The 56,293-nt window shown below is 70.7% G+C and carries 44 protein-coding genes and 1 pseudogene (1 of these 45 only partly in view); 24 read left to right on the plus strand and 21 right to left on the minus strand.

Annotated elements, in window-relative coordinates:
* Positions 1-2,149, plus strand: partial view of a tetratricopeptide repeat protein gene (locus tag AUL33_RS14985; RefSeq protein WP_062209764.1) — the 3' portion only. It extends 1,253 nt beyond the left edge of the window; only the last 2,149 of its 3,402 coding nucleotides appear in the window; its start codon lies beyond the left edge, outside the window; its stop codon occupies positions 2,147-2,149.
* Here AUL33_RS14985 and AUL33_RS22235 read toward each other — a convergent pair.
* Positions 2,116-3,558, minus strand: coding sequence for a Hint domain-containing protein (locus AUL33_RS22235; RefSeq protein ID WP_062209768.1), 1,443 nt, complete (start codon positions 3,556-3,558; stop codon positions 2,116-2,118). The genes AUL33_RS14985 and AUL33_RS22235 overlap by 34 nt on opposite strands.
* A gap of 577 nt (positions 3,559-4,135) precedes the next feature.
* On the opposite strand from AUL33_RS22235, the gene AUL33_RS22240 reads away from it, so the two are divergent.
* Both AUL33_RS22240 and AUL33_RS15000 read left to right on the plus strand, forming a co-directional pair.
* A complete protein-coding gene (locus tag AUL33_RS22240; RefSeq protein WP_062209771.1) occupies positions 4,136-6,655 on the plus strand; it encodes a glycosyltransferase in 2,520 nt (839 codons plus the stop codon).
* Positions 6,597-9,008 carry a hypothetical protein gene (locus AUL33_RS15000; RefSeq protein ID WP_156419434.1) on the plus strand — a complete coding sequence of 804 codons (2,412 nt, stop codon included), beginning with the start codon at positions 6,597-6,599 and terminating at the stop codon, positions 9,006-9,008. Before AUL33_RS22240 ends, AUL33_RS15000 begins: the two co-directional genes overlap by 59 nt.
* Before the next feature lie 108 nt (positions 9,009-9,116).
* Here AUL33_RS15000 and AUL33_RS15005 read toward each other — a convergent pair whose 3' ends face one another.
* The 6 genes and pseudogenes from AUL33_RS15005 to AUL33_RS15030 all read right to left on the minus strand — a co-directional run bounded on the left by AUL33_RS15005 (position 9,117) and on the right by AUL33_RS15030 (position 15,407).
* Positions 9,117-10,721 (minus strand): GMC family oxidoreductase, encoded by a 1,605-nt coding sequence (locus tag AUL33_RS15005; protein ID WP_062209776.1) that lies wholly within the window; start codon positions 10,719-10,721, stop codon positions 9,117-9,119.
* Positions 10,722-10,825: 104 nt separating this feature from the next.
* Positions 10,826-11,782, minus strand: a pseudogene (locus tag AUL33_RS15010) (branched-chain amino acid ABC transporter permease); the annotation flags it as partial.
* A gap of 5 nt (positions 11,783-11,787) precedes the next feature.
* A complete protein-coding gene (locus AUL33_RS15015; RefSeq protein ID WP_062209779.1) occupies positions 11,788-12,675 on the minus strand; it encodes a branched-chain amino acid ABC transporter permease in 888 nt (295 codons plus the stop codon).
* Positions 12,676-12,680: 5 nt separating this feature from the next.
* Positions 12,681-13,385, minus strand: coding sequence for an ABC transporter ATP-binding protein (locus AUL33_RS15020; RefSeq protein ID WP_062209782.1), 705 nt, complete (start codon positions 13,383-13,385; stop codon positions 12,681-12,683).
* Entirely contained in the window at positions 13,378-14,187 is an 810-nt protein-coding gene (locus tag AUL33_RS15025; protein ID WP_082652624.1) for an ABC transporter ATP-binding protein, read from the minus strand. Before AUL33_RS15025 ends, AUL33_RS15020 begins: the two co-directional genes overlap by 8 nt.
* Positions 14,188-14,192: 5 nt before the next feature.
* The gene (locus tag AUL33_RS15030) at positions 14,193-15,407 is read right to left on the minus strand and encodes an ABC transporter substrate-binding protein (protein WP_062209785.1); all 1,215 of its coding nucleotides are present in this window, start codon (positions 15,405-15,407) and stop codon (positions 14,193-14,195) included.
* 322 nt (positions 15,408-15,729) lie between these two features.
* Here AUL33_RS15030 and AUL33_RS15035 point away from each other — a divergent pair, with 322 nt between their 5' ends.
* Positions 15,730-16,677, plus strand: coding sequence for a LysR family transcriptional regulator (locus tag AUL33_RS15035; RefSeq protein ID WP_062209788.1), 948 nt, complete (start codon positions 15,730-15,732; stop codon positions 16,675-16,677).
* A gap of 108 nt (positions 16,678-16,785) precedes the next feature.
* Positions 16,786-17,913, plus strand: a complete 1,128-nt coding sequence (locus AUL33_RS15040) for a glycosyltransferase (RefSeq protein ID WP_062209791.1) — start codon at positions 16,786-16,788, stop codon at positions 17,911-17,913.
* Between the two features lie 54 nt (positions 17,914-17,967).
* On the opposite strand, the gene AUL33_RS15045 is transcribed toward AUL33_RS15040, so the two are convergent.
* Together AUL33_RS15045 and AUL33_RS15050 are read right to left on the minus strand one after the other, a co-directional pair.
* Positions 17,968-18,834: a galactosyltransferase-related protein gene (locus tag AUL33_RS15045; protein WP_062209794.1), complete on the minus strand. Its 867-nt coding sequence runs from the start codon at positions 18,832-18,834 to the stop codon at positions 17,968-17,970.
* Positions 18,816-20,879, minus strand: a complete 2,064-nt coding sequence (locus AUL33_RS15050) for an HAD-IIB family hydrolase (RefSeq protein ID WP_062209797.1) — start codon at positions 20,877-20,879, stop codon at positions 18,816-18,818. The genes AUL33_RS15045 and AUL33_RS15050 overlap by 19 nt, the downstream gene beginning before the upstream one ends.
* Before the next feature lie 71 nt (positions 20,880-20,950).
* Between AUL33_RS15050 and AUL33_RS15055 the strand changes: the two genes are divergently transcribed.
* Both AUL33_RS15055 and AUL33_RS15060 read left to right on the plus strand, forming a co-directional pair.
* Positions 20,951-21,991 (plus strand): glycosyltransferase family 4 protein, encoded by a 1,041-nt coding sequence (locus tag AUL33_RS15055; protein WP_062209799.1) that lies wholly within the window; start codon positions 20,951-20,953, stop codon positions 21,989-21,991.
* The gene (locus tag AUL33_RS15060) at positions 21,991-23,190 is read left to right on the plus strand and encodes a glycosyltransferase family 4 protein (RefSeq protein WP_062209911.1); all 1,200 of its coding nucleotides are present in this window, start codon (positions 21,991-21,993) and stop codon (positions 23,188-23,190) included. The genes AUL33_RS15055 and AUL33_RS15060 overlap by 1 nt, the downstream gene beginning before the upstream one ends.
* Here AUL33_RS15060 and AUL33_RS15065 read toward each other — a convergent pair.
* A complete protein-coding gene (locus AUL33_RS15065; RefSeq protein ID WP_062209801.1) occupies positions 23,187-24,206 on the minus strand; it encodes a hypothetical protein in 1,020 nt (339 codons plus the stop codon). The two genes, AUL33_RS15060 and AUL33_RS15065, sit on opposite strands and share 4 nt — an antisense overlap.
* A 156-nt stretch (positions 24,207-24,362) precedes the next feature.
* Between AUL33_RS15065 and AUL33_RS15070 the strand changes: the two genes are divergently transcribed.
* Both AUL33_RS15070 and AUL33_RS15075 read left to right on the plus strand, forming a co-directional pair.
* Positions 24,363-25,472 (plus strand): acyl-CoA dehydrogenase family protein, encoded by a 1,110-nt coding sequence (locus tag AUL33_RS15070; protein ID WP_062209803.1) that lies wholly within the window; start codon positions 24,363-24,365, stop codon positions 25,470-25,472.
* Positions 25,469-26,797, plus strand: coding sequence for a bifunctional PIG-L family deacetylase/class I SAM-dependent methyltransferase (locus AUL33_RS15075; RefSeq protein WP_062209814.1), 1,329 nt, complete (start codon positions 25,469-25,471; stop codon positions 26,795-26,797). The genes AUL33_RS15070 and AUL33_RS15075 overlap by 4 nt, the downstream gene beginning before the upstream one ends.
* Here the strand turns inward: AUL33_RS15075 and AUL33_RS22945 are convergent.
* Complete coding sequence (locus AUL33_RS22945) at positions 26,784-27,923, minus strand: glycosyltransferase (protein ID WP_062209816.1); 1,140 nt, start codon at positions 27,921-27,923, stop codon at positions 26,784-26,786. The two genes, AUL33_RS15075 and AUL33_RS22945, sit on opposite strands and share 14 nt — an antisense overlap.
* A 5-nt stretch (positions 27,924-27,928) precedes the next feature.
* Complete coding sequence (locus AUL33_RS15085) at positions 27,929-29,512, minus strand: aldehyde dehydrogenase (NADP(+)) (protein ID WP_062209819.1); 1,584 nt, start codon at positions 29,510-29,512, stop codon at positions 27,929-27,931.
* Between the two features lie 267 nt (positions 29,513-29,779).
* Here AUL33_RS15085 and AUL33_RS15090 point away from each other — a divergent pair, with 267 nt between their 5' ends.
* The 5 genes from AUL33_RS15090 to AUL33_RS15110 all read left to right on the plus strand — a co-directional run bounded on the left by AUL33_RS15090 (position 29,780) and on the right by AUL33_RS15110 (position 34,182).
* Complete coding sequence (locus tag AUL33_RS15090) at positions 29,780-30,550, plus strand: hypothetical protein (protein ID WP_156419435.1); 771 nt, start codon at positions 29,780-29,782, stop codon at positions 30,548-30,550.
* On the plus strand, positions 30,547-32,040 hold the full coding sequence (locus AUL33_RS15095) for an ATP-binding protein (RefSeq protein WP_062209825.1): 1,494 nt from the start codon (positions 30,547-30,549) through the stop codon (positions 32,038-32,040). The genes AUL33_RS15090 and AUL33_RS15095 overlap by 4 nt, the downstream gene beginning before the upstream one ends.
* Positions 32,041-32,066: 26 nt before the next feature.
* Positions 32,067-32,489, plus strand: coding sequence for a response regulator (locus AUL33_RS15100; RefSeq protein ID WP_192843198.1), 423 nt, complete (start codon positions 32,067-32,069; stop codon positions 32,487-32,489).
* A 6-nt stretch (positions 32,490-32,495) separates the two neighbouring features.
* Positions 32,496-33,518, plus strand: a complete 1,023-nt coding sequence (locus AUL33_RS15105) for a sensor histidine kinase (protein ID WP_062209830.1) — start codon at positions 32,496-32,498, stop codon at positions 33,516-33,518.
* A 217-nt stretch (positions 33,519-33,735) separates the two neighbouring features.
* On the plus strand, positions 33,736-34,182 hold the full coding sequence (locus tag AUL33_RS15110; RefSeq protein ID WP_062209833.1) for a MarR family winged helix-turn-helix transcriptional regulator: 447 nt from the start codon (positions 33,736-33,738) through the stop codon (positions 34,180-34,182).
* A gap of 2 nt (positions 34,183-34,184) precedes the next feature.
* Here AUL33_RS15110 and AUL33_RS15115 read toward each other — a convergent pair whose 3' ends face one another.
* On the minus strand, positions 34,185-34,532 hold the full coding sequence (locus AUL33_RS15115) for a hypothetical protein (protein ID WP_062209836.1): 348 nt from the start codon (positions 34,530-34,532) through the stop codon (positions 34,185-34,187).
* A gap of 169 nt (positions 34,533-34,701) precedes the next feature.
* Between AUL33_RS15115 and AUL33_RS15120 the strand changes: the two genes are divergently transcribed.
* On the plus strand, positions 34,702-36,174 hold the full coding sequence (locus tag AUL33_RS15120; RefSeq protein WP_062209838.1) for a mannitol dehydrogenase family protein: 1,473 nt from the start codon (positions 34,702-34,704) through the stop codon (positions 36,172-36,174).
* A 33-nt stretch (positions 36,175-36,207) separates the two neighbouring features.
* Here the strand turns inward: AUL33_RS15120 and AUL33_RS15125 are convergent, their stop codons facing one another.
* Positions 36,208-38,142 (minus strand): bifunctional diguanylate cyclase/phosphodiesterase, encoded by a 1,935-nt coding sequence (locus AUL33_RS15125; protein ID WP_062209840.1) that lies wholly within the window; start codon positions 38,140-38,142, stop codon positions 36,208-36,210.
* A 284-nt stretch (positions 38,143-38,426) separates the two neighbouring features.
* Between AUL33_RS15125 and AUL33_RS15130 the strand changes: the two genes are divergently transcribed.
* On the plus strand, positions 38,427-38,753 hold the full coding sequence (locus tag AUL33_RS15130) for a BLUF domain-containing protein (RefSeq protein ID WP_192843195.1): 327 nt from the start codon (positions 38,427-38,429) through the stop codon (positions 38,751-38,753).
* A 72-nt stretch (positions 38,754-38,825) separates the two neighbouring features.
* Here the strand turns inward: AUL33_RS15130 and AUL33_RS15135 are convergent, their stop codons facing one another.
* Positions 38,826-39,545 (minus strand): copper homeostasis protein CutC, encoded by a 720-nt coding sequence (locus AUL33_RS15135; protein ID WP_062209852.1) that lies wholly within the window; start codon positions 39,543-39,545, stop codon positions 38,826-38,828.
* A 162-nt stretch (positions 39,546-39,707) separates the two neighbouring features.
* Here AUL33_RS15135 and AUL33_RS15140 point away from each other — a divergent pair, with 162 nt between their 5' ends.
* On the plus strand, positions 39,708-40,676 hold the full coding sequence (locus tag AUL33_RS15140) for an ROK family protein (RefSeq protein ID WP_062209855.1): 969 nt from the start codon (positions 39,708-39,710) through the stop codon (positions 40,674-40,676).
* On the opposite strand, the gene AUL33_RS15145 is transcribed toward AUL33_RS15140, so the two are convergent.
* Genes AUL33_RS15145 through AUL33_RS15160 form a run of 4 tightly spaced genes read right to left on the minus strand, consistent with a single transcriptional unit; the run spans position 40,673 to position 43,316 of the window.
* Positions 40,673-41,458: a VOC family protein gene (locus AUL33_RS15145; protein WP_062209858.1), complete on the minus strand. Its 786-nt coding sequence runs from the start codon at positions 41,456-41,458 to the stop codon at positions 40,673-40,675. The genes AUL33_RS15140 and AUL33_RS15145 overlap by 4 nt on opposite strands.
* A complete protein-coding gene (locus AUL33_RS15150) occupies positions 41,455-42,378 on the minus strand; it encodes an SMP-30/gluconolactonase/LRE family protein (protein ID WP_062209861.1) in 924 nt (307 codons plus the stop codon). Before AUL33_RS15150 ends, AUL33_RS15145 begins: the two co-directional genes overlap by 4 nt.
* An 11-nt stretch (positions 42,379-42,389) precedes the next feature.
* A complete protein-coding gene (locus AUL33_RS15155; RefSeq protein WP_062209864.1) occupies positions 42,390-42,836 on the minus strand; it encodes a hypothetical protein in 447 nt (148 codons plus the stop codon).
* Between the two features lie 9 nt (positions 42,837-42,845).
* Positions 42,846-43,316 (minus strand): DoxX family membrane protein, encoded by a 471-nt coding sequence (locus AUL33_RS15160; RefSeq protein ID WP_062209867.1) that lies wholly within the window; start codon positions 43,314-43,316, stop codon positions 42,846-42,848.
* 160 nt (positions 43,317-43,476) lie between these two features.
* Between AUL33_RS15160 and AUL33_RS15165 the strand changes: the two genes are divergently transcribed.
* Genes AUL33_RS15165 through AUL33_RS15180 form a run of 4 tightly spaced genes read left to right on the plus strand, consistent with a single transcriptional unit; the run spans position 43,477 to position 49,893 of the window.
* Positions 43,477-45,099: an FAD-dependent oxidoreductase gene (locus AUL33_RS15165; protein WP_062209870.1), complete on the plus strand. Its 1,623-nt coding sequence runs from the start codon at positions 43,477-43,479 to the stop codon at positions 45,097-45,099.
* Positions 45,096-46,646 (plus strand): glucose-6-phosphate dehydrogenase, encoded by a 1,551-nt coding sequence (gene zwf, locus AUL33_RS15170; RefSeq protein WP_062209873.1) that lies wholly within the window; start codon positions 45,096-45,098, stop codon positions 46,644-46,646. Before AUL33_RS15165 ends, zwf begins: the two co-directional genes overlap by 4 nt.
* Positions 46,643-49,333 (plus strand): hypothetical protein, encoded by a 2,691-nt coding sequence (locus AUL33_RS15175; protein ID WP_062209876.1) that lies wholly within the window; start codon positions 46,643-46,645, stop codon positions 49,331-49,333. Before zwf ends, AUL33_RS15175 begins: the two co-directional genes overlap by 4 nt.
* A complete protein-coding gene (locus tag AUL33_RS15180) occupies positions 49,330-49,893 on the plus strand; it encodes a DedA family protein (RefSeq protein WP_062209880.1) in 564 nt (187 codons plus the stop codon). Before AUL33_RS15175 ends, AUL33_RS15180 begins: the two co-directional genes overlap by 4 nt.
* A gap of 8 nt (positions 49,894-49,901) precedes the next feature.
* Here the strand turns inward: AUL33_RS15180 and AUL33_RS15185 are convergent, their stop codons facing one another.
* Together AUL33_RS15185 and iolB are read right to left on the minus strand one after the other, a co-directional pair.
* On the minus strand, positions 49,902-50,435 hold the full coding sequence (locus AUL33_RS15185; RefSeq protein ID WP_082652627.1) for a ribonuclease H: 534 nt from the start codon (positions 50,433-50,435) through the stop codon (positions 49,902-49,904).
* Positions 50,398-51,216, minus strand: coding sequence for a 5-deoxy-glucuronate isomerase (gene iolB / locus AUL33_RS15190; RefSeq protein WP_062209883.1), 819 nt, complete (start codon positions 51,214-51,216; stop codon positions 50,398-50,400). Before iolB ends, AUL33_RS15185 begins: the two co-directional genes overlap by 38 nt.
* A gap of 273 nt (positions 51,217-51,489) precedes the next feature.
* Here iolB and AUL33_RS15195 point away from each other — a divergent pair, with 273 nt between their 5' ends.
* The 3 genes from AUL33_RS15195 to iolD form a co-directional block, all read left to right on the plus strand.
* Positions 51,490-52,341 carry a MurR/RpiR family transcriptional regulator gene (locus tag AUL33_RS15195; RefSeq protein WP_062209885.1) on the plus strand — a complete coding sequence of 284 codons (852 nt, stop codon included), beginning with the start codon at positions 51,490-51,492 and terminating at the stop codon, positions 52,339-52,341.
* A 133-nt stretch (positions 52,342-52,474) separates the two neighbouring features.
* Entirely contained in the window at positions 52,475-54,388 is a 1,914-nt protein-coding gene (gene iolC / locus AUL33_RS15200; RefSeq protein ID WP_062209888.1) for a 5-dehydro-2-deoxygluconokinase, read from the plus strand.
* An 81-nt stretch (positions 54,389-54,469) separates the two neighbouring features.
* On the plus strand, positions 54,470-56,293 hold a 1,824-nt coding region (gene iolD, locus AUL33_RS15205; RefSeq protein ID WP_062209916.1), incomplete at its 3' end, for a 3D-(3,5/4)-trihydroxycyclohexane-1,2-dione acylhydrolase (decyclizing).

The raw sequence follows: 56,293 nt of genomic DNA on the forward strand, positions 1-56,293 counted from the left end.
GCGCGGCATCCTCGCGCGCCGCCGCGATGGGGTGGAGACCGCCGAGGCCCTGTTCGCCGAGGCGCTGGCGCTCGATCCCGCCCATTCCCGCGCGCATCTCCTTCTCGGCGATATCGCGCGAGAGCGGGGAGCGCGGCAGGTTGCGACGGATCATTACGACGCCGCCCTTCGCGCCCGCCCCGGCTTTACCTGGGCCCTGATCGGGCAGGCGCTGCTGGCGCGCGACGCCGGCGACAGGGCGGGCGCCGAGGCGAACTGGCGGGCGGCGATCGCCGCCGACCCGGCGGAAGGCCATGCGCAGATCGAGCTGGCGGGCGAGCGGATGCAGCGCGGGGCGTTCGACGAGGCGCGCGCGATCCTCGCCGGCATCCCCGCGCACTCGCCGCGCGCCGCGCAGGCTGCGCTGGCCGAGGCGCGTCTCCAGCGGGCGCGAGGGGACTTCGCGGGCGCCGCCGATGCCTTCGCTGCGGTGGCGCGGCGGTGGCCCGCCGCGATGGTCGAGGCGCTCATTGAGGGCGCCGAGGACGAGGCGCGCGCCGGCCGGGTGGGTGCCTCCGAGGCGGCACTGGACCGGGCGCGGCAGGCAGCGCCCGAGCACCCCGCGCTCCTCGAAGCGCTCGCCCGCCAGGCGCTGGCGCGCGACGATCTCGGCGCGGCGGCCGAGCTTCTCGCCCGCGCCGAGGCTGCCGACCCCGCCCGGCTCTCAGTCGTGCTGCTCCGGGCCCGCGTCGCTGCGATGGCCGGCCACGCGTCGGACGCCCGCGCGCGCTTTGCCGCCGCCGAGGCGCGCTTCGGGCAGCGCCCCGAAATCGCGATGGCCTCGACGGATCTCGAGCGCCAGCTCGGCGAACCGGGCGCGGCAAGCCGCAAGCTGGCGGCCGCACGCGCGCTTTGGCCGGGTCACGCCCTGCTCGGCGCGCAGGCCGCACTCGGTGCGATCGAGAGCGGCGAGTTCGAGGCGGCGGACGACTGGCTCGCAAACCCGACGGCCGAGGCGCTGCCCGGCCGCGCCCGGTTCGTGCGGGCGCAGCTCGCCGCCGCGCGCTGGGATTTCGGCACGGCGATCGCGGAAGGGGACGCCGCCGTGGCGCTGCTGCCGGGCGAGGGATGGGTGCGCAACCGCCTGATCCATGCCGCGCTTCTGGCCTTCGACCTGCCCCGCGCCGGGCGCGAACTCGCCGGGCTGGCCAAGCTTGAAGCCGCGGCCAACCGGCGGCTCGGCAAGTCCGCCAACCCCTCGCAGAGCCATTACGGCCAGCTCTACGACGAGTTCCGCCTCGATACCGAGGCCGCAGACGCCCTGCGCTCGGCGCTGGCCGCGGCGTCCGAAGATCGGTTGGAGCGACTGGCGGCCACCGTGCGCGCCTTCCCCGCCAGCACCGCCGCCGCGATCCTGCACGGCATCGAGGCCCGGCGGCGCGGGGTCTTCGACCACGCCCGGCCGACGCCCGGCCCCTCCCCCATTCCGCGCGTGATCCATCAATACTGGAACGACGAGGAGGTGCCCGCAGACGTCGCCGCCTACATGGCGAGCTGGCGCGAGGCGCATCCGGGCTTCCGGCACCGGGTCTGGAGCGACGCCGACGCGCTGGCCTTCCTTGCCGGGTCCGGCCCGGCCGAGGCAACGCAAGCCTATCGCCGCGCCCGCGAGCCCGCGATGAAGGCCGACCTCTTCCGGCTGGCGCTGTTGGCGCGCGAGGGCGGTGTCTGGGTGGATGCCGACGACCGCTGCCTCAAGTCCATCGAGCCGCTCGTGAGCGACGGCGTCGGCCTTCTCGGCTATCAGGAGGATCTCGGCTCGATCGGCAACAACATCCTCGCCGTCGCGCCCGGCCATCCCGTGATCGCGCGCGCGCTCCATGAGGCGTGCGACGCGGTCAATCGCGGCGACGGCGACATTCTCTGGCTCTCGACCGGGCCGGGCCTCCTGACGCGGATCCTGAACGGCGCGCTCTGCGGGGGGAGCCTCGCGGTGGAGCACGTCCGCATCCTCGACCGATCGCAGATGCTCGCCCATGCCGCGATCCATTGCCTCGCCGCCTACAAGGCGAGCGAGCGGCACTGGAGCCGCACCGCCTTCGGCCGGGCGCGACCGAAGGCGCCCGGTGGGGACGCTCAGGCGACGCGGGCGACCTCGCCTTCGTCCTGAGCGAAGAGCGCACGGCCTCGGGCTTCCAGGCGAAGGCGCGTCGCCTGCGGAAGCTGGCGGCGGGATTTGGCGCGCGGCAGGCTCATCTCGGCGGCCGGCGGCGCGTCACCGAGTGCGGCCGCGCGCTCCGTCCCGTTGTCGAAGGCGAGATTTTCGGGATTGTCGACGAAGGTCTCGGCCGGCAGCCCTTCGGCCAGCACGAGGCGGTGCTCGGCCAGTTCGATGTGGAGATAGGCGAGGCTTTCGCCCGCCACGGGCTCGCGGACGACACCGAGCCCGTCGACCAGCGCCGAGGCGTGGGCGAGAATGCCGTCGATGCCGATCGCATGGTCGGGCGAGACGAAGAGATCGCGCATCGGCACGCCCGCGCCGACCGCCCCGGCGCGGATGCGGATCGGCTGCACCCGGATCGGATCGGCGAAGCGCGTGGCGATCGTCTGCCGGCCGATCCAGCGCACCGGCTCCGCCGCGCCCCCCAGCGTCAGCACGAGATCGCCCGGCAGGAGATCCTCGACCGCCACGGGGCCGCCGGGCGTCGCGATCCGCGTGCCCGGCCGGAAGCAGACCGGGGATACGATGACGGCGTCGTCATGCACGAAGGCCGTGGTGGTCGGGTTCGCGGCGGTGCCCGCCGTGCCGTGGGAGGCCGACCCGCCGCCGGATGCGCCCGAGGCCGCCGCGCCGGACACGGCGCCCGACCCCGTGTCCCCTGCGCCGCTGCCGCTCGAACCCGAGCCGCCGGCCTCGCCCGTCGCGGCCGCCGCCGCGCTCTCGGCCGCCGAGGGCGTGGAGGCGGATGTGGATCCGCCGCTCTCGCCCGAGCCTTCGCCGGATCCTTCACCGCTGGCCTCGCCCGAGCCCGCCGCCGCATCGGACCCGCCGGCCGCCTCGCCGCCGCCGGCCGATGCCGGATCGCTCGCGGCCGCACCGCCGCTGCCGCCGGCGGACGCCTCGCCGCGTGTCTCGCTCCGGGCCTCGCCGCGCGCCGCGCTCGCCCCGCCGCCGACCGACCCGCCACCGATGCCGCCGCCGGTCACCCCGCCGACCGCAGCGGTGGCACCGGGCGCATGCGATCCGGCCGAGCGCTGGGCGGAGGCCGCCGCCGCGCCGCCGCCCGAAACGCCCGCAGCGGCCGAGCCCTCCGACGATCCGCCGCCGCCGCTTTCGTCCATCAAGGTGACGTCGGCGCTCTCGCGGCCTCCGCCACCGCCCTCGCCGCCGGTCTCGGTTCCCTTGGCGGTGCCCGTCGCCGCGGTGGCCGCCGTCGTGGTGAAGGCCGAGGAGGCGATGCCGCCGGACATCATCAAGGCGGCCGAGCCCTGCTGGCCGCCCCCCTTCTCGCGCGATTCGAGAGAGCCGCCGCCGGCATCGTCGGCTCCGAGGCCGCCATCGTCTTCGGTCTGGCTCATGCGGCGTCCCTCATCGAATGGCTGGGCACGCCGGCACAGCAGCGCGGGCGCACCGGGCGCACGGTCGCACCGGGCGACGGCAGGCCCGAGTCTGAAGGGTGCCGCCGCAAACGCCTCGCTGGCAAGCACGACCTGCGGACACGGCAAGCAAAGCGTGAAGATCGCGCGGTTCGGCTCGCAGCACGACCATGGCGTAGAGGCTGCCGCGACCTTCGCAAGCGATCGCCGGCCGGGACGAGACGCAATCGCTCATTGTCCAACGAAGCCGTATCGCCCTGACGATATCGGTGCCCTCGCCAACGGCCCGAGGCAGGGACGAGGCTTGGTTGCGGTCGGCGCCGAAGCTCTGCTTCGTGCCTTTCCTCGTCCCTGCCACCGCACCGAACCCTTTGGATCGCCGAGCCTTTCGGCGCGGTGCGGCGCGAGCCGACCGGTCGCGATCGGGGCCTCCGTCCATCTTGCAAGCCACGTCCAACGCCGGGTCAGGCCTCCGCCAGCATGGGCTGCGAGGATGATCGTCCGGCCCGTCCGCTTCAGGCCGGAGACGGAAGAGGCAGCAAAGGATAAGGCCGCCCGAATGGACTGGACGAGCCTCCTTCGGGATCTGCCTGCCCTCGCGACGCCCGCCGGGCACGCCGACGCGCTGACGCTCGCCGCCACGCGGCTCCTGCGCGCGGGCGATGCCGCCGGGGCACTGGCGCTGGCCGAGCGGCGCTGCCGCCTCGAGAGCCCGCCGGGCGCCGGCGACCATGCCGTGCGGGCGCTCGCCTGCGCGCTGCGTGGCCGGCGCGATGGGGCCGGCGAAGCCGCGCGGCGCGCCTGCGCCGCCGATCAGCTCGATCCCACCGCCCTCCTCGTTGCGCTGCGGCTCTTCGCCGGCACGAGGGAAGCGCTCGACGCCGCGCGCCGCCTCCTCGCCAGCCCGCTCACGGGGCCAGAGGCGCGGGGCGCCGCGCTCGCCGTGCTATTTCGCGCCGGCGACGAGGCGACGGCCAGCCTCGACCTGACGGACGGCCGCCTGTCCGGCTTCATCGCCTGGACCGGCGAACCGCCGCCGCTCCTCGTGCTCGACGGCGAGCAGGATACCCCGCCCCGTCCGCTCGAAGCCGATCCCGCCTTCCCCGCCCTGCCGACGGGCGTGCAGGGCTGCTTCATCAACGAGACAGCCGACCCGCATGCCACCGGCTTCCGGCTGATCCGCGATACGCGCGTCCTCGCCGCCGGATCGCTGCACGCCCGCAGCCGGCGCAGCGTCCCCGGCCGCAGGGGGCTGGTGCCGGCGGCGATCCCGGCGCGCCGGCCCCTGCGCATCGTCATCCCCGTCCACGGCGATTTCGATGCCACGCGCGACTGTCTGCGCGCCGCGATCCGCGCCGCCGCCGAGCATGGAGACGCAGAGGTCGTCGCGGTGGACGACGCGACGCCGCTGCGCGATCTCGCGCTGCTTCTCGACGCGCTCGCCGCCAAGGGGCTGATCGAGCTCCGGCGCAACGTCCGCAATCTCGGCTTCACCGGCGCGGTGGCGCGCGGCCTCGACGGCGCCGACGGGCGCGACGTCCTTCTCCTCAACGCCGACGCGATCCTGCCGCCCAGTGCGCTCATGCGGCTTGCCGATGCCGTCTATGCCGCGCCCGACATCGGCACCGCCACTCCGCTTTCGAACAACGGCGAATGGACGAGCCTGCCGCGTCTCGGCCATGCCGCCGACGCGCCGGAGCCCGCGGAGGCCCGTCGGATCGACGCGGCGGCGGCCGGCCTCGTGGCGGCGGGCGCGCCGGGCACGGTCGACCTGCCGAACGGCATCGGCTTCGCGCTCTTCGTGCGCCACGACTGCCTCGCCGCGCTCGGTGGGCTCTCGGCAGTCTACGAGCGCGGCTATTTCGAGGATCTCGAATTTACCGTGCGGGCGCGGCGCCTCGGCTTTCGCAACGTCGCGGCGACTGGGGTCTTCGCCGTGCATCACGGCTCGCGCTCCTTCGGCGCCGAGAAGGGCGCGCTCGTGGCGAAGAACCTTCGCCGGTTCCGCCGCCGCTTTCCCGGCCTCACGGCCGAGTCCGCCGCCTTCCGCCGCGCCGATCCCCTGCACGCCGCGCGCGCCGCGATCGAGGCGGCCTGCCCGCCGGGCGGTCACCCCGTGCTCGTCGCCGCGCCCGCGGGCAGCGCCAGCGCCGCCGAGCAATTGTTCCGGCATGCCCAGGCCGGCCGCCCCACGATGGCGCTTTCCTGGCGCGGCGTCGGGACCGCCATCCGCATCGAGTTGCGCGCCGGCGATCCCTCGCAAAGCCCGCAATCCCTCGGCTTCGATCTCGACGGCAAGGGCGATGCGCTCCGTGACTGGCTGCGGACGCTGGAACCCTCGGCGCTGGAGCTGGGAGGGGCGGAGGCGCCACCGGCCGCCCTCGCCGCCATGCTGCGCGATTGCGGCCCGCCCGCGACGGTCCTTCTCGGCGATCTGCCGCGCGATCCCGATCTCGGGATCGGCGACGCCCCGCTCGTGCGCGGCTTTCGCCTGTGGAACGCCGCGCTCGGCGGGCGCATCGGCGCGGTCTCGGCGGGCGATCCGCTGAGCCTGGCGGCGATCGAGGCGCATCTCGCCGGTCGATCCGACGCGCCGCCCGTCCGCGACGAGCGCGAGGCGGGCGGCACCCCGTCGGCGGACGCGTGCGACGGGCCACCGGTCCTCGCCGTCCTGATGGGCCGCCCCGCCCCGATGGCCGATCGCTTCGTCACGGAGCTCTCGGCGGCGCTGCGGCGCCACTCGCCGGTGGCGCGGATCCTGGTGCTCGGCCGTGCCTTCGACGATCTCGCGCTGATGGGGCGCGGCAACGTCTTCGTCACCGGGCGGCTGGCGCCCGGTGAGGTCGGCGCGTCGGCGCGGCAGGGCGGTGCCTCGGCCCTCGCCCTGCCGACTTGCGACCCGTCGCTTGCGCTCTTCGAGCGGATCCGGCACGAAACCTTCCTGCCGGCGGCGCAGGCCGACTGGTCGCTCGGTGGCCTCGCCCCGACGCCCCACCATCTTCTCACGGACCCCCGCCCCGGTGACCGACACAGTGCCCCCGCGATCGCCGATTGGTTCGCTGCTCGCCTCCCGGCGTAGACGCCGCGAGGGCGAGGCCGCCGGCCGTCCCCGGATCGAGGGGGCGATCGAGGGCCTGCGCACCCGGCTGGCGCGCAGCGGCGAGACCGCGATCGAGGGCCACGTCTTCGACCCCGCCGATCCAGAGCGCCGCTTCTGCGTCGAACTGCTGCTCGACGGCCTGCCCGCCGCGCTCGCCCGCGCCGAACTCTTCGTGCCCGCGCTGGCCGGCGACGACGCCGGCAGCGGCGATGGCTGCCACGGATTCGTCTTCGCCCTCGACCCCGCCGTGCTGCCCGCGATCGGAACTGTGAGCGTTCGCATCGCCAACACCGACGATCTCGTCGGGGCCCCGATCGATCTGCAAGCCGGCGAGGCCTTCGCGCAGACGCAAGCGCCGATCGGCGCGGCCGAGTGGATCGGGGGGCTTCGCGTCACGGGTTGGGTCCGGCGCGACGACGCGGCCGGCCCGCTCCGCATCGAGGCCCGCTTCGACGACACGACGATCGCGGCCGTCCTGCCCGACCGTTGGCGCATCGTGGAGCGAGGCGGGGTCGAGACTGCCGAGCCCGGTTTCGAGCTGACCCTGCCGGCGCGCTTCGCCGACGGGCGCTTTCGCGAGATCGAGATCCTGGCGGGCGGACGCGCGCTTCCCGGCAGCCCCGTGGCCGTGCTCGCCTTCGCCGACGGCATCCGCGACGCCCTCGGCGCAGATGCGGAGGTCGATGCCGATACGATCCGGCTCGACCTGTTCGAGCGCTGGTTTCCCGCCGCCGTGCCCTTCGAGGCGCTGGCGGAATGGGAGCGGCGCTTTCCGGCCGACCGCATCGCCCTGCCGGCGGGCGAGAGCCTCGCGGTCGCGGTGATCGGCGAGGACGGGGCGGAGGCGACGCTGCGCAGCGCCGGGCTCGACCGGCTGCCGGACTGGATCGGCGCGATCCTGCCGGCGCGGGGCCCCGGCGGCGGCTTCGAGCCGCGCGACCTCGCCGACTTCCTTGAGGGCGAGGCCGCCGGCTGCGCCGTGCTCCTGCTGCTGCCCGCCGGGACGAGCGCAAGGCCGGGCGGGCCGGAAGGCTTGGCGGCTGCGCTCCTCGCCCATCCCGCCGCCAGCATCGCCAGCGGCGACGTGCTGCTGCGCGTGCCCGGCGGAGCACCGGTTCCCTTGGCGCTGCCCGCCTTCGACTACGAGCGCGCGCTCGAGCAGGGCTGCGCGGCCTGCGTTCTGGCGATCCGCACCGAAGCGGCGCTCGAGGCGGCGCGACGGGGTGCCGGCGATCTCGACCGCCTGTTCCTCGCGCCGCTCGATCGCGGCGCGAGCGGCCGGGCGACGCATCTCCACGTGCCCGGCTTCGGCTTCGCGGTGACGCCGCGCGGGGCGGCGGGCGCCGAGACGCTGACTGAAGCCGTGCGGGCGCATCTGGGCGAGCGCGACCTTCAGGCCGAGATCGAGCCGCGCCCGCCCGCGACGCTGCCCGCGGTGCGCGTGCGCCGCGCCGCGCCGCCCTCGAGTCTGACGCTCGTCGTCGATGCCGGCCGGGGCGAGGCCGAGATCGAGGCCTGCCTCGACGCTCTCGATGCGACGCGCACGCGCACGGCCCTGACGCTGATGGTCGCCGCGCCGCTCGGTGAGGCGCTGCGGCGCCGGTTGTCGCTGGCCGGCGTCGCCCTGGTCCCGACGCCCTTCGCGGCCTCGCCGGCGCGGCGGATCGGCGATGCCGTTGCCAGCGCATCGAGCGATCTCGTCGCCCTTCTCGACGCCCGACTGGTCCCCGAGGACGACGGCTGGCTGGCCGAGCTTCTCGGCCGCCTGTCGGATCCCGGCACGGGGCTGGCGGCGCCGACGCTTCTGAGCGCCAGCGGGCTCGTCGCCGAGGCCGGCCTCGTGCTCGACTTGACGCAAGCGCCGCGCCCCGCCTTTCGCGGCGACAGCGCGCAGGATCCCGGCTTTGGCGACGCCCGCCTTGTGGCGCGGCAGGTGGCGGCCGTGGGGCCGGCCTGCCTCGTGACCCGGCGCGCCGATTTCGTGGCGCTCGGCGGGTTCGACCCGCTGCTCTTTCCCCGCCATCTCGGCGCCGCCGATTATGCCTTGAAGCTGCAGGCGCTGGGACGGCGGATCGTGGTGACGCCGGACGCGGTGCTGCACTTTGCCGCCGACGCCCTGTCGCGCGGGCCCATCGAAGAGGCGGCGCTGGCCGGCGAGATGGCGGCGCTGCGGGCGCGCTGGGCGCCGGTCCTGGCCGCCGACCCGTTCTACAGCCCGCTCCTGCAACGCGGCGGGCGCCCCTTCGGTGGCCTCGCTTGGCCGCCCGGCGAGCGCCGCGCCCGCCATTCGCTCGTCGCAGCCCCGCGCGCCTTCGCGCCGGGCTGGCGATAGTGCCTATCCAGACGAAACGGACACGCTTCGTCGTCGGACAATGCGGGCAAGAGAAAGATCGAAGGCACGTCCCGCGAACGGATGGTCGCGGGACGTGCCTTGGCGAGGTCAGGCGGCGCGGGCAGCGGCCAGCATCATCGCGGCGGCCTTTTCGGCGATCATGATCGTCGGCGAGTTGGTGTTGCCCGAGACGATGCGCGGCATGATCGAGGCGTCGGCGACGCGCAAGGCCTCGATGCCGCGCACCCGCAGCTCGGGATCCACCACGGAACCGGGATCGCCGCCCATGCGGCAGGTGCCGACGGGATGGAAGATCGTGGTGCCGATGGCCCCGGCCGCCTCCACCAGTTCCTCCTCGCTCTCATAGGCGGGGCCGGGCTTGAACTCTTCAGGCCGATAGCGTTGCAGCGCCGGCTCGGCGACGATGCGCCGGGTCAGGCGGATGGAATCGGCGGCGACGCGCCGGTCGGACGCTTCCGACAGGTAGTTCGGCCGGATCGAGGGCTGCGTGCGGTGATCGGGGGCGCTCGCATGGACCGAGCCGCGCGAATCCGGCCTGAGGTTGCAGACCGACGCGGTGAAGGCCGGGAACGGATGAACGTTTTCGCCGAACCGTTCGAGGCTGAGCGGCTGCACGTGATATTGCAGGTTTGCGGTCTCGTAGGACGGGTCGGAGCGGGTGAAGATGCCGAGCTGGCTCGGCGCCATCGACATCGGGCCGGATCGCGTCAACGCATATTCGAGGCCGATCATCGCCTTGCCGAACAGCGAGTTGGCGCGCTCGTTGAGGGTGCGGATGCCCGACACCTTGTAGGCGCAGCGCAGCTGCAGGTGATCCTGCAGGTTCTCACCGACATCGCGCGCCTCGGCGACGACGGGAATGCCTGCAGCAGCCAGCACCTCGCCCCGGCCGATGCCGGAGAGTTCGAGAATGTGCGGCGAGCCCACCGCGCCGGCCGAGACCACCGCCTCGCGCCGGACCTGGACCGTGCGCACCGTGCCGCCCTGCTCGAACTCGACCCCGACGACGCGGCGCTCGGCGATCACGAGGCGCTTCACATGCGCTCCCGTCTCCACCGTGAGGTTGGCGCGGTTCCTGGCGGGCTTGAGGAAGGCCTTCACCGTGTTCCAGCGCACGCCGCGCCGCTGGTTGACCTTGAAGTAGGAGGAGCCTTCGTTGTCGCCGCGGTTGAAATCCTCGGTGCGGGGAATGCCGAGGCTCTCGGCGGCGTCGCGGAAGGCGTCGAGAATGTCCCAGCGCAGGCGCGGCGGCTCGACCCGCCACTCGCCGCCCGCGCCGTGCATCTCGTCCTCGCCGCCGAAATGGTCCTCCGAGCGTTTGAACAGCGGCAGCACGTCGTCCCAGCCCCAGCCGGGGCAGCCCATCTGGCGCCAGAGATCGTAGTCCCGCGCCTGTCCGCGCATGTAGATCATGCCGTTGATCGACGAGCAGCCGCCGAGCACCTTGCCGCGCGGGTAGTTCAGCGCCCGTCCGCCGAGCCCGGCCTCGGCTTCCGTCTGGAAGCACCAGTCGGTGCGGGGATTGCCGATGCAGTAGAGATAGCCGACGGGAATGTGGATCCAGGCGTAATTATCGCGCCCGCCCGCCTCCAGCAGGAGGACGCGCACGGACGGATCCACCGAGAGCCGGTTGGCGAGCGTGCAGCCGGCGGTGCCGCCGCCGATGACGACGTAGTCGTAGGTGTCGCTCAATGCCCGCTGCCTTCGGCCCGTTCGCGCCCCTGCCCCTGCCCCTCGGACCGATCGCGCCCCCGACCTTCCGCTCTCTCGCGCCTCAACCGCCAGCGATGCACGACCTCGCCGACGAGGCCGCGCCGGAAGGTCAGGACGCAGATCATGAAGATGAGGCCCGTCACCACCGTCACCGGAAAGGCGGAGGTCGCCAGCGTGTTCTGCAGCGCCACCACCAGCGTCGCGCCGACGAGGGGCCCGAGCATGGTGCCGATGCCACCGAGCAGCGTCATCAAAATGACCTCGCCCGACATCTGCCAGGCGACGTCGGTGAGCGTGGCGAACTGGAAGACCAGCGCCTTGGCCCCGCCGGCGAGCCCCGCGAGGCCGGCCGACATGACGAAGGCGGCGAGCTTGTAGCGGTTGACGGAATAGCCGAGGGAGATCGCCCGGTTCTCGTTCTCGCGGATCGACTTCATCACCATGCCGAAGGGCGAATGGACGATGCGATAGACCGCGAAGAGCCCAAGAAGCACCGTGGCGAGCACGAAGAAGTAGATGGCGAGGGGGTCGTTGAGGTCGATCAGCCCGAAGGCGTGGCCGCGCGGCACGCCCTGGATGCCGTCCTCGCCGCCGGTGAACGGCGCCTGCAGGCAGAAGAAGAAGAACATCTGCGACAGCGCCAGCGTCACCATCGCGAAGTAGATGCCCTGCCGCCGGATGGCGAGGATGCCGATGGCAAGGCCGAGGACGGACGCCGCCACGACGCCGGCGAGCAGGCCGAGCTCGGGCGTGAAGCCCCAGACCTTGACGGCGTAGGCGGTGGCGTAGGCCGCGCCGCCGAAGAACGCGGCATGGCCGAAGGAGAGCAGCCCGGTATAGCCAAGGAGCAGGTTGAAGGCCGCTGCGAAGAGCGCGAAGCACAGGATCTTCATCAGGAAGATCGGGTAGACGAAGAAGGGCGCGGCCAGCAGCGCCAGAAGCGCGAGCGCGAGGAGCGCCAGCACCCATGGCTTGGCGCGCGAGGGTGCGGCGCTCGCGCCCGAGCGGATGGCGGCGGGGTCGGCGGTGATCTCGGTCATGGGCGTCACGCCGTCCTTCCGAAGAGGCCCGCCGGGCGAACGAGCAGGACGATGGCCATGATGACGAAGACGACGATCGAGGAGGCTTCCGGGTAGAAGACCTTGGCCAGCCCCTCGAACAGGCCGAGCATGTAGCCGGTGACGATGGCCCCTCCGATCGAGCCCATGCCGCCGATCACCACCACCGCGAAGACCACGATGATGATGTTGGAGCCCATCAGCGGCGACACCTGGTAGACGGGCGCCGCCATGATGCCGGCCAGGCCCGCAAGCGCCGAGCCGAGCCCGTAGGTGAAGGTGAGGAGAACGGGCACGTTGATGCCGAAGGCGCGCACCATCACGGGGTTCTCGGTGGCGGCGCGAAGCGTGGCGCCGAGCCGGGTCTTCTCCACCAGCACCCAGGTGCCCAGGCACACGACCAGCGAGGCCACGACGATGAAGGCGCGGTAGTTCGGCAGGAACATGAAGCCGAGATTGGTGCCGCCGGCCAGTTGCGGCGGCGGCGCGTAGGGCTGGCCCGAGGCGCCGTAATAGTAGCGGAAGGTGCCCTCGATCACGAGCGCCAGGCCGAAGGTAAAGAGAAGGCCGTAGAGCGGATCGAGATCGTAGAGCCGGCGCAGCGCGACGCGCTCCACCACCACCCCGACGAGGCCGACCGCGAGCGGCGCCAGCACCAGCGCCGGCCAGAAACCGATGCCGGCATGGGCGAGCAGCAGGTATCCGGCGAAGGCGCCGAGCATGTACTGCGCGCCGTGGGCGAAGTTGATGATGCGCAGCAGGCCGAAGATGATGGCGAGGCCCAGCGACAGCATCGCGTAGAACGAGCCGTTGATCAGCCCGACGAGAAGGTGCCCGAGCAGCGCCTGGATAGGAATGCCGAAGAGTGTCGTCATGTCCGTCAGACCCCGAGCGTTTCGGTGAGCTGGTTCATGCGGGCCGGCAGGTCCGCCACCGCGAACCCGTCGAGCACGCGGCCGTGGTCCATCAGGTAGAAGCGGTCGGCGACCTTGGCGGCGAAGCGGAAGTTCTGCTCCACCAGAAGCACGGTCATGCCCCGGCTCTTCAACTGGACGAGGATCTCGCCGATGCGCTGGACGATGACGGGGGCGAGCCCCTCCGTCGGCTCGTCGAGAAGCAGCAGCTTGACGCCCGAGCGCAGGATGCGCGCGATCGCCAGCATCTGCTGCTCGCCGCCCGACAGCTGCGTGCCCGCGCTGGAGCGGCGCTCGTGGAGGTTGGGGAAGAGGGCATAGATCTCGTCGACGCTCATGCCGCCCGGCGCCACGATCGGCGGCAGCAGGAGGTTTTCCTGCACGGTGAGCGAGGCGAAGATCGCACGCTCCTCCGGCACGAGGCCGATGCCGTGATGGGCGGTGCGATGGAGCGGCACGCGCAGCATGTCCCGCCCGGCAAAGCGGACGGTGCCGGTGCGCCGGGGCAGGATGCCCATGATGGCGCGCAGCGTCGTGGTCTTGCCGACGCCGTTGCGCCCGATCAGCGTCACGGTCTCGCCGGCATGGATGTCGAGATCGACGCCGTGCAGCGCGTGGCTCTCGCCGTACCAGGCGTTGAGGCCGCGCACGTGGAGAAGCGGCTCAGCCATGGTCGGTCCCCATATAGGCGGTGCGCACGCGCGGATCGGCCGAGACGGTGGCGTAGTCGCCCGCCGCCAGGATCTCGCCGCGCTGGAGCACGGTGACGCGCTGGCAGAGATCGGCGACGACCTTCAGATTGTGCTCGACCATCAGCACGGCATGGCGCTCGGCGGCGCGCCGGATGATCGCGGCGACCGTGCCGATGTCCTCGCCGCCCATGCCCGCCATCGGCTCGTCGAGGAGCAGGACCTTGGGCTCGAGCGCCAGCGTGGTGGCCAGTTCCAGAACGCGCTTGCGCCCGTAGGAGAGATCGGCAGCGAGCCGGTCGCGCGCGCCCTCCAGCCCGACGGTCTCGAGAAGCTCCATCGCGCGGGCGTTCAGCCGGTCGAGCGAGGCCATCGGCTTCCAGAACTGCGTCGCCAGCCCCCCCGGCCGCTGCAGGGCGACCCGGACGTTTTCGAGGACGGTGAGGTGCGGGAAGGTGGCGGAGATCTGGAAGGAGCGCACGAGCCCCATCCGCGCCACCTTCGAGGGCTCGGTCCGCGTGATGTCCTGTCCCAGGAGTTCGATGCGGCCGCTGGTCGGCTGCAGGAACTTGGTGAGGAGGTTGAAGACCGTGGTCTTGCCGGCGCCGTTCGGCCCGATCAGCGCGTGGACCTCGCCGTGCCGCACGTCGAGATCGACATTGTTGACCGCCGTGAAGCCGCCGAAGTCGCGGCGAAGGCCGCGACAGGAGAGCACCACCGCCTTGTCGGGACCGGGCGAGCTACGGCCCCGCTCGTCCCACTGCACCTTCGGCTCCGGCGCCATGGCCCTTATTGCGCCGCGGTGACGAGCGGGCAGCCGCTCTTGGCCGGGTCGATATAGGCTTCCGCGCCCGGCACCGTCGCCAGCACCTTGTAATAGTCCCAGGGCTTGGTGCTCTCGGCCGGCGTCTTCACCTCCATGAGATACATGTCGTAGATCAGCCGCCCGTTGGCGCCGACCTTGCCGCCGCGCCCGAACACGTCGTCCACCGGCATCTCGTGCAGCGCCTTGGCGACCGGCTCGGTCGCGTCGGTGCCGACCTTGTCGATCGCCTTCAGATACTGGAGCACGGCCGAGTAGGTGCCGGCTTGGATCATGTTGGGCATGCGCTGGGTGCGCTCGAAGAAGCGCTGCGAGAACTCGCGCGACTGGTCGTCGCGGTCCCAGTAGAAGCCCTCCGTCAGCGACAGGCCCTGCGCCGCCTCGAGCCCAAGGCCATGGACCTCGGCGAGCGTGAAGAGGAGCGCGGCCAGCCGCTGGCCGCCGGCGACGATGCCGAACTCGGCGGCCTGCTTCACCGCATTCGCCGTGTCGAGGCCGGCATTGGCCATGCCGACGACCTTGGCGCCGGATGCCTGCGCCTGCAGCAGGAACGAGGAATAGTCGGTGGTCGACAGCGGATGGCGCACGGCGCCGAGCACCTGTCCGCCATTGGCCTTCACGTAGTTCGAGGTTTGTTCCTCCAGCGAATAGCCGAAGGCGTAGTCGGCGGTGAGGAAGAACCAGCTGTCGCCGCCCTGCTTCACCAGCGCGCCGCCGGTGCCGACCGCCAGCGCATGGGTGTCGTAGGCCCAATGGAAGCCGTAGGGCGAGCACTGCTTGCCCGTCAGCTCCGTGGTCGCCGCGCCGGTGACGATGTCGATCTTGTTCTTTTCCTTCGACAGGCCCTGCACGGCGAGGGCGACCGACGAGGTCGTCAGTTCCATGATCGCGTCGACCTGCTCGGTGTCGTACCACTGACGGGCGATGTTGGAGGCGACGTCGGGCTTGTTCTGGTGGTCGGCCGTGACGACCTCGATCTTGGCGCCCTTCACCGTGCCGCCGAAATCCTCCGCCGCCATCTTGGCGGCCTCGAAGGACCAGCGCCCGCCGAAATCGGCATAGACGCCGGACTGGTCGTTGAGGATGCCGATCTTCACGACGTTGTCGGAGATCTCCTGCGCGGCCGCCGGCAGGGCGGAGGTGGCGAGAAGCGCGGCGGCAAGGGTGGCGAGCCTGGGCATGCGGTTGGATCCTCCCGGGTTGTTTCATGGCGGTGAAACGGGGGAGATCGGCTGAGCGCCGCGGACGCCGGACCAGCCGGCAGGCGGCGCCAAGGGCCGCGCCGCGGCCCGGCCGCATCGCTCATCGTCCTCCCGGCTGCCCCGATCCGTCCGTCTTGATGCGGATGTCACCCGGGCCGTGCCACCGGCGCCCGCGCCGCCCTTCGGGCAGCTGCCGAGGGCGCTGATGGGTAAACCGTACCACCGACCTGCCGGCATGCGAATGTTCATTTGCGCAAAGGCGTTGTACGAAAACGTACACCTTACGGGAGACGTATGACCCTTGAGCTATTCCTGGGACGATCTGCAGTACTTTCTCGCCGTCGCCCGCACCGGTCAGCTGTCGGCGGCCGCGCGCCTGCTGCGTACCAATCACGTAACCGTGTCGCGCCGCATCGACCGGCTGGAGCGCGAACTCGGCGTGCGCCTCTTCGAACGATCGCCGCGCGGCTACATGCTGACGGCGCTCGGCGAGCGCCTGATCGAGCATGCCGAGACGATCGAACGCGGCGCCGGACGCCTGTCGGAACTGGCCGCCGACGGTCCGGCCTCGCCGCGCGGGCTGGTGCGCCTCTCGACGCCCGAGGGCTTCGGCAACTTCTTCCTCGCCGAGCGCCTGCCGGAGCTGGCCCGCCGCCATCCCGGTCTGGCCGTCGAGTTCGTCACCATCCAGCAGATCGTCTCACTGTCGCGGCGCGAGGCCGACGTCTCGGTGTCGCTGCACACGCCGCGCTCCGGGCCCTACCGCAACGAGCGCATCGCCCGCTATCGGCTCTTCGTCTATGCGACGAAGTCCTATCTCGACGCCGCGCCGGCGATCCGCGAGCGGGCCGACCTCGCGGGCCATCCGGTGATCGGCTATATCGAGGACATGATCTTCACGCCGGGGCTCGACTACCTGCGCGAGGTGCTGCCGGGCTTACGCGCCGCCTATCAATGTTCCAGCATCCAGGCGCAGCTGTCGGCGACGCTGCAAGGCTTCGGGCTCGGCATCCTCCCCTACTTCATCGCCGCGCATCATCCCGGCCTCGTGCCGGTCCTGCCGCGCGCCGTGCAGATCGAGCGCGACTACTGGATGACCGTCCACGACGATCTGGCCGGCGCCCCGCGCATTCGCGTCCTCACCGACTTCCTGCGGGCGAGCACTGAGGCCTTCGCGCCTGCCTTCGGCGGCGAGGCGCTGTTCGAGCCCGGGGCATCCCATCCGGTCACGGGATCGGAAGCCGGCTGAAAAACGCGTCACTGGCCATTGGCGGTCGGCGGCCGATATGGCGCTTCTCGCAGGGTGCGCACGACATCCCCTTCCGCGCCCTCGCCTCCAGCCAGCGTCCGGATCCCGATGAAAAAGCCGATCTCCTTCTTCGTTCATCACCAGGGCCGCGGCCATGCCAACCGGACGATGGCGGTCGCCGCCGAGTTCGCGCGCGACCGGCCGGTCTCGGTGCTGACCGCCGGTCCGCATCTCTTCGACGGTTATGCCCGCGACATCGAGATCGTCGAGCTGCCCAACATGATCGGCGCCGCCGTGCCGACGCCGCGCCTCTTTCAGGAGCCGACGCCGCAGGTGATGCACTGCGTGCCGCTCGGCCTGACCGAGATGCGCCGCACGATGCGCACCATCCTCGACCATCTCGACGATCGCGGCACCGGGCTCTTCGTGGTCGACGTCTCCGCCGAGATCGCGCTGCTCTCGCGCATCGCGAGCGTTCCGGCGGTGCAGATCCGCATGCATGGCGACCGTTCCGACATCGGCCATGTCGGCTCCTACGAGGCGTGCGTCGGCATGCTCGCGCCCTTCGACGAGACGCTGGAACAGGACGACTATCCCGCCTATCTGCGCGCCAAGACCTTCTATTCCGGCGGCCTCTGCACCACCGAAGGCGCCATTCCCGACAAGGCGGAGGCGCGCCGGCAGCTCGGCCTCGATCCGACCCGCGAGATCATCGTCGTCCTCACCGGCGGCGGGGGGAGCGGCACGCCCTATGCGCCGCTGACGGTGGCCGCGCGCGCCGCGCCCGACGCGCTCTTCCTCGTGCTCGGCCCCACCCACCGCGAGGGTCACGAGACCGATTTCGCCAACTTACGCGAACTCGGCTGGGTGAAGACCGTCACCGAGCATCTGGCCGCCGCCGACATCGTCATCGCCTCGGCCGGCGACAACACGATCCACGAGATCGCGCGCGTCGGCTCGAAGCTCGTGGTCATGCCGGAATGGCGCTATTTCGGCGAGCAGACCCGCAAGGCCGAGGCGCTGACGCGGCTCGGCGCCGCCGTGCAGGCCCCGCAATGGCCGGGCGACCTCGGCGGCTGGCAGGCGCTGATCGAGCGCGCCCGCCGGCTCGACGGCGAGGCCATCCGCCCGCTCTTCGCCCCCGACGCCGCCGCCCGCGCCGCCGACTGGATGGAGGGGCTGACCGACGAATTGTGGGCCGGCGCGCCCGTCCCGGCCGTCACGCAACCGGCCTGACGGGATCGGCGTCGAAGTTACGGTCGCAACCGAGACCCCGGCCCACGCTGCGCCCTAACTGAACAGCCGCTCGCCCGGCTGCAGCGCCGCCGCGATCTCGGCCGGGTCCGGCCGGCGCAGGACGCGGATGTCGCGGTCCTCGTCCCGCCAGTCGATCAGCCCGGCCTGACGGAACTGGCCGAGCCAGTAATCCATGCACCAGCGCCCGTGCCGGGCATGGAAAAGCGCGGCATTGCGCAGGATGTGGTCGAACTGATGCAGCGGCGGCACGTGGACGGGGTGGTGCTGGTGATAGGCGCGCGCGCCCGCCGTCCAGTAGAAATCGATACCAGATCCCGAAAGCCGCGCGGCGAAATCGGTCTCCTCGCCACCATAGCCGATGAAGCTCTCGTCCATGCCGCCGATGGCGAAATAGTCCTCGCGGGCCAGCGCGAAGGACAGGCCCCAGAGTTCGCCCGCATTCGGCTCGCGGCGCACGCCCAATGCAGGGATCGCGGGCTTGGACGGATGCACCTGCCCCCGCGCGTCGAGCCGGGCGAAGTCGAGCGGCCCGTCGATGGCGCCGGCCGGCAGGTAGAGCACCTCGCCGAGGAACAGCGCATGGCTATGCGAAGCCGCCGCCCCGACGTAGGACTCGACGAGCGTCGGCGAGGCCACGCAGTCGACGTCGAGGAAGATCAGCGTCTCGCCGCGAGCTGCCTCCGCCGCGCGATTGCGGGCGCCGGCCAGCGGCATCGGGTCGCCGGGCACCACGACATGGCGCACGGGAATGGCGATCTCCGGCAGGTCCTCGTGCGGGGCGTCCTGCATCCAGGCGATCACCAGTTCGTCCGGCCGGCGCGTCTGCCGGTCGAGGCTGGTCATGAGGTTGGCGAGATGCGCTTCGCGCCCCCGGACGAGGGTCAGAGCGCTCGCAGCCATTCGGCCTTCGCCTTCTTCCGAAAATGATCGACGCCCTCGATGATGCCGCGGGCGTATTTCTCCTGCGCCACGTAGGAATGCTGCAGCCCCGGCAGCGAGGCGAGATCGTCGGAGAAGTTGGCGACGATGATCGCCTGCGGGATGGTGCGCAGCATCTCGATGTCGTTGCCGCTGTCGCCCGCCACGAACACCGCATCGCGCGCCAGCCCGTAATGCGCCTGGACGTGGGCGACTGCCGTGCCCTTCGAGGCGCGCACCGGCAGGATGTCGAGATAGCGGCCATGGCTGTGGATCACCGAACAGCGCAGGCCCGCGGCTTCCAGCCGAGCGCGCACGCGCACCGCGATCTCGCGGTCGCCGTCCGAGAAGTAGGAGAGCTTGTGCGCACGCTGCTCCAACGGCGCCTGCGGCACGATGCCGGGCAGCCCCTGCAAGGCCGTATGGACGGCGGCGCGGTCCCAGCCGCGCGAGACGACGGCCCGCCAGTCGAGATCGGCCCGGTAGGTCGTGCCGTCCGGCTGGAGGTGGTAGATTTCCGAGCCGACGGAGGTGATCATCACCTGCGGGCGCGGGGCGTTCTGCTGTTCGAGGATCGCCATCGCGCTGTGGAAGGAGCGACCGGTGGCGACGCCGAAGGCGAGCCCCTCCTGCTCGCGGTGCCACTGTCCGAAGGTGGCGATGCACTCAGTGCAGCCCACCAGCGTGTTGTCGATGTCGCAGATCAGCAGTTGCTCGGGCGCCGGCGCGATGGCCGGCGCGCCCTTGAGCGAGGCGAGAAGCTCGTGGTAGCGGACCGCATGCCGGTCCCAGTCGTAGGCGGCGACGGCCACCGCGCCGGCCGCGGCATAGCGGTCCCAGAGGGCGTCGTCGCGCAGGATCTTCAGGGCGGCGGCGGCGATGGCGTCGGTCGAGCGCGGGTCCACCAGTTCGCCATTGCCGCACATCTCGATGATGTCGTTGGGCCCGCCGCTGTCGGTGGCGATGAGCGGCAGACCGACCGCCGAGGCTTCGAGCAGCGTCAGGCCGAAGGGCTCGTTCAGCGCCGGATTGACGAAGATGCCGCGCCGGTCGCGCGCAAAGGCGTAGATCGCCGCGACGTCGTCGGGCCGATGGCTCTTGGGATAGGCCACCTTGCCGTAGAGATCGTAGTGATCGACCAGCGCCAGGATCTCGCGGATCTCGCCGGCCATCTCGGCGTCGAGATCGGCAAGATCGCGCCGGCTGCCGGCAAGGATCGCGAGATTGGCGCGGGCCTGCAGTTCCGGGCTTTCGCCATAGGCGCGCACCAGCGCGGCGAGGTTCTTCTTGGCCACCGGGCGGGCGAGCGCCAGGAGTACGGGCTTCTCCGGCTCGGTGAGGAAGCGCGACAGCGAGGCGTCGAGCACCGGACAGGCCTTCGCCGCGCCGAAGCGGGCGAGATCGCTACCGGGCGGCAGGATGCGGATGCGGCCGGGATCGTAGGCCTCGTAGCCGGCATATTGCACCTCGGCCTCGTCGCGCGAGGAGGCGATGACGAGCGCGGCACGGCGGATCGCCGCCTCTTCCGTTTCGATGCGGCGGCCGAGATCGGGGCAGGCCGCGGCTCCCAGCGCCTGCGCCTTCACCCGGCCGAGCGAATGGGCGGTGAAGACGAAGGGGATGCCGAGCCGGTCCTCGATCGCGGCCGCCACGCTCGCAGCATCGGCATAGTGGGCGTGGAGGAGATCGGGGCGCACCGGCTGGCTCTCGATCCAGCCGATCAGCGCGTCCGTGAAGGACGGCACCTCGCGCCAGAGATCCTCCTTGGCGAGATAGCGGGGATCGTCGGTCCCGAACCGCAGGATCTCGACGCCGCCCCCGATCGAAAGGCCGGGCTCGTATTCGGCGCCGTGGGCGCTCGAAAAACCGCGCGTGGCGATGGCGATGCGCGGGCGCGGTTCGGTCCGCCCGGAGGCGGCCACGAGGTCCAGCAGATAGCGGATATGACCGCCGGTGTCGGCGGTGAGGCCGTAGTCTACGTTCTCGGCGCGAAGGCAACCCTGCAGGGCGACATGAAGCACGAACATGACGAGTCTCCCTTTCCAATCGATCCGGCGCTCCCTAAAGCCACGGCATGATCACCCCACGAGGGCCATCGATGCTCAAAATCGCTCAAGTCGCGCCTAACATATTTCCAGTCCCGCCTCACGATCACGGTGGCACCGAAAGAATCGTTCAAGATCTCGGGACAGCACTTCGAAGACTTGGGACAGATGTAACGCTTTTTGCCCCGACCGACAGTGCGACGGATTTGTCGCAGGTCGGCTCGCTGCCGAGTCTAAAGGCGCTGGAGACTCGGTATGGACAAGTACCGCCGTCGATTCCCGCGGTTCTCGAGGCGGTTCAGATGGAGCACCTGCGACGCCGGCTGCCCGAGTTCGACATCGTCCATTGCCACGGCGAGTTCTCGCATGCCGCGATCCTCGGCGAGCGGCGCCGGCACAGCCTGACGACGATCCACTGGCGGGTGGACGAGCTCGACCGCGAACTGTTCTTCTCCGCCTTTCCCGATCTGCCGGTGGCCGCGATCTCGGCCTCGCAGGAGACCGGCATTCCCGCCGCCAACCGCGCCGGCATCGTCCACCACGGCATCGAGCGCGACCGCTATGCGCTGAGCGAGGCGCCCGGCAGCTATCTCGCCTTCGTCGGCCGGATGACCGACCAGAAGCGCCCGGACGCCGCGATCCGCGTCGCCGGGGCCGCCGGCCGCGCGATCCGCCTCGCCGGCACGGTGGATGTCGGCAACCCCCTCTATTTCGAGCGCGAGGTGCGCCCGCTCCTGTCAGAAGAGGCCGTCTATGTCGGCCCGGTCGGGGACGCGGCGAAGGGCGAGCTTCTGGCGGGGGCAGAGGCTCTGCTCTTTCCGATCGACTGGCCCGAGCCCTTCGGCCTCGTGATGATCGAGGCGATGGCCTGCGGCACGCCCGTGATCGCCTGGAACCGGGGCAGCGTGCCCGAGATCGTCGAGGACGGCGTCACCGGTTTCGTGGTGAACTCGGAGGCCGAGGCCGTGGCGGCGCTCGGCCGCGTCGGTGCCATCGACCGGCGCGGCGTGCGCCGGCGCTTCGAGGAGCGCTTCACCAGCGACCGCATGGCCGCCGACTATCTCGCCCTCTACCGGAGGCTGCTCGCCCGATGATGCGCACCGCCCTGATCGCCTGGGACTATCCGCCCTCCCCGAGCGGCCTGTCCACCGCCGCGCGCGAGATCGCCGAGAGCCTGGCGCTCGCCGGCACCGACGTCACCGTCTTCACGCTCGACCGGCAGGGGCGCTCGCGCCAGGGCTCGGTCACTGTGGTCGGCTGCGCCATCCCTGATCGCTCGGCCCTCGCGGTGCTGCGCCGGCGCGGCGGTCTCGGCCATCTCGCCGCTCCGCTGGCCTTCCGCCGCGCCGTGCTGGCCGAGCACCGCACCCGGCCCTTCGATCTCGTCGAAGCGACGAACTGGTATGCGCCGGCCGTACTGCTGGCGGGGCGGCGCGACCTGCCGCTCGTCACCCGCAACTCGACGCCTGCCGCCTATTCGCGCGACAAGCCCCGCACGATGCGCGACCGCTTCGACGCCATGGCCGCCGACCGGCTGGAGGCCCGGCAGGCGCGCGGCAGCGCGGCGCTCCTCTCGAACACGGCCGAGCATGCCCGGCGCATCGCCGCCGAATACGGGCTTGCCGCCGACGAGCGGCCCCATGCCGTCGCCGGCCTCAGCCTGCCGCCCGCGACGATCGCGCGCGGCGCGGCGGCGCTCTACCGGGATCCCGCACCGGGCGAGCCGGTGCGGCTGCTTTTCGTCGGGCGCGCCGAGCACCGCAAGGGCTTCGACATGATCATGGAGGCCGCCGCAATCCTTGACCGCGAAAGCGAGGCCGGCACCTTGCCGCCCTTCGCGATCCGCCTCGTCGGGGTGCCCGAAAGCGATCTCCCCACCGGCCTAGCCCCCGCTGCACGCGCCCGCATCACCGCGCTCGGACGGCTGGCCGAGGCGGAGCTCGCGCTCGAATACGAGGCGGCGCACGCGGTTCTGTCGCCCTCCCGCTACGAAAGCTTCGGCCTCGTCTACCAGGAGGGCATCGCCTATGGCCGGCCGATGGTGGCCTGCGCGGTGGATGCCAGCGGGCGCGAGTTCGTCGGCGACACCGGCGCCGGGCGCATGGCGGCGAGCGACACCGGCGCCGCGCTGGCCGACGCCGTGCGCCCGATCATCGCGGAGGCCGGCATGCGTGCCGAGCTTCGCGCCAACGCGCTGCGCGCCGCCGGCCGTTTCAACCGCGAGACGCTGGGCGCCGAGACGCTGGCGCTCTACCGGCAGGCGTTGCTGCGGGTGTCCGCCGGTAGCGTTTAGGGCTGGTAGGGCGCGAGCAGCGCTTCGCGCTCGAAGAGCCGACCCTCGCCCGGCGCGATCGCCTCGTAGACAACGGAGCGCGCCGCCACATGGGCGGCGCCGAGATGATGGTCGATGAACCGGCGGGGCACGAGCATCGTGCGCTGCCAAGGCCGCTCCGGGCGCTCGTGGACCCGCCCGACATAGCGGATCTCGCGCCGGTTCAGCCGGTACTGGGTGTCGGGGTGAAGGTCCGACAGAACGCCGTCGACGAGGTTGCGGCGGGGAAAGCCGACTGAGAGGATCCCGCCCTCGTCCGCCAGCGCCGCCAGCCTTGGGATCTCGGCGGCGAACGCGGCATCGATGGTCTCGTCGCGGTCGATCTGCAGCACGTGGGAATGGCGCCCGAGATCCTGGGCCCGGTTGCGCTGGCGGGCGAAGTCGCCGCCATGGGGATGGAAGGCCAGCCGCACGCCGCCCTGCCGCCGCTCCAGCGCTAGAGGCGCGTCGGCGAGCACGAGAACGTCGTCGGTCCAGGCGAGATGCACCGCCGCTTCGCCCGCCACATCCTCCGCCTCGTGGCCCCGGCAGAGGATCGCCAGCGTTACGGGGAGCGGCCGAAGGTCCGCCAGCGGCACGAGATCGGCCAGCGCGGCCAACCCCGCATGCGGCCGGCGAAGGCCTGCGGCCTGCGCAGCGTCCGTGGGCCGCGCCGCGAGGCCCCGGCCGGCGGCGGCGATGCGCAGGGTGAAGAGGTCGAGCCCGAAGGGCGCGCCGGTCTCGAGCGCAAAGCGCGCGCCGGCCAGCGCGGCGTCGAGCGCTTGGCGTTGCCCTGGCGCATCGCCGGGTTCGTCGACGAGAACACCGCAGGAGCCACACGCGAAGCCGAAGGAACGAATTTCGCCGCCGGGATAGGCGAGCCGCCGGTCGGTGGGCGCGAAGCTGCGGGCATCACAGAGGAAACAGCGCGGCTGCGGCGGCCCGTCATGCGGCGCGAGGTTCAGGTCGCGCGCCGGCGGGCGGGGGCTGTCGGTCATGCGGCGGGCTCCCTTCGCGCGGCCGGCAACCCGGACGAGGTCGACATAGGGCTGTCGGGCTCCCGCGTCTCCCCTAGATCATGTCCATCACCGACGATCTCCGGTCGCAGCATGCGCCAAGCCATCAGGACGAGACCCCATGACGAGTTCGCCGGCTTGACCTGTCTTGCGCCCGACGAGCCGATCCGGGCCGCGATCGCCGCGCTGGCCGAGCGCTCTCTGACCCGCGCCGATCCCCATCCCGGCGAGGGCGACGACGGCATCGCGCAGGAGATCGTGGCGCTCGCCCGCGCTGGAATCCTCAAGCTACCGATCCGGCGCCATGACGCGGGCTATGCCTACGACCTCCCCTATCGGCGGGCGCTGCCGCTCCTCGTCGGGCTCGGCGGCGCTGATCTCAGCCTCGGGCGGCTGGTGGAGGGCCATCTCAACGCGCTTCAGCTCGTCGCGCTCTACGGCGATCCCGACCAGCAGCGCCGCACAGCGGATGCGGTGGAAGCCGGGGTCCTGATGGGCGTCTGGGGCGCCGACGGCACGCCGCCCTTCGCGCCCGAGGTCAGGGAGGACAGCGAAATCCGGCTGCATGGCTCGAAACGCTACTGTTCGGGCCTCGGCCTCCTGTCGCTGGCGCTCGTGCCCTACACCGCCGAGGACCGCACGCTGCGGCTTCTCCTCGTCGACGTTGCCGATCCCGCGCGCTCGGACGCTTCGGCTTGGCGGATGCGTGGCATGCGGGCCTCGCGCTCGGGCGCTTTCGACTTCGAGGGACTGCATCTGCCGCCGGGCGCGGAGGTCGGCGCCCCCGACGACTATCGCCGCGAGCCCTTCTTCGTCGGCGGCATCTGGCGCTGCGCAGCGGCACAGCTCGGCGCGGTCGAGCGGATCGTGCAGCTCAGCGTCGAGACCCTGCAGGCCAGCGGCCGTGCCGAGCACCCGCTGCAGCTGGCGCGGATCGGCGAGGCGATCCTCGCCGCCCGCGACGCGCGGCTGCAGGTGGAAGCGGCCGCGGCGGCCGTCGAGAGCGACGGCGACCCGAAGCTCGCCACCTCGCTCGCCGCCTTCTCACGCCTGCGGGTCGAGGCGGCCGGCATGTTGGTGATCGCGCTCGCCGAACGGGCGATCGGCCTGGCGCTCTTTGCCGACGGCCATCCGCTGGAGCGCATGACGCGCGATCTTTCGGTCTACCTGCGGCAGGCCAATCCCGACCATCTCCTCCTCGACCACACCCGCCAGCTCATGGCGCGCCTGCCCGAGATCTTCCGATGACATCCGACCGTCCCGCTACCACGCCCTACGGCGAATGGCGCGCGCGCCACGAGGCCGCGCCCGTAACCGATCCCCTCACCCTCATCGGCGCGGGCGGGCTGGTGGTGATCGCCCCCCATCCCGACGACGAGAGCCTGGGCGCCGCCGCGCTCATCACGGCCGCCGCGCTCGGCGGACGCAAGGTCGGGCTGGTGGCGCTGACCGACGGCGAGGGCTCGCATCGCGGCTCGACGGAATGGCCGGCCGAGCGGATCGCCGAGCGGCGCCGGAGCGAGCAGGCGCTGGCGCTGCGCGAACTCGGCGCGGGGGAGGCCGAGATCCTGCGCCTCGCGCTGCCGGACGGGGCCTCGCGCTGGCATCCCGACTTCGCGCTCGCCGCCGATGCCGTGGCGCACCTCGTCGACGAGACCGGCGCCACCGCGCTCGCCGCCACCGTCGGCTTCGACCCGCATCCCGACCACGAGGCCGCCGCGCTTCTGGCAGAGGCCGTCGCCGCGCTTCGACCGGGCTTGCGCATCCTCCTCTATCCCGTCTGGTCGCTGCGCCACCCCGACGACCACCCGGTGGAGGTGGAAGCGCTGCATCCGTTCCGCCTCGTCACGCCGCTCGCCGAAAAGGCGCGGGCGCTCGCGCGGCACGAGACGCAGATGGGCGGCGTCGTCCACGACGATCCCGACGGCTTCACCCTGCCCGACTGGTTCCTTCGCCATCACCAGTCGCCGTTTGAGAGCGTCTTCTGGCGCCGCCGTCCCGGCCGCCCGCCGGGACCGGAGCATTTCGCCGCGCTCTATGCCGGCAACGGCGACCCTTGGCATGCGCGCACGGCGGCCTACGAGATCGCCAAGCGCGAGGCGGTGCTGGCCTTTCTGGGCGACGCCCGCTTTGGCGCCGCGCTCGAACTCGGCTGCGGCGAGGGCCATCTGACGGCGGCGCTGGCCGCGCTCTGCGATCGCGCCCACGGCCTCGACGGCGATGCCGGCATCGTCTCGCGCGCGACGCTCGCCCATGACGGCGTGCCGGGCCTCGGCTTCACGCACGGCCGTCTGCCCGCCGACTTTCCGGCCGGGCGCTACGATCTCGTGGTCCTGTCGGAGGTGCTCTACTTCCTTGCCGAGCCGGAAATCGAGGCGGTGCTGGCCTCGGCCGCCGCGCAGTGCGAGCCCGGCGCGACGATGCTGCTCGTCAACTATCTCGGCCCGACCGACACGCCGCTCTCGGGCGACGACGCCGCCGACTTCCTCATCGCCTCGGCGGCGCATCATTGGTCGCTGGAGCGCTCGGAGAGGGCCGAGCACTACCGGCTGGACCGTCTCACCCGGCTCTGACGCGCGCCAGCAGCGCGGCCATCGCCGGCCATTCGCGCACGAGATCGCCGTGCCGGAAGCGTCGGCGGGCGAGCGCCGGGCTCGCCTCCTCCGCCCGTTGCCAGGCCAGCCCGGCACGCGGCTCGGTCAGAACCGCCTCTTCCTGAGCAGCGGTCAATCGGAGCGGCGCCAGCGCCGCCGCGCGGGCCGTCCGGTTCCCCGCCCGGCGGAAGGCGGCGCGGGTGCGATGGCGCAAGTCCAGCGCGGCGGCCGGCTCCAGCGCCTCGTCCACCACCGGATCGGCCTCGCGCCGGGCGCGGGCCAGTTCGTCCGACAGCCCCCCGCTCGCGCGTCCGTCGAGGCGCGGCGAGGTCCAGACCAGCGGCGCCTCGCTGAAGCGCACGGCAAGACCGAGCCCCTCGCAGCGGCGCAGCAGCGCCCGGTCCTCGCCGAAGGGCACGTCCGGCAGGCCGCCGATCCCAGCGTAGACGCCGCCGGCCAGACCGAAATTGGCACCGCCGATATTGCCGTGATGGGGCCAGGGATTGTGGGGATCGGGGTCGAGGCACGCGGCGATCTCGCGCGAGGCGGCGCGATAGTCGCGCAGCAGGCGCTCGTCGGCCTCCGGCAGCGGCGGCAGGAGCGCGGCCTCTTCGGGAATGAAGCCGATGGCGCCGCAGACGAGCGCGAAGCCTCTGGCGAACTCGGCCTCGTAGGCCGCCCTCCAGCCCGGCTGGACCAGCGTATCGGCATCGAGCGACAGGAGCGCAGCGCCCGGCGCCAGCCCGGCCGCCGTGTCGAGCGCGAAGCGACGGGCGAGCGGCGCCGAGCCGCAGCCTTCGCGCCAGTCGATGTCGAGGATGAGGAACGGTTGCGCAGCACGTTCCAGACAGGCTTTGGCCCGTTCGAGCGTCGCGTCGTAGGAGCCGTTGACCGCCAGCACCACGGCGTCGGCGGGCTTGAGCTCGGCGAGGAGCGCCGCGAGGCACGCCTCGATACGCCCGGCCTCGCGGCGGGCGGGGATCGCGACGACAGCGGGCGCGGCCGTGAGATCGCCGCCGCCCGTCACCGTGCGAAGCGCGGCGACGGCGGGATGGGATCCGAGGCGGCGGGGATCGAAGGGCGACCCCGTCGCCTCGGGCGTCATGGGGTTCAGCCCTTCGGCGCGACGAGCTTGCCGTCGTTGCGGCGCCAGAGGCCGAGCGGATTGGCGTCCTTCAGGGCGTCGGGCAGCAGGGCCTCCGGCATGTCCTGATAGGAGACGGGCCGCAGGAACCGTTCGATCGCCTTCGAGCCGACCGAGGTCGAGCGACCATCGGCGGTGGAGGGGAACGGACCGCCATGGACCATGGCGTGACCGACCTCGACGCCGGTGCCGAAGCCGTTGACGAGGATGCGGCCGGCCTTGCGCTCCAGGATCGGCAGAATCGCCTTCGCCGCCGCGTGGTCGGCCTCGTCGATGTGGATCGCCGCGGTCAGCTGGCCTTCGAGCGAGGCGAGCACCGAGTGAAGCTCGGCCTCGTCGCGGCAGCGGATGACGATGGAGGCCGCGCCGAACACCTCGTCCTGCAGCTCGGGATGGGCGACGAAGTCGGGCGCCGCCACCTGGAACAGCGCGGCCTGACCGCGCAGCTCGCCGCCGGCCTCACCCTTGGCCACGGTCTTCACCGCCGCATGGCCCTCGACCGCCGAGACGCCGTCCACATAGGCCTTGTGGATGCCGGGAGTGAGCATGACCGCCGCCGGCATGGCCGAGAGCGCCTCCGCCGCACCCTTCTCGAACGCCTCGATGCCGGGGCCGTCCACCGCCAGCACGAGGCCCGGATTGGTGCAGAACTGGCCGGCGCCGAGCGTCAGCGAGCCCGCGAAGGCCTTGCCGATCGCCTCGCCGCGCGCCGCGAGCGCGGCCGGGAAGAGGATCACCGGATTGATCGAGCTCATTTCGGCATAGACCGGGATCGGCTCGGGACGGGCGGCAGCGACCTTCATCAGCGCCGTGCCGCCGGCGCGCGAGCCCGTGAAGCCCACGGCCTTGATGCGACGGTCGGCGACGAGGCCCTGTCCGATCTCGCGGCCGGTACCGTAGAGGAGCGAGAAGACGCCCTCGGGCATGCCGCAGGTCTGCGCCGCCTTCAGGATGGCGCGGCCCACCAGCTCGGAGGTGCCGGGATGGGCGGAATGGGCCTTGGCCACCACCGGCGCGCCGGCGGCGAGCGCCGAGGCCGTGTCGCCGCCGGCCACCGAGAAGGCCAGCGGGAAGTTGGAGGCGCCGAACACGGCGACCGGACCGACGGGGATGTTGCGCAGGCGCAGATCGACGCGCGGCAGCGGCTTGCGCTCGGGCTGCGCGGGATCGACGCGCGCATCGAGGAAGCCGCCGTCGCGCAGGACACCCGCGAACATGCGAAGCTGGCCCATCGTGCGGCCGCGCTCGCCCTCGATCCGCCCGCGCGGCAGGCCGCTTTCCTGGCAGCAACGCTCGATCAGCTCGTCGCCGAGCGCCAAAATCTCGTCGGCAATCGTCTCCAGGAACTTGGCGCGGTCCTCGAGGCTCGTCTCGCGATAGGCGTCGAAGGCGGCATCGGCCAGCTCGCAGGCGCGATCGAGATCGGCCAGCGTCGCGCCGCCGAAGCCGGGCTCCAGTGCCTTGCCGGTGGCCGCGTCGAGACCGCGCAGCTCGCCGTTCGTGCCCTTCGAGACCGCGTGTCCGATGATCTGTTCGCCGAGAATCGTCATCTTCGTCCGTCCTTGTCCTGGCGGGCGGCGAACCTTGCGCCATCCCGCTCAAACCCATGCGCATGGCCATAGCGCGCCAGAGCCGGGGATGGAACCGCCGTTCGGGCCCCGCGGGCCAGAAAATGTCTGATGATTGACGGCGCACCGGTGCCGCATGCGCACGGCGTTCACCTTGCGGCGCGCCCGGCCTTGAAGCCCGGCGACGCTGTCCTTTCTATGCGATGCGTCGCGGCCGAGCCGGGCGCCATGGAGAGGACGGACGCCAACGTGACAGAGACGGGCCTGAGCTGGAACGAGCCGATCGCGGGGCTGCGCATCCTCAAGAGATCGCATCAACCGATCCGGCGGATCCAGATCTACGGCCAGCGCTGCTCGGGCACGCATGCGATCGAACGCACGATCGACATGAATTTTGGCGACGAGGTGCCGACGCGCGATTACGGCTTCAAGCACTGGTTCGTCCCCGATCAGGTGCTGTTTCGCGACGACGTCCTCGTGCTCGCCATCGCCCGCAACGCCTTCGACTGGCTGCGCAGCCTGCATCGCCAGCCCTGGCACGCGCATCCCGAACTCAAGCGCCTTCCCTTTTCCGATTTCGTCCGCTCGCCCTGGCATTCCTACTGGGACGACGAGTTCTGGGGCATCGGCGAGGGCCACCCCTTGCGCGGCCGCGAGATGATGCACGAGCGCGATCCCGCGACCGGCGAGCGCTTCGTCGACCCCGTGGCCAAGCGCACCGCCAAGCTGCGGCACTGGTCGGACCTCACCTCGCGGGCCCACAACGTGGCGCTTCTCGCGCACCAGACGCTCGTCGCAGATCCCGAGGCCGTGGTGCGGGCCCTTGCCGCGGCGACCGGGCTGGAAGCGACGCCCGAGTTTCACCGGGTCTGGTCCTACAAGGGCAATGGCAACCGGGCCTTCGAGCCGACGCGCTACGAACCGATCTCGGCCGACGACGCCGCGTGGATCGCCACGCGCCTCGATCCCGAGGTCGAGCGCCGGTTCGGCCTGCCGGTCGCGATGGCGGAAATGGCATGAAGCGCAACCTTTCGATCCGCAACTTCCGGCGCTTTGCGGTGGGCGCGATCACTGCCGGTTTCGCGGTGCTTCTCGTGGTCGGCGCGGCGACGGTCTGGCTGGTGGTGCGCACGCAGGACAATGCCGGCCTCGTCGCCCATTCGCTGCGGGTCGAGCTGTCGCTCGCCAACCTTCGCGCCCTGTCGGAGCGGGCGGAGACGGCGCGGCGCGGCTTCCTGCTGGCCCCCGACGAACGCTTCACCACGATTTTCAACGAGGTGGCGAACCGCATTCCGTCGGCGATCACCGAGCTCGACGCGCTCGTTGCCGACAATCCGGCCCAGACGGCGCGCCTCGCGCAACTGACGGCCTTAAGCAACGAGCACCTGTCGAACCTGCGCCAGTCGATGGATGCGCGGCGCAACGCGGCCTCCGCCGCCGACGTCCCCTTCGCCTACGATCGCACGACGCAGCTGATCCCGGCCATTCGCGAGCTGGCCGACGAGATCTCGGCGCAGGAGCGCCTGCTTCTCGACGACCGCATCCGCCGTCAGGAGCGCAGCATCGAGGCGTCCTATGCAGTGATCGGGCTCGCGGCCCTGCTGCTGGCGGCCGTCGCGGGCGGAACGATCTGGGCGACGCGGCGCAACATGCGCGAACTGAGCCGCGCGAGCGACCGGCTGATGCGGCTCAACGACGACCTCGAAGGCGCCGTCGAGATCCGCACCGCCGAGCTGCAGCGTGCCAACGACGAGATCCAGCGCTTCGCCTACATCGTCAGCCACGACCTGCGTTCGCCCCTCGTCAACGTCATGGGCTTCACCAGCGAACTCGAGACGGTGACGGGAACGCTTGCGGGGCTGATCGAGCGCGCGGAGGTGCAGGCGCCCGGCCTCGTCGACGAGGAGGTGCGCCTCGCCGTTCGCGAGGACCTGCCCGAAGCCATCGGCTTCATCCGCACCTCGACGCAGAAGATGGACCGCCTGATCAACGCCATCCTGCGCCTGTCGCGCGAGGGACGCCGGGTGATCGTGCCCGAGCCGCTCGACATGGAAGCGCTCGTCGGCGGCATCGTCCAGACGCTGCAGCACCGCCTGAGCGAGATCGGCGCGACGATCGAGATCGAGCCGATGCCGGCCGTCGTGAGCGACCGCGTGGCAGTGGAGCAGATCTTCTCGAACCTCGTCGAGAACGCGGTGAAGTATCTCAAACCCGGTCGCCCCGGCGTCATCAAGGTGCGCGGGCGGCGCGAGGGCGCGCGCGCCGTCTTCGAGATCGAGGACAACGGCCGGGGCATCGACCCCAAGGACCACGACCGCGTGTTCGACCTCTTCCGGCGCTCCGGCCAGCAGGACCAGCCCGGCGAGGGCATCGGCCTCGCCCACGTGCGCGCCCTCGTCTATCGGCTCGGCGGCGTCATCGACTGCCGATCCGCCCTTGACGCCGGTGCGACATTCCGCCTTTCCATGCAGGCCGATCTCGCAGCACCCGAAGGAGCCAGGGCCACGTGACCCCGCAGCACAGCGTGACCATCGTTATGGTCGAGGACGACGAGGGGCATGCGCGCCTGATCGAGAAGAACATCCGCCGGGCCGGCGTGAACAACGAGATCCGTCATTTCACCGACGGCACTTCGGCGCTTGCCTATCTCTTCGATGCGCCGGAGGGACCGGCGCGCAACGGGCCGGCGCTCGTGCTGCTCGACCTCAACCTGCCCGACATGAGCGGCACCGACATTCTGGTCCGCATGAAGGAATCCGCCGGCCCGCTGCGCCGGACCCCGGTGGTCGTGCTCACCACCACCGACGACAAGATCGAGATCCAGCGCTGCTACGATCTCGGCGCCAACGTCTACATCACCAAGCCGGTGAACTACGAGAGCTTCGCGCAGGCGATCCGCCAGCTCGGGCTTTTCCTTTCGGTGATCCAGCTTCCCGATCCCCTCAGCGACGGGCACTGAGCGAACTTGCCCTCGATCCTCTACATCGACGACGACGAGGGCCTGCGCCATCTGACGCAGCGGGCGATGCGTCGCCGCGGCTTCACCGTGGAGACGGCGGGCGGCGCCGACGAGGGCCTCGCCATGCTGGCGAGCCGCCCCTTCGATCTGGCCGCGGTCGACCACTACATGCCGGGCAAGGACGGGCTCGACGCGCTGGCGATGATCCACGCGCTGCAGACGCCCCCGCCGGTGGTCTACGTGACGGGATCGGAGGAGAGCCGCGTCGCCGTCGCCGCACTGAAGGCGGGCGCAGCGGACTACGTGGTGAAGACCGTCGGCGAGGACTTCTTCGACCTTCTCGCCTCCTCCTTCCGGCAGGTTCTCGGCCATGCCCGGCTGGTGAGCGAGAAGGCCGCCGCCGAGGCGGAACTGCGTGCCAGCAACGAGCGGCTGGAAGCGCTCCTGAAGGAGGCCAACCACCGCGTCGCCAACTCGCTACAGATCGTCTCGGCCTTCGTGCGCATGCAGGCTTCGGCTGCCGCCAGCCAGGAGGTGCGCGACGCGCTGAAGGACACCCAGCAGCGCATCGGCGCGATCGCGCAGGTGCATCGCCGGCTCTACTCCTCCTCCGAGATCGCGACGGTGGAGATGGCCGACTATCTCGCAGCGCTCCTCGTTGAGGTGGAGACGACCTGGACGACGCCGGATGCGCCCCGCCCGGTGCGCCTTCATGTCGAGCCGATCCGGCTGGGAACCGACAAGGCGGTGTCGGTCGGCGTCATCGTCACCGAACTCGTGTCGAACGCCTACAAATACGCTTATCCACAAGGCGAGAGCGGCGAAATTCGCGTCTCCCTGTCGCAGGCGGGCGAGAGCGCCTTTCGTCTGGCGGTCGAGGACGACGGTTGCGGCTACGTGCCCGGCGACGGTCCGCGCGGCACCGGCACGGGCTCCAAGCTGGTGCGCATCATGGCGCAGAGCCTCGGCTCGGAACTGGTGCACCAGCCGGGTCCGGGCGTTCGCATCCGCCTTCAGGCCGCGATCTGACGCCTTTCGGCGTCGCTGCCATCGCGGGGAAGGGCGCGGCATGGCCGCACAGGCCCGGATTGCACCATCGACGATCGTAGATCTGCAAGATCATATCGCCCACGATGCTTTCGGCCGATTGATGACTACTTGATTGGGGCATCGAACTTTTCATCCGATCATGTCATAAAACCACTTTGAGGATGACGGTTGACGGATTCGTTGCCGGGAGCTTTCCATGACGACCGACATTGAGTTCGAGCTCGACGAGCAGCTCTGCTTCGCCATCTACTCGACCGCGCACGCGTTCAACCGCCTGTACAAGCCCCGGCTCGACCTGATGGGGATCACCTATCCCCAGTATCTCGTGCTCATCGTCCTGTGGGGCGCCGAGCCGCAGACGGTGGGCAGCCTCGGGGATCGCCTGCTGCTCGATTCCAGCACGCTGACGCCGCTGCTGAAGCGCCTGGAGACGGCCGGCTTCGTGATGCGCACCCGTTCGACGCGAGACGAGCGGGTCGTCGACATCACCCTGACCGACCGGGGCCGCGCCCTGCACGAGCAGGCCCGCAGCATCCCGCTCGAGGTCAACAAGGCGACCGGAGAATCGGACACCGACGTCGAGCGCCTGCGTCGATCGATCCTTCGCGTGCGCGACGCGCTCAACGCCTCGTCGCTGGTCTGAGATCAGTCCGCGGCGGGCGCCTCGCGCCGCACCGGCAATGGCCGGTCGGGCGGATCCCATTCGCTGAGCCCTTCGCGCCCGCCGACGATCGGCTCGCAGCGCACCCGCCCCGCCGGCGCGCCGCAGGAGCGGCATCGAAAGCGCAGCGTCGCGGGATCGGCCTGCGGATCGATCCAGCTCCCGAACCGGCGCGCGGCGATCGCAACCTCGCGCCGGCAGCCGCCGCAGACGATGCGCACGGCCAGATTGCGGCGCTGGGCTTCGGCGAAGGTGCGAATCGACTGGACCATGCCGCGAGGATGGCGCAGCGGCACGCAAGAACGCAACGGGAACATCCGGTCGCCGGACATGATCGATCCTCTCCGGCGATCGGTGCGGCCGGTCGTTCGAACGGCTGCACAACTCGCCGGAAATAGGTTAGGAGCGAGGCAAGAGCCGGAGGGACGGCGACCCGGGTCCGATCGGCGGACACGGCGACCTGTCCCCGCGCGGGCCATTTGCCAGGAGGAACCGCAGACCATGACCGACGTCCAGACCGCCACGCTCGGCGAACTCGCCACGCTTGTGACCGTGCCGCGCTACGACCGGGCCGCGATCAGCGCCGGCATCGTCCATTTCGGCGTCGGAAACTTCCACCGCGCCCACCAGTGCGTCTATCTCGACGACCTCTTCGCCGGCGGCACCGACCTCGACTGGGGCATCGTCGGCCTCAGCGTTCGCACCGAGGATCGCGACCTGCAGGCCGATCTCGCGAGCCAGGACTGCCTCTACACCGTCACCGAGGTCGACGAGGGCCATTCGCGCACGCAGGTCGTCGGCTCGATCCTGCGCTTTGCCGAGCCCGGCGACAGCGCCGCCATGCTGGAGGCGCTGCTGGCGCCGCAGACGCGCATCGTGTCGCTGACGATCACCGAGGGCGGCTACTTCATGTCCGGCGACGAGCCGGACCTCGACCATCCCGATCTCGCCGCGGATGCGGCCGACCTCGGCTCGGCCCGCACCGTCTTCGGCCTGATCCTCGCCGCCATCCGCGACCGGCGCGCGGCGGGCACCGCGCCCTTCACCGTGCTCTCCTGCGACAACCTTCCCCATAACGGCGTCCTGACGCGGCGCATCGTGGAAGGGCTGGCCAAGCGCGCCGATGCCGATCTCGCCGCCTTCGTCGCCCGCGAGATCGCTTTCCCCAATTCGATGGTCGACCGCATCACGCCCGCCACGACGCCGGCGCAGCGCGAGACGCTGAAGCGCGAGCACGGCGTCGAGGACCGGCGCCCGGTCTTCTGCGAACCCTTCCGGCAATGGGTCATCGAGGACGATTTCCGCTCCGGCCGCCCGGCGCTGGAGCGCGTCGGCGTCACCTTCGTCGAGGACGTGACCCCCTACGAGCTGATGAAGCTGCGGATCCTCAATGCCGGCCACGCCACCATCGCCTATCCGGCGGCGCTCGTCGGCCTCACTTACGCGCACGAGGCGATGCGCGATCCGCTGATCCTGCGCTTCTTCGAGGCGGTCGAGACCGGCTACCTGCTGCCTGCCTCGCCCGAGATCGAGGGGGTCAGCCGCGAGGATTACCTGGCCACCGTGACCCATCGCTTCGCCAACCCGGCGATCGGCGACACGATCCGGCGCCTGGCGCTCGACGGCTCCAACCGCCAGCCGAAATTCGTGCTGCCGGCGGTGCGGGACCTGCGCGCCGAAGGCCGCGACGTCTCGGGTCTGGCGCTCGTCGGCGCGCTGTGGTGCCGCTACTGCCAGGGCGAGATGGAGGACGGGACGGTGGTCGAGCCGAACGATCCGAACTGGACGCAGCTGCAGGAGGCGGCCAACGCCGCCCGCACCGAGCCGCGCCGCTTCCTCGAACAGCGGGACATCTTCGGCGATCTTGCGGACGACGCCGTCTATGCCGACCTCTTCGCCAGCCATCTCCGCTCGCTGTGGAGCCGCGGCGTGCGGCCGACGCTGACGGACTTCCTCGCCGCAAAGGCGGCCTGACCGCCGAAGCGGCCCCGCCCAGGCCCTAGCCGCTCAGGCCAGGGCGGCGGTCGGCGCGTCCGTCTGCCAGAGCCGCTCGAGCCGGTCCACCGGCACGGGCGCGCCGATAAGATAACCCTGCACGAAGCGGCACCCCAGACGCCGGAGGGCCGCCAGCTGCTCCGGCGTCTCGACGCCTTCGGCGATGCAGTCGAGGGAGAGGTTCTGCGACAGGTCGAGCACGGTCGCCACGATGCTGCGGCCCGACGTGTCGGCGATGTCGGCCATGAAGGACCGGTCGATCTTGATCTTGTCGAGCGACAGGCGGTGGACGTAGCCGAGGCTCGAATAGCCCGTGCCGAAATCGTCGAGCGCGATCTGCATGCCGAGGGCGCGCAGCGCCTGGATCGAGCGCTGGGCGAGGTCGAAGTCGCGCAGCAGTGCGGTTTCCGTCAGCTCGAGCGTGATGCGCGTCGGCGGGATCTCGCTGCGGCGCACAGCCGCCATGATCGACACCACCGTCTCGGGCGAGGTCAGGTCGTGCGAGGAGAGGTTGAAGGACAGGCCGATCTCGTCCGGCAGCCGCTTCAGATCGTGAAGCGCCTTGCGAAGGAGGAGGAGCGTCAGCTTGTGGATCAGGCCGCAGCGTTCGGCCGCGGCGATGAAGCGGTCGGGCGGCACCCGGCCGAGCAGCGGATTGGTCCAGCGCGCCAGGGCCTCCACCATGACGATCCGGTCGGTGGAGAGATCGAGGATCGGCTGGAAGTGGACCTCCATCTCGGCTTCGAGGTCGGAGATCTGCAGCGCCGTCTCGACGGCGCGCTCGGAGCGGATGGCATCCTCGTGGTCGGGCGAGAAGAGCGTGACGCCGCCCCGCGCCTTTTCCTTGGCATGATAGAGCGCATAGTCGGCGCGGTCGAACAGGCCGGCGGCCGTGCGCCCGGCCTCGGGAAAGACCGCGACGCCGCTCGAACAGCCGGCGCTGACGACCGTCTCGCCGACATCGATGGGCTGGCGCAGAGCCTCGCAGATCCGGTGGCAGGTCGCCTCGACCGCCTCCCGGGTCTCGTGGGTCTGCAGCAGGATGACGCCGAACTCGTCGCCGCCGAGCCGCGCCACCACGACACATTCGCCCGCAAACGCCGTCAGCCGTCGCCCGGTCTCGGCCAGCACGCGGTCGCCCGCGACGTGCCCGTAGGTGTCGTTGATCGCCTTGAACCGGTCGAGATCGAAGATCGCCAGGGCGAAGGCCGCGCCCTGCATGTCGAACACGGCGATCGCCTCGTCCAGCCGCTGGAAGAAATGACGACGGTTGGGCAGCAGCGTCAGACTGTCGGTGTGGGCCAGCCGGACGTTCTCCTCCATCAGCCGCTGCGTCTCGTCCTGCTTGGCCGCCAGCGTCGCGCGTGAGTCGATCAGCTCGACGAAGGTCTTGAAGTTGTTGAGGACGACCCGGACGAGAACGAGGATGACGAACAGCGTGTTGAGCGCGATGGCAATGAGGACGGCGTTGCCGGACGGGATGTAGTAGAGGACGAACGGTACCCCGACGATCGCCGAGACGAGGAGCGCGGCGGTCGGCAGGTGCATCAGGCAGAAGATGCAGCCGATCACGGTGATGGCGACGAAGCTCGCGACATGGGCCTGCTGCTCGGCGCCGCCGTAGAAGCCCAGCCGCATCGCCCAGCCGATGAAGCCCAACGTGATGACGGCGGTGAGGGCATTGGTGCGGGCGAGAAGCCGGCGGATCTCGGCCGGCGTCATCGCCTCGATGTCGCAGCGCAGCCACCAGATGCTGCGGACCGTGCAGACGGCGGCAAGGACCAAGAGCACGCCGACGGTCATCCAGGCCGGCGCCACGGCGTAATGGGTGCTGGTGAGCGCGAAGGCGTTGACGCAAAGCAGCGCGTAGAGAAGGGGGATCTGCTTCTTCAACTCGTGCATCTGTCGAACGACCAGCCGGTCGTTGGCCAGGCGGAGCGAGATCATTCGCCTCAACTCCGCAAAATGTGCCGGCAAATCCATATCCACGCATCCGAAAAGGTCAGCCGTGCGAGAAGGATAGCAGCCGAGCGTTAGGAAAGGCTTTGTGGAGGCTCATTATTTGACGCGCGTATCTTTGGGTGCGAACGGACCGCATTCCAATCCGCCGGGGGCGACTGGTCAAACGCCGCGGCTCCGTTATGTCCTTCAACGTGAGAGATATGATCAACCTCAGCCCATCCGTCGTGAACCGTGGGCCCGCCCTGGATCCAAAGGTTCATCCGGTTCCGATGACGCTTCAGCACATCAGCTATATCAGCCGCCTGTCGCCGCACGAGACGATCGCCGACCTCATCGCGGACATGGAACGGTTCCGCGTACGCAACCTGTCGCTCGGCATCACCGGATGCATCGCCTTCGAAGGCGAGCGGATCATGCAGATCCTCGAAGGCCCCCGCGTGGCGGTGGACAAGCTCTTCGAGACGATCAAGGCCGATCCGCGCCACCACGAGGTGATCGAGCTGGAGCGCAAGACGATCGAACGCATGAGCTTCCGGCACTGGGGCATGGTACGACGTCCGATCGCCGACGTGGTGTTCCTGACGCAGCTGACCTAAGGGAGCCCGCCCCGGTCCCTAGACGACCACCGGCGATATGCATGACCGCCGCTGCCATTGACGACGCCGGGATCAGCCCGCCAGCGCGGCGCGCAACGCCGCCACGACGGCGCGATCGGTGTCCTGCGCCCCCTCCGCCTCGAAGCCGAAGCGCAGCAGCCGCGGATCCGGCGCTCCGCTCGCCAAGCCTCGGCAGGAGGCGTGGATCTCCGAGGCGCCGGTCTGCGCAAGGATCGCCGAGGCATTCGCCGCCCGCACGCCGCTGCCCGGCATGATGGCGATGCGTCCGTTCGATGCCGACACCAGCGCCCGCAGGGTCGCGGTCCCTTCTTCGGCCCGCAGCGCGCCGCCGGAGGTGAGGATCCGCTCGAACCCGAGGGCGATGGCCGTCTCCATCGCCGCCAGCGGATCGGGCACGAGGTCGACGGCGCGGTGAAGTGTGGTGCCGAGACCCTGGGCCTCCGCCACAAGTGTCGCGAGCACGGCCTCGTCAAGCGTGCCATCGGCCCGCGACGCCCCGAAGACCACGCCGGCCAGGCCCGCCGCGCGCACGGCTCGGATCTCGGCGCGCATCGCCTCCACGTCCTGCGTGTCGTAGACGAAGGATCCCGCACGCGGCCGGATCATCGCATAGACCGGGATCGGCACGCGCGCCGCCAGATGCATCAGCCCGGCCGAGGGCGTCAGACCGCCGAGCGACAGCGCCGCGCAGAGCTCGATGCGATCGGCGCCGCCCGCCACCGCCGCGGCCAGACCCGCCGGCGTGTCGACGCAGATTTCCAGGGTCACCATGCGCTCGTCTCCCCGCTTCTGCCGGACGCTCCCTGCCATGTCGCCGGCCAGCGCGCCAGAGCGCCGGCGGCGGGACGGTGGCCCCGGCGGCGCGAAAGCCGTAGGGAACAGAGAGCCGGCCCTTCGCCGCCCCTTCCCTCCCAAGCTCAGCCGGTCTCGATCATGGATGCCACGCTTTCCGACTTCGCCGCCCGCGCCCGCGCCGGCGTCCCCCGTGTGCTCGCGGCCGATATCGGCGGCTCCTTCGTCAAGTTCGCGGCGGCCGGCGAGGACGGCCGGCCGATCGCGGCGATCCACGTCGCCAATCCCTCGCATGACTGGGACGCCTTCTGCGCCGTGCTGGCGGACCTCGCCGCTGCCGCCGATCCCGGCGGTCACCTGCCGCTCGCCATCTCGGTCGCCGGCACGATCGACCCCGTGAGCGGCCGCTCGCTCGCCGCCAATATCGGCGGCATCACCGGCCATTCGCTGCGCGGCGAGCTCGGGCCCCGGCTGGGCCGGCCGGTGGCGGCCGCCAACGATGCCGACTGCTTCGCGCTGGCCGAGGCGCTGGAGGGCGTCGGTCGCGGCCATCGCAACGTCTTCGGTGTGATTCTGGGCACCGGCGTCGGCGGCGGGTTGGTGATCGACGGGCGGATCGTCGAGGGCACGGGCGGGGTCTCGGGCGAATGGGGCCATGGCCCCATCGTCGGCGAACGGCGGGTCGGCGATGTCGTGATCCCGGTGCTTGCCTGCGGCTGCGGCCAGACCGGTTGCCTCGACACGGTGGGTGGCGCGCGCGGCCTCGAGCGGCTGGATGCGACGCTGAACGGGTCCTCGCGCGACAGCCGCGCCATCCTCAAAGCCTGGCTGGCAGGCGAAGAACCCGCGAAGCGGACGTTCGACCTCTTCGTCGACATGGTCTCGGGGCCGCTGGCCCTCGTGGTCAACGTCGTCGGCGCCTCGCTCGTGCCGGTCGGCGGCGGCCTCGCCAACGTGCCGGAACTCGTCGTGGCGCTCGATACGGCCGTGCGCGCCCGCATCCTGCGGAAGGCCAGCGAGCCGCTGCTGCGCCCCGCCGTGCTGGGCGCCGACGCCGGCCTCATCGGCGCGGCCCTCCTGGCGCTGCGCACGGCGACGGCGCCCCGTTAGAACCTGCCGATGCCGATCCGATGGCCGTCGGGGTCGGCGAGGTCGCGGGCGGGTCCGGGAAGGCCGGTCAGGCGAAGGCGGGTCGCGAAGGGAGAGCCGTCCGGCACGGGTGCCCGCAAGGCCGGCGGGTCGCGGTAGCACAGGAGTTCGAGATGTGGGGATGCGCCCCCGGCCGCCTGAAGCGAGACGACCTCGACCTCGGCCTTCGGAACGTCCAGCCCGTCGAGCCGCGCCTGCTCGGGGCCGCGGTTGAGGTGTCGCTCGCCGAGCGTGAAGCCGAGCCCCTCGTAGAAGGCGATGGCGCGGTCCGCATCGCGCACCGTGATCGCGCTGTGGTCGATGCCGAGGCAGGCGGGACCATCGGCCCCCCGGCGCCAGACCGGCGGGACAGCGCCCGGCGCGAACTGGAGAAACTCCAGCGGATGGCCGTCGGGGTCGCGGAACTTGAAGGCAGTGGCACCGCCCGAGGCCGCGGGAAGCCGCTCCGGAGAGCCCCGCGAGATCGCCGTCCAGCCCGGCACTGGAGCAAGGCGCGCCATCGCCGCCGCCATGTTTGAGACGATGATGGCGCAATGCTGGAAGCCGGTGGCGTTCGAGAGCGGCGGGTCCATCGGCGGGCCCGCCGCGCCGATCAGATCCAGAACCTCGTCGCCGAGCCGAAGCGTGACGCCGGCCGCTCGGACGCTTTCCATCCGGCACCCGAAGGCATCGCAGTAGAAGCACGCCGTCGCGACGGGGTCGGAGCATGCGAGGGCGATCGCGGCAATCCGCGGCCCGATCATGGCCAGCGGGCCCCGCGCGTGTTCACGAAGACGGCGTAGAGCGCGTGGCTGGCGCCGATGAACAGCCGATTGCGATGCGGCGAGCCGCCGAAGCAGAGGTTCGAGACCGGTGCCGGCAGGCGGATGCGGCCAAGCAGCGTGCCGTCCGGCGACATGCAGTGGACGCCGTCGCCGGCGCTCGACCAGATTCGGCCCTCTTCGTCGATCGCCATCCCGTCGGTGTAGCCGGGCGAAACCTTGGCAAAATCGCGCGCCGGTCCGGCCGGGCGCCCGTCCGCGCCGAGATCGAGGACCCGCAGCACCTGAACCGGGTCGGGCTTGGACTGGTCTCCCGTCTCGGCGACATAGAGCCGGCGCTCGTCCGGCGAGAAGGCGATGCCGTTCGGCCCGGCGAACGCCTCCGACACGTTGTCGAGCGCACCCGTCGCGCCATCCAGCCGATAGACCGCGGGCGCGATCTCGGAAGCCTGGCGCGTGCCCTCGTAATCGTTGGCGATGCCGTAGACGGGATCGGTGAACCAGATCGACCCGTCGCTCTTCACCGCGACGTCGTTCGGCGAGTTCAGCCGGCGTCCCTCGACGCGATCGGCGAGGACGCTCACCGAGCCGTCGTGCTCGACGCGGCAGAGAGCGCGCGCCGTGTTCGAGCAAAAGACGACGCGGCCCTCGCGGTCGCGTGCCTGCCCGTTGGCGTGGCCCGAGGGAAAGCGCCAGACCGACAGGCCGCTCGCCTCGCTCCAGAGCATCGTGCGGTCGCGCGGCAGGTCCTGGAAGAGAAGCGCGTTCCAGTCGCCCATCCAGACGAGGCCCTCGATCCAGCGGAAGCCCTCAGCGAGCTTTTCGATGGGCGCGTTGAAGAGGATTATGGATCGGAAGCCGGGATCGACGATCTCGAAGCCGGTGTCGTGAATGTCTCCCATGCGGTGCTCCGTCAGGAAAACCGGCACGGCGTCGTCAATTCGCGCGCCGTGTCGAACTGGATCACCATCAGCACCGCCGGCTCCTGGCCCACCGTGCCCGACAGGTGGCCCTTGCGCCCGCCGGCCTCTCGGGTTCCCTGGTCCTCGCCGAATGAGATTTCGCCCGGTCCCATCTCGACGCGCGTGCCGTCCATCGATTCCACGAACCAGCGCCCGGACAGGGGCACGATCCATTGCGGGGCGGGGTTCTCGTGCCAAGCACCCTCCCAGCCGACCGGCTGCACCGTCACCATCACGGTCATCCCGTCATGGTGCTTGCAGCCCTGCCATTGCGGCGCGGCGGGCGGCTGCATGCTCTTCAGCTCGAACTCGGTCATCACGCAGCGTCGCTGCCGGCTGGTGCCGGTCTCGTCGGTGTAGAGGTGCCAATAGGGAACGGTGGGGGTCTCTAGGCTCATGGCGGGGGCTCACGGCTGGCTTGGGGCGGCATAGGGGTGGGTGGAAGAAAGCGGATCGGCGAGGAAGGAGGCGAGCCCACCGGCCTGCGTGCCGAAGGCGATGACGAGGAAGCCACCGGCGACGGCGAAATTCTTGAGGAAGTCCCACATCGTCTCGCGGCCCGTGGACGGCCCGCGCAACCGAAAATTCGGGGCGCGCCAGAACGGCTTGAAGAGCAGCGCCGTCACCACGCAGTAGCCGGCGAGAATGAAGGCGGCGAGCCGATCGGCGACGCCAGTGAGGACGCCGAGCGACATGACGACCTCGACGAAGAGGCCGACGAGGATCAGCCCCCTCGCCGCCGCAGTCGACGACGCGGCGCCCTTGGCCTGATCCACCGCGGCGGAGAAGTTCAGCACCTTGTCGAGAGCGCTGAAAGGCAGGAAGAGCAGCACCAGCGACAGGCGCGTCAGAAATGTGACGAGAGTCTCGATCAGCATGGCGCGTCTTTCCGGCGGTCTCGCCAAGGGAAGCTGCGGAGCGGGCTCTATGTTCCCGCAGCGGCGCGTGAACAAATGGTCATTCTCGCGCCGGGAACGCCGCGACGGCTCGGCGCTTTAGCGACGACCTGACATCAATGCACGCGCGGGGATCCACGTCATGATCGAAGATCGCTACGACGTCGTCATCGTCGGCTCCGGGCCGGGCGGCGCGACCATGGCCTGGAAGCTGGCGCAGACCGGCAAGCGCATCCTTCTCATCGAGCGCGGCGACTACCTGAAGCGCGAGCGCCAGAACTGGGACACGCAGGAGGTCTTCGCCAAGGCGCGCTATCAGGTCGACGAGACCTGGACCTCGTCGGACGGCGAGACGTTCAAGCCCGGCCTCCACTATTTCGTCGGCGGCAACTCGAAGGTCTACGGCGCGGTTCTCTTCCGGCTGCGGGTGGAGGATTTCGGCGACGTCCGCCATCCCGGCGGCACCGCGCCCGAATGGCCGGTGAAATACGACGAGTTCGAGCCCTACTACCAGGCGGCCGAAGAGCTGTTCGAGGTGCGCGGGCAACGCGGCGAGGACCCGACCGAACCACCCGCGCCCAAGCCTTACAAGCACGCGGCCATCCGCCACGAGCCGCGCATCCAGAAGCTGGCCGACGACTGGGAGCGAGAGGGGCTGCACCCCTTCCACCTGCCGATGGGCGCGCTGCTCGACCAGGACGAGACCGGCGCAGCGACGCCCGGCTCGCCGCTGCTGCGCTGCGATCCGTTCGACGGCTATCCCAGCCTCACCAACGGCAAGGCGGATGCGCAGGTGATCTGCGTCGATCCCGCGCTGAAGGCCCATCCGAACCTGACGCTCCTGAAGAACGCCACCGTCGAGCGGCTGATCACCGACGCCTCCGGCGGCACCGTCACCGGGGTCGAGACATCCGTCGAGGGGCGCCGGCACATGATCCGGGGCGACCTGGTGGTGGTCGCCTGCGGTGCGCTGTCCTCGGCGCTGTTGCTCCTGCGCTCGGGTGACGATCGGCACCCGGAAGGGTTGGCCAACGGCTCGGGTCTGGTGGGGCGCAACTACATGCGCCACAACAACGCCACCGTGCTCGCGATCTCGCGCGAGCCCAATCCGACGGAGTTCCAGAAGACGCTCGGTCTCAACGACTTCTACCACGCGCACGACAAGTCGCCGCTGAACCCGTTCGAGTTCCCGCTCGGCCACATCCAGATGGTCGGCAAGTCCGACGGCACGCAGATCGAGGTCGAGGGGCTGCCGGGCTTTCTCCAGTGGCTCCCCGAAAAGCCCTTCGACTGGATCGCCCGGCATTCGATCGACTTCTGGCTGACCTCCGAGGACCTGCCCGCCCCCGAGAACCGGGTGTTCTATCGCAGCGGCCAAGTGCATCTCGACTTGACGCAGACCAACATGGACGGCCACCGGCACCTTCGCGAGATGCTGCGAACGATCTGCGACAGGGCCGACATCCACCCGCATCTGATGGAGCGCACGCTCTATCTCGGCAAGGACACGCCGATCGGGGGCACCGCGCATCAGGCGGGAACGCTGCGCTTCGGCGAGAACCCTGCGACCTCCGTCCTCGACCGCGATTGCAGGGCGCACGGGATCGACAATCTCTACGTCACCGATGCCAGCTTCTTCCCCTCGATCGGCGCGGTGAACCCGACGCTCACCATCATCGCCAATGCCCTGAGGGTCGCCGACCATATCGCCGCCCGCCTGGGCGCCAGCCCATCCGCCGCCCCCTCTTCGAGAGCCCTTTCATGACGCAGCCCCTCGCCCCCGCCACCGCCGGATCGACCGCGCCGCCTTGCACCCTCGTGATCTTCGGCGCGGCGGGCGATCTGACGAAGCGCCTCCTCGTGCCCTCGCTCTACGATCTCGCCTCCGCCGGGCTGATCGACGGATCGATGCGCGTCCTCGGCGTCGACCGGGCCGATCTCGACGACCAGGCCTTTGCGGACGGGATCGGCCGCTCGCTGCACGAGCTCGCCGCCGACCCCGGCGCCGAGTTCAACGCCGGCACCATCCGCGACGAGATCTGGAACCCGCTGCGCTCGCGCTTCTCCTATCTGCGCGGCGACATCACCGACCCCGCCACCTTCGAGGCGCTGGGGGCCCGCATTTCGGGCAGCGCCGTCTTCTACTGCGCAGTCTCCTCACGCTTCTTCCTGCCCATCGCCTCCCGGCTCGGCCATGCCGGGCTGCTGCGCGAGAAAGACGGCGCCTTCCGCCGCCTCGTGGTGGAAAAGCCCTTCGGCAACGACCTCGCCTCGGCCCGCGCCCTCGACGCCGCGCTCCTGGCGCTCGCCAATGAGAGCCAGATCTACCGGATCGACCATTTCCTCGGGAAGGAGACGGTGCAGGCGATCATGGCGCTGCGCTTCGCCAACCGGATCTTCGAGCCCGTCTGGTCGGGCGAGCATATCGACCATGTCGAGATCACCGCCGCCGAGACGCTCGGCGTCGAGGGGCGCGGCGGCTTCTACGAGCAGGCCGGCGCCTTGCGCGACATGGTGCCGAACCATCTCTTCCAGCTTCTGTCGATGGTCGCCATGGAGCCGCCCGAGAGCTTCGAGCAGACGCAGGTGCGCGACGCAAAGGCCAAGCTTCTGGCCGCCGTGCGGCCGGTCGAGCCGGGCGACGCGGTGCGCGGCCAGTACGGCGCGGGCACGCTGAACGGCGCGGCGCGCGTCGCCTACCGCGCCGAGCCGAACGTCGCGCCCGACAGCACGACCGAAACCTATGCGGCGCTGAAGCTGACGATCGACACCCCGCGCTGGGCCGGCGTGCCCTTCTACCTGCGCTCGGGCAAGCGCATGAGCGCGCACCGCACCGAAGTCGTCGTCACCTTCAGGGCCCCGTCCCATCCCCTGTTCTCGGGCGCCAACGGCGCCGCGCCGGCGCCCAACCGCCTGATCCTCGAGATCGACGGCGAGAAGGGCGTGCGCACGCGCTTCCAGACCAAGCGGCCCGGTCCCGGCCTGGTCCTGGCGCCCGTCGTCGAGACCTTCCGCCACGAGGACTTCTTCCAGCGCACGCCCAATGTCGGCTACGAGACGCTGCTCCATGCCTGCATGAGCGGCGACGCCACGCTCTTCCAGCGCGCCGATTCGATCGAGGCGGCCTGGGCCGTGGTCGAGCCGCTGATCGAGGCCTGGGGCAAGGGGAGCCCCGAGATCTACGCCGCGGGATCCGACGGACCGGAGGGTGCCGATGCGCTGCTGGCGCGGGACGGCCATCGCTGGACGGCGCTCGGCGACGATCCCGACGCGCGCGTCGACGGCAATCCGGCGGCAAGGCCCGCCGCTTGAGCGCGGCGTCCCCGATCTTCGACACGGCGGAGGGCCGGCGCCTTCGCGAAGCCGACGCCGCCGGCTGGCGTCGCTGGGGCCCCTATCTCAGCGAGCGCCAATGGGGCACCGTGCGCGAGGACTACAGCGCCGACGGCGACGCCTGGACCTACCTGCCGCACGATCACGCCCGCTCGCGGGCCTATCGCTGGGGCGAGGACGGCATTGCCGGCTTCTGCGACGCGCACCAGCACTGGTGCCTGTCGCTGGCCCTGTGGAACGGCGCCGACGCCATTCTCAAGGAGCGCCTGTTCGGCCTCGCCAACGAGGAGGGCAACCACGGCGAGGACGTGAAGGAGGTCTGGTGGACCCTCGACGCCACGCCGACCCATTCCTACCAGCGGATGCTCTACCGCTATCCGCAAGGGCCGTTCCCGTATGCCGACCTCCTCGCCGAAAACGCGCGGCGCAAGGGCACGGACGCGCCGGAATACGAGATCGAGGATACCGGCATCTTCGCCGAGCGACGGCATTTCGACATCGAGATCGCCTATGCCAAGCGCACGCCCGACGACATCCTGATGCAGGTCTCGGTTCTCAACCGGGGCCCGCAGGCGGCGCCCCTCCATGTCCTGCCGCAGCTGACGGCGCGCAATATCTGGAGCTGGGGCGACGGCGGGGAGAAGCCGTGTCTCTCACCTGAGCCCGACGGCAGCGTGCTCGCCGCCCATCCCGGCTTCGCGCCTCGCCGGTTCGCCTCGCTGCAGCCGGCCCGCCTCCTCTTCTGCGAGAACGAGACGAATCGGCGCCGGCTCTACGGCGAAGGGCCGGACGGCGCCTTCAAGGACGCGATCTCGGACCATGTCGTCACCGGCGGCGCCAAGCCCCTGCCGGACAGCGGCACCAAATGCGCCCTCCTGTCGGCGCATCGGATCGAAGCCGGTGAGCGCCTCGTGCTGCGCTATCGCTGGTCGGCGCAGGAGGCCCCGCCGCTCGACACCGCCGGCTTCGACGCCGTCTTCGCCGAGCGCCTGCGCGAGGCCGACGACTATTATGCCGAACTCCAGAAGGACATCGCCGATCCCGACGCCCGGCTGGTGCAGCGCCAGGCGATCAGCGGCCTCCTCTGGTCGAAGCAGGTCTATCATTACGACGTGAAGCGCTGGCTGGACGGCGATCCCGGCCAGCCGCGCCCGCCCACGGAGCGCTTGGCGGGGCGCAACGCCGACTGGACGCATCTCAACAACGCCGACGTCGTGCTGATGCCCGACACCTGGGAATATCCCTGGTACGCCTCGTGGGACCTCGCCTTCCACGCCGTAGCGGTGGCGCTCGTTGATCCCGCCTTCGCCAAGGCGCAGCTCCTGCTGCTCACCCGTGAATGGTACATGCATCCGAGCGGCCAGCTGCCGGCCTACGAATGGGCGCTCGGCGACGCCAACCCGCCGATCCACGCCTTCGCCGCGCTGCGTGTCTACCGAATGGACGAGGCGCTGACGGGGTCGGGCGACCGCGGCTTCCTCGAGCGCATCTTCCACAAGCTGATGATCAACTTCACCTGGTGGGTGAACCGCAAGGACGCGGCGGGACGCAACCTCTTTCAGGGCGGCTTCCTCGGCCTCGACAATATCGGCGTCTTCGACCGCTCCGCGCCCATTCCCGGCGGCGGCTTCGTCGAGCAGTCCGACGGCACCGCCTGGATGGCGATGTATGCGCTCAACCTCATGCGCATGGCGCTGGAACTGGCGCGCGAGAACCCGGTCTACGAGGACGTCGCTACCAAGTTCTTTGAGCATTTCCTCGCCATCGCCTCGGCCATGACGCATGTCGGCGGCAGCGAGGCCGAGAAGGGCGCCTGCGGTCAGGGCCTCTGGGACGAGCGGGACGGCTTCTTCTACGACGCGCTGGTGCTGCCGGACGGCGCATCGACGACGCTGCGCGTTCGCTCCCTCGTCGGTCTCATCCCGCTCTGCGCGGTGGAGGTGCTCGACGCCGACATCGCCGCCCGCCATCCCGCCTTCGCGCGGCGTCTGAGCTGGATGCTGCAGAACCGGCCCGATCTCACCGCGCAGGTCTCGCGCTATTCGGAACCCGGCAAGGACGCGCGCCTCCTCCTGTCGCTCCTGCGCCGCCAGCGCATGACGGCGCTTCTCTCGCGCATGCTCGACGAGACGGAGTTCCTATCGCCCCACGGGCTGCGCTCGCTCTCCAAGGCGCATGGCGCGCATCCGTTCGCGCTGGATCTGGAGGGCACGCGCTACGAGGTGCGCTACGAGCCGGGCACTTCGGCTGCCGGGATCTTCGGCGGCAACTCGAACTGGCGCGGGCCGGTCTGGATGCCGCTCAACGTCATGCTCATCGAGGCGCTGCTGGAATTCGAGCGCTTCTACGGCGACGACTTCCAGGTGGAATATCCGGCGGGCTCCGGGCGGATGACCGGGCTGACGGCGATCGGCGAGGAGATCTCGCGCCGCCTCTGCTCGCTCTTCCTCAAGGACGCGAGCGGCCGGCGCCCCGCCATGGCGACGGCAGGCGATGCGCCGGACCCGGACGATGTCGACCGCGTGACGTTCAACGAGTTCTTCCACGGCGAGACCGGACAGGGCCTCGGCGCCTCGCACCAGACGGGCTGGACGGCGCTCGTCGCGCTGCTTCTCCAGCCGCGCCGGATCGTGCGCGGACAGGCCCTGCCGGTGGCCAAGCCATGACGATCGAGACGCTGATCGGCCAGTACGGCCTGCCCGCGATCTTCCTCGCGGCAGGTCTGGAGGGCGAGACCGCCGCGGTGCTGGCCGGGGTGATCGCCCATGCGGGCACCCTGCCCTTCTGGCAGGTCGCGGTGGCGGTCGCCCTCGGCTCGTTTACGGCCGACCAGATCTTCTTCCTCTGCGGCCGCTTCTTCCGCGAGGCCGCCTTCGTCCGGCGCATCAGCGCCAAGCCGTTCTTCGCCAGGTCACTTACCGAGTTCGAGAAGCGGCCGGTGCTTTTCACCTTCGGCTTCCGCTTCGTCTACGGGTTCCGGACCGTCAGCCCCATCGCCATCGGGACGACGCGCCTGCCGGCGCTGCGCTTCCTTGTCATCAACGTCTTTGCGGCCGCGACCTGGGCGCTCCTCTTCGTCTCCGCTGGCTACTGGTTCGGAAACGGCATCGAAGCCCTCTTCGGTCGTCTGAAGTCCGAGCATGGACTTCTCATAGGGTTGGCGGGCGCGGCGGTGATCGGCCTCGGCCTCGCCGTCTGGACGCGGCGTCGGTGGCGCACGAGGTAGAGCCGCCGTCAGCGCCGCGCGGGGGCCCGCCGGCTCGACGCTTCGGCATAGGCGAGGCGATCCGCCGCCTCGTTGCCGGCCGTCCCCGCATGGCCCTTGGTCCAGACCCAGCGGAGATCGCGCCCCGCGGCCAGCGCATCCAGCTCGCGCCAGAGATCGCGGTTGGCAACGCGCTCTCCTCGGCCGTTGCGCCAGCCTCGCGAGCGCCAGGGGCCGACCCAGCGGGTGATGCCCTCGACGAGATAGTGGCTGTCGCTGATGAGCGTCGCGGCCTCGCCGGGCGTCGCCCGCAGCGCCGCGATGGCGCCGGCGAGCTCCATCCGGTTGTTCGTGCTCGCGGCCTCTCCGCCGGTCAGCACCGTCTGGGCCAGGGAACGGCCCGCGCCGTCGCACCAATCGAGGATCGCCGCCCAGCCGCCGGCCCCGTTCCGCCCGAAGCAGGAGCCGTCGAGATGGATCAGGAGGCCGCTGCCGGCGTCTGGATGCGAGCCGTCCGCCGGGGCGTCAGACGCCGGTGAAGAGCCATTGGTGCTCGGGGGCATTGTGGAATTTCCAGGCGCGGCTCGGGCCGGCCATGACGTTGAGATAATAGCCGTCATAGCCGTGGATCGCGGCGACGGGATGATAGCCCCTGGGCACCAGCACGACGTCGCCGTCCTCCACCGCGATCGCCTCGTCGAGCGCGCGCTCGCCGCTCGCCTCGTCGCGGTCGGTGTAGACGCGCTGGAAGGCGAAGCCCTGCTGCGGGTTGAAGCGATGGTAGTAGGTCTCTTCCAGATAGCTCTCGGCCGGCAGGTCGTCCTGGTCGTGCTTGTGCGGGGGATAGGACGAGGTGTGCCCGCCCGGCGTGATCACCTCCACCACGAGGAGCGAATGGGCTGCGCCGTCGTCCTCGGGCATGATGTTGGTGACGTGGCGGGTGTTGGTGCCCTGACCCCGCGCCTTCTGCGGATGGGTGCCGGCGGGAATGGCGCGGGGGCCGAAGCCCGGCGCGCCCGGTGCCGAGCAGACGGCGAGTTCCACCGCGCCCACGGCCACGGCCTCCCAGCGCGCGCCCATCGGCACGTAGAGCGCATCGGGCGCCCCCTCGAACGGGCTGGCGCGCCCGCCCATCTCGCCGAAGTCGCGCCCGTCCACGGTGAAGCGCGCCCGGCCGGAAACGAGCACGAGGCAGACCTCCGTCTCGCCGGTCTCGGCGGCGACGCGCGCGCCGTCCTCCAGCGCATGAACAGCGAAGCCGACATAGCGCCATCCCGCGCTCTGCGGCGTCACCTCGTGGACGAGGCCCGTTCGGCCCCGCGGCCGCAGCTTGAGTTTCGACATGTCGCCTCCCCGGACGTGAGCCCCGGCGTTGCGCCGGCTCCGATATGGCGGCCACCTTATCGCGCCTCGTCGCGGCCGCCAAATCGAAGCGTGGAATGGCTGAGCGGTTTTATAGAGGTTCAGCCCGGAAATTTCAGTCGGCGAGCCTCGATGACGAGGCTGCATCCTGAAAGCCAGCCGTGACGAGGGCTGGCAAGACGGAAAGGAAACGAATATTCCATCTGCGGAACCGATCGTCCCAAAGGCCGCTCGGTCTTATCTTCGAGGAGAGCCATTCCGGTGACCGACGCGTCCCCAGCCCTGCCCGCCGATTTCGATGCGTTGAAGAACGAGATCCTCAACCGCAAGGCCAGCCTGCCCAAGCGCCTGCGGCAGGTCGCGATCTTCGCGCTCGACCATCCCGACGACATCGCCTTCGGCACGGTCGCCAGCGTATCGGCGGCGGCCGAGGTCCAACCCTCGACGTTGGTGCGCTTCGCGCAGCATCTGGGCTTCGAGGGTTTCTCCAGCCTGCAGGAGCTGTTCCGCGACCGGCTGCGCGAGCGCAAGCCCGGCTACGACGAGCGCCTGAGCGCGCTGCGCCACAGCCACGAGGACGGGCCGCAGGCGATCCTGCACGGGTTCGTCGGCGCCGCGCAGCGCTCGCTCGACCGGCTGGCCAGCGCCATCGACCCGGCGGCCTTCGAGCGCGCCGTCGCGATCCTCGCCAGGGCCGAGACGATCTATCTCGTCTCGAAGCGGCGCTCCTATCCGATCGGCTGCTACATGGCCTATGCCTTCGGCAAGCTCGGCATCCGCCATCAGATGGCCGGCACCGCGGCGGGGCTCGACGAGGACATCCTGGCGCTGGCGTCCCCGCGCGATGCCGCCTTCGCGGCGAGCTTCTCGCCCTATGCCTCCGAGACGATCAACCAGGCGCGCAGCCTCGCCGCCCGCCGCATCCCGGTGGTCTCGCTCACCGATTCGGCTTTCTCGCCGCTTGCCGAATGCTCGCGCGAATGGTTCGAACTGGCCGAGGCCGACCATGCCGGCTTCCGGCTCCTCTCGGCCTCGATGGCCTTCGCCATGGCGCTGACCGTGGCGGTGGCCGAAGAGCGCCAGCGCCTGCTCGATGATCCGAAATAGAACGCTGGTTCCATATTGACGTTGATCCGGCATTTATGTTTCATGGCCGGAAAACGGCATGAGGCCGGGCGAAGGGAGCTTTCCGTGAGGGCTCAGGTCGCTGGAAGGCACCGCTCGTCACAGGGAGGGATCCATGAACCCGACGGCTCCGACGCTGGACCTCGTTACTATCGGCCGATCCTCCGTGGATCTCTACGGCCAGCAGATCGGCACGCGGCTGGAGGATGTCGGCTCCTTCGCCAAGTCCGTCGGGGGATGCCCCACGAACATCGCGGTCGGCACGGCGCGGCTCGGCCTCAAATCGGCGCTGCTGACGCGCGTCGGCAACGAGCAGTTCGGCCGCTTCATCCGGGAGCAGCTGGCGCGCGAGGGCGTCGAGACGGCGGGCATCGCCACCGACCCGGAGCGGCTGACGGCGCTGGCGATCCTCTCGGTGGAGAGCGACAAGTCCTTCCCGCTGCTCTTCTACCGCGACAACTGCGCCGACAACGCGCTCTGCGAGGACGATGTCGACGAGGCGTTCATCCGCTCGGCGCGCGCCGTGCTGGTCACCGGCACCCATTTCGCCAAGCCCCACACCGACGCCGCGCAGCGAAAGGCGATGCGGATCGCCAAGGCGAACGGCGCGCGGATCGTGCTCGACATCGACTACCGCCCCAACCTCTGGGGCCTTGCCGGCCACGACGCGGGCGACAATCGCTACATCGCCTCCGAGGCGGTGTCGCAGAAGATGAAGACGGTGCTGGCCGATTGCGACCTCATCGTCGGCACCGAGGAGGAGGTGTTCATCGCCTCCGGCACGAGCGATCTTCTCGACGCGCTGAAGACGATCCGCGCCCATTCGGCGGCGACGATCGTCCTGAAGCGCGGGCCGATGGGCTGCATCGTCTATGATGGCGCGATCCCCGACGATCTCGAAGAGGGCATCGTCGGCAAGGGCTTCCCGATCGAGGTCTACAACGTGCTCGGTGCGGGCGATGCGTTCATGTCGGGCTTCCTGCGAGGCTGGCTGCGAGACGAGCCGCACGCGACCTCGGCGACCTGGGCCAATGCCTGCGGCGCCTTCGCCGTGTCGCGGCTTCTCTGTGCGCCGGAAATCCCGACCTGGGCGGAGCTACAGTATTTCCTGGCCAAGGGCAGCCCGGAACGGGCGCTGCGCAAGGACGCCGCGATCAACCACATCCATTGGGCGACGACGCGCCGGCGGGCAATCCCGCAGCTGATGGCCTTCGCCATCGATCACCGCTCGCAGCTGGAGGACCTGGCGGCGGGCGATCCGGCGCGCCTCGCCCGCATCCCCGAGTTCAAGGTGCTGGCCGTTCGCGCGGCGGCGAGCGTTGCGGCGGGCCGGCCGGGCTACGGCATGCTTCTCGACGACAAGTACGGGCGCGAGGCGCTGTTCGCCGCCGCGCGCGAGCCGGACTTCTGGGTCGCCAAGCCGATCGAGCAGCCGGGCTCGCGCCCGCTGCGCTTCGAATTCGGCCAGGATCTCGGCAGCCGGCTGGTGGAATGGCCGGTGGATCACTGCATCAAGGTGCTCTGCTTCTATCATCCCGACGACCCGGCCGAGCTGAAGGCCGTACAGATCGACAAGCTGCGCTCGGCCTTCGAGGCGGCGCGCAAGGTCGGGCGCGAGATCCTCATCGAGATCATCGCCGGCAAGCACGGGGCCCTCGACGACCACACGGTGGCGCGGGCCCTGAGCGAGATGTACGACGAAGGGCTGACGCCCGACTGGTGGAAGCTGGAGCCGCAGGCGAACCGGCGCGCCTTCGAGGAGATCGACGCGGTGATCGCGGCGCGCGATCCGCTCTGCCGCGGCGTGCTGCTGCTGGGGCTGGAGGCGCCGGTCGAGGCGCTGCGCGAGGGGTTCGAGGCAGCGCGTGCCTCGCGCTCGGTGAAGGGCTTCGCGGTCGGTCGCACGATCTGGGTGGAGGCGGCGCGGCGCTGGTTGGCCGGCGAGATCGACGACGCGGCGGCGGTGGCCGACATGGCCGCCCGGTTCCAGGTCCTGACGGACCTCTGGCTCGCCGCTGAAGCGGGCTGAACCGGCCGCCGCGCGAGCGACGCCCCAGGATGATGCGGCCGGGCCTTCAGGGTCCGCGCCGCAAGGGAGGACGAGAGACCGATGAATGCTCCAACAGTTCGCCTGACGATGGCCCAGGCCGTGGCGCGGTTCCTGACGCGGCAGATGACGGTGATCGACGGCGAGACCATGCCGATCTTCGGCGGCGTCTTCGCCATCTTCGGCCATGGCAACGTGGCGGGGCTCGGCGAGGCGCTCTACGGGGTGCGCGAGGAGATCATCACCTACCGGGCGCAGAACGAGCAGGGCATGGCGAACGCCGCCATCGCCTTCGCCAAGGCGAGCTTCCGCCGCCGCTTCATGGCCTGCACCACCTCGATCGGGCCGGGCGCGCTCAACATGGTCACATCCGCCGCGCTCGCCCATGCCAACCGCCTGCCGGTGCTGTTCCTGCCCGGCGACGTCTTCGCCGGTCGCCAGCCCGACCCGGTGCTCCAGCAGATCGAGGATTTCGGCGACGGCACGATGTCGGCCACCGACTGCTTCCGGCCGGTGTCGCGCTATTTCGACCGGATCACCCGCCCCGAGCAGATCGTGCCGGCGCTGCGCCGCGCCATGCAGGTGCTGACCGATCCCGCCGAATGCGGGCCGGTGACGCTAGCGCTCTGCCAGGACGTGCAGGCGGAAGCCTTCGACTATCCCGAAAGCTTCTTCGCGGAGCGGATCTGGGCGCCGCGCCGCATCCGGCCCGACGCCGAGGAACTCGCCGCCGCGCTCGAACGCCTCAGGTTAGCGAAGAAACCCCTCATCGTCGCCGGTGGCGGCGTCCTCTACTCGCAGGCGTCGGATGCCTTGCGCCGCTTCGCCGAGACGCACGGCGTTCCCGTCACTGAAACGCATGGCGGCAAGTCGTCCCTGCCGCATTCGCATGCGCTGAACATGGGCGCCGTCGGCGTCACCGGCTCGTCGGCCTCGAACGCGCTGGCGGCCGAGAGCGACCTGATCCTCGCCGTCGGCACCCGGCTCGCCGACTTCACCACCGGCTCCTGGGCGCTCTTCCAGAACCCCGAGGTCTCGCTCATCGGTCTCAACGTCCAGCCCTTCGACGCCGGCAAGCATGACGGGCTGCCGCTCGTGGCCGACGCCCTCACCGGCCTCGACGAACTCTCGGCGGGGCTTGGGGCCCATCGCTTCGATACGGCCTGGCAGGACAAGGCGATCAAGGGCAAGCGGGCGTGGATGGAGGCGACCGAGGCCGTGATCGCCCCGACCCATGCCGAACGCCCGAGCGACGCGGAGGTGATCGGCGCCGTGCACCGCGCCCGCAATTCGCCCGATACGATCCTCGTCTGCGCCGCCGGCGGCCTGCCGGGCGAATTGCACAAGCTCTGGCAGGCGGAGGCGCCAGGCGGCTACCACATGGAATACGGCTTCTCGACCATGGGCTACGAGATCGCCGGCGGCTTCGGCGTCAAGCTCGCCCATCCCGAGAAGGACGTCGTCGTCATGGTCGGCGACGGCTCCTACATGATGCTGAATTCCGAGATCGCCTCGTCGATCATGGCTGGGGCCAAGATCACGATCGTCGTCCTCGACAATGCCGGCTATGCTTGCATCAACCGGCTGCAGATGGCCTGCGGCGGCGCCAACTTCAACAACATGCTGGCCGACACCCACCATGTCGAACTGCCCAGGATCGACTTTGCCGCCCATGCCGCGGCGATGGGCGCTCATGCCCTGAAGGTCGCCTCGATCGGTGAGCTCGAAAGCGCGCTTGTCGAGACGAAGCGGGAGACGCGCACCACCGTCATCGTCATCGACACCGACCATCTGAAGACGACGCAAGCCGGCGGTCACTGGTGGGACGTGGCGGTGCCGGAGGTGTCAGTCCGCCCCGAGGTGCGCCGGGCGCGCGCGGGCTACGAG

Origin of the sequence: Aureimonas sp. AU12 (genome assembly GCF_001463705.1) — a bacterium.
GTDB lineage: Bacteria > Pseudomonadota > Alphaproteobacteria > Rhizobiales > Rhizobiaceae > Aureimonas.

Coding starts and splice junctions, on each gene's coding strand:
- AUL33_RS22235 (WP_062209768.1), bottom strand. CDS start 3,558: ATGAGCCAGACCGAAGACGATGGCGGCCTCGGAGCCGACGATGCCGGC.
- AUL33_RS22240 (WP_062209771.1), top strand. CDS start 4,136: ATGGACTGGACGAGCCTCCTTCGGGATCTGCCTGCCCTCGCGACGCCC.
- AUL33_RS15015 (WP_062209779.1), bottom strand. CDS start 12,675: ATGACGACACTCTTCGGCATTCCTATCCAGGCGCTGCTCGGGCACCTT.
- AUL33_RS15020 (WP_062209782.1), bottom strand. CDS start 13,385: ATGGCTGAGCCGCTTCTCCACGTGCGCGGCCTCAACGCCTGGTACGGC.
- AUL33_RS15025 (WP_082652624.1), bottom strand. CDS start 14,187: ATGGCGCCGGAGCCGAAGGTGCAGTGGGACGAGCGGGGCCGTAGCTCG.
- AUL33_RS15030 (WP_062209785.1), bottom strand. CDS start 15,407: ATGCCCAGGCTCGCCACCCTTGCCGCCGCGCTTCTCGCCACCTCCGCC.
- AUL33_RS15040 (WP_062209791.1), top strand. CDS start 16,786: ATGAAAAAGCCGATCTCCTTCTTCGTTCATCACCAGGGCCGCGGCCAT.
- AUL33_RS15045 (WP_062209794.1), bottom strand. CDS start 18,834: ATGGCTGCGAGCGCTCTGACCCTCGTCCGGGGGCGCGAAGCGCATCTC.
- AUL33_RS15050 (WP_062209797.1), bottom strand. CDS start 20,879: ATGTTCGTGCTTCATGTCGCCCTGCAGGGTTGCCTTCGCGCCGAGAAC.
- AUL33_RS15055 (WP_062209799.1), top strand. CDS start 20,951: ATGCTCAAAATCGCTCAAGTCGCGCCTAACATATTTCCAGTCCCGCCT.
- AUL33_RS15060 (WP_062209911.1), top strand. CDS start 21,991: ATGCGCACCGCCCTGATCGCCTGGGACTATCCGCCCTCCCCGAGCGGC.
- AUL33_RS15065 (WP_062209801.1), bottom strand. CDS start 24,206: ATGACCGACAGCCCCCGCCCGCCGGCGCGCGACCTGAACCTCGCGCCG.
- AUL33_RS15075 (WP_062209814.1), top strand. CDS start 25,469: ATGACATCCGACCGTCCCGCTACCACGCCCTACGGCGAATGGCGCGCG.
- AUL33_RS22945 (WP_062209816.1), bottom strand. CDS start 27,923: ATGACGCCCGAGGCGACGGGGTCGCCCTTCGATCCCCGCCGCCTCGGA.
- AUL33_RS15085 (WP_062209819.1), bottom strand. CDS start 29,512: ATGACGATTCTCGGCGAACAGATCATCGGACACGCGGTCTCGAAGGGC.
- AUL33_RS15095 (WP_062209825.1), top strand. CDS start 30,547: ATGAAGCGCAACCTTTCGATCCGCAACTTCCGGCGCTTTGCGGTGGGC.
- AUL33_RS15100 (WP_192843198.1), top strand. CDS start 32,067: ATGGTCGAGGACGACGAGGGGCATGCGCGCCTGATCGAGAAGAACATC.
- AUL33_RS15110 (WP_062209833.1), top strand. CDS start 33,736: ATGACGACCGACATTGAGTTCGAGCTCGACGAGCAGCTCTGCTTCGCC.
- AUL33_RS15115 (WP_062209836.1), bottom strand. CDS start 34,532: ATGTCCGGCGACCGGATGTTCCCGTTGCGTTCTTGCGTGCCGCTGCGC.
- AUL33_RS15120 (WP_062209838.1), top strand. CDS start 34,702: ATGACCGACGTCCAGACCGCCACGCTCGGCGAACTCGCCACGCTTGTG.
- AUL33_RS15125 (WP_062209840.1), bottom strand. CDS start 38,142: ATGATCTCGCTCCGCCTGGCCAACGACCGGCTGGTCGTTCGACAGATG.
- AUL33_RS15130 (WP_192843195.1), top strand. CDS start 38,427: ATGACGCTTCAGCACATCAGCTATATCAGCCGCCTGTCGCCGCACGAG.
- AUL33_RS15135 (WP_062209852.1), bottom strand. CDS start 39,545: ATGGTGACCCTGGAAATCTGCGTCGACACGCCGGCGGGTCTGGCCGCG.
- AUL33_RS15140 (WP_062209855.1), top strand. CDS start 39,708: ATGGATGCCACGCTTTCCGACTTCGCCGCCCGCGCCCGCGCCGGCGTC.
- AUL33_RS15145 (WP_062209858.1), bottom strand. CDS start 41,458: ATGATCGGGCCGCGGATTGCCGCGATCGCCCTCGCATGCTCCGACCCC.
- AUL33_RS15150 (WP_062209861.1), bottom strand. CDS start 42,378: ATGGGAGACATTCACGACACCGGCTTCGAGATCGTCGATCCCGGCTTC.
- AUL33_RS15155 (WP_062209864.1), bottom strand. CDS start 42,836: ATGAGCCTAGAGACCCCCACCGTTCCCTATTGGCACCTCTACACCGAC.
- AUL33_RS15160 (WP_062209867.1), bottom strand. CDS start 43,316: ATGCTGATCGAGACTCTCGTCACATTTCTGACGCGCCTGTCGCTGGTG.
- AUL33_RS15165 (WP_062209870.1), top strand. CDS start 43,477: ATGATCGAAGATCGCTACGACGTCGTCATCGTCGGCTCCGGGCCGGGC.
- zwf (WP_062209873.1), top strand. CDS start 45,096: ATGACGCAGCCCCTCGCCCCCGCCACCGCCGGATCGACCGCGCCGCCT.
- AUL33_RS15180 (WP_062209880.1), top strand. CDS start 49,330: ATGACGATCGAGACGCTGATCGGCCAGTACGGCCTGCCCGCGATCTTC.
- AUL33_RS15185 (WP_082652627.1), bottom strand. CDS start 50,435: ATGCCCCCGAGCACCAATGGCTCTTCACCGGCGTCTGACGCCCCGGCG.
- iolB (WP_062209883.1), bottom strand. CDS start 51,216: ATGTCGAAACTCAAGCTGCGGCCGCGGGGCCGAACGGGCCTCGTCCAC.
- iolC (WP_062209888.1), top strand. CDS start 52,475: ATGAACCCGACGGCTCCGACGCTGGACCTCGTTACTATCGGCCGATCC.